The 55,345-nt window shown below is 63.2% G+C and carries 44 protein-coding genes and 1 pseudogene; 31 read left to right on the top strand and 14 right to left on the bottom strand.

Translation table 11 applies throughout. The features are described 5' to 3' along the window. The 5 genes and pseudogenes from ACVWY1_RS24085 to ACVWY1_RS24105 form a co-directional block, all read right to left on the bottom strand. Positions 1-333: pseudogene (locus ACVWY1_RS24085) on the bottom strand (hypothetical protein); the annotation flags it as partial. Next, entirely contained in the window at positions 306-1,634 is a 1,329-nt protein-coding gene (locus tag ACVWY1_RS24090; protein WP_046854741.1) for an MFS transporter, read from the bottom strand. The gene ACVWY1_RS24090 and the pseudogene ACVWY1_RS24085, both read right to left, overlap by 28 nt. A 46-nt stretch (positions 1,635-1,680) precedes the next feature. Beyond that, entirely contained in the window at positions 1,681-2,874 is a 1,194-nt protein-coding gene (gene lhgO, locus ACVWY1_RS24095; protein WP_457378849.1) for an L-2-hydroxyglutarate oxidase, read from the bottom strand. A 101-nt stretch (positions 2,875-2,975) separates the two neighbouring features. Beyond that, complete coding sequence (locus ACVWY1_RS24100; RefSeq protein WP_110704525.1) at positions 2,976-3,686, bottom strand: FadR/GntR family transcriptional regulator; 711 nt, start codon at positions 3,684-3,686, stop codon at positions 2,976-2,978. Positions 3,687-3,809: 123 nt separating this feature from the next. Beyond that, entirely contained in the window at positions 3,810-4,163 is a 354-nt protein-coding gene (locus ACVWY1_RS24105; protein ID WP_046854744.1) for a hypothetical protein, read from the bottom strand. A 290-nt stretch (positions 4,164-4,453) separates the two neighbouring features. Here ACVWY1_RS24105 and ACVWY1_RS24110 point away from each other — a divergent pair, with 290 nt between their 5' ends. Continuing rightward, positions 4,454-9,319 carry an NAD-glutamate dehydrogenase gene (locus ACVWY1_RS24110; protein WP_277505123.1) on the top strand — a complete coding sequence of 1,622 codons (4,866 nt, stop codon included), beginning with the start codon at positions 4,454-4,456 and terminating at the stop codon, positions 9,317-9,319. A gap of 79 nt (positions 9,320-9,398) precedes the next feature. On the opposite strand, the gene ACVWY1_RS24115 is transcribed toward ACVWY1_RS24110, so the two are convergent. Beyond that, positions 9,399-10,052 carry a hypothetical protein gene (locus ACVWY1_RS24115; RefSeq protein ID WP_277505121.1) on the bottom strand — a complete coding sequence of 218 codons (654 nt, stop codon included), beginning with the start codon at positions 10,050-10,052 and terminating at the stop codon, positions 9,399-9,401. A 177-nt stretch (positions 10,053-10,229) separates the two neighbouring features. After that, positions 10,230-11,048 carry a posphoenolpyruvate synthetase regulatory kinase/phosphorylase PpsR gene (gene ppsR / locus ACVWY1_RS24120; RefSeq protein ID WP_046854746.1) on the bottom strand — a complete coding sequence of 273 codons (819 nt, stop codon included), beginning with the start codon at positions 11,046-11,048 and terminating at the stop codon, positions 10,230-10,232. A gap of 178 nt (positions 11,049-11,226) precedes the next feature. Between ppsR and ppsA the strand changes: the two genes are divergently transcribed. From ppsA to ACVWY1_RS24160, 8 genes are all read left to right on the top strand, one after another. Next, positions 11,227-13,602 carry a phosphoenolpyruvate synthase gene (gene ppsA, locus ACVWY1_RS24125; protein WP_102682729.1) on the top strand — a complete coding sequence of 792 codons (2,376 nt, stop codon included), beginning with the start codon at positions 11,227-11,229 and terminating at the stop codon, positions 13,600-13,602. A gap of 183 nt (positions 13,603-13,785) precedes the next feature. Next, a complete protein-coding gene (locus tag ACVWY1_RS24130; RefSeq protein WP_277505119.1) occupies positions 13,786-14,778 on the top strand; it encodes an alpha/beta fold hydrolase in 993 nt (330 codons plus the stop codon). Positions 14,779-14,894: 116 nt separating this feature from the next. Further along, positions 14,895-15,386, top strand: coding sequence for a ribonuclease E activity regulator RraA (gene rraA, locus ACVWY1_RS24135; RefSeq protein WP_023630330.1), 492 nt, complete (start codon positions 14,895-14,897; stop codon positions 15,384-15,386). A gap of 25 nt (positions 15,387-15,411) precedes the next feature. After that, on the top strand, positions 15,412-16,407 hold the full coding sequence (locus ACVWY1_RS24140; protein WP_277505115.1) for a zinc transporter ZntB: 996 nt from the start codon (positions 15,412-15,414) through the stop codon (positions 16,405-16,407). Positions 16,408-16,496: 89 nt separating this feature from the next. Then, positions 16,497-16,760 carry a hypothetical protein gene (locus tag ACVWY1_RS24145; protein ID WP_038706516.1) on the top strand — a complete coding sequence of 88 codons (264 nt, stop codon included), beginning with the start codon at positions 16,497-16,499 and terminating at the stop codon, positions 16,758-16,760. 2 nt (positions 16,761-16,762) lie between these two features. Continuing rightward, positions 16,763-17,587 carry a mechanosensitive ion channel family protein gene (locus ACVWY1_RS24150; protein ID WP_023632140.1) on the top strand — a complete coding sequence of 275 codons (825 nt, stop codon included), beginning with the start codon at positions 16,763-16,765 and terminating at the stop codon, positions 17,585-17,587. A 113-nt stretch (positions 17,588-17,700) separates the two neighbouring features. Continuing rightward, positions 17,701-18,267 (top strand): RNA polymerase sigma factor SigX, encoded by a 567-nt coding sequence (gene sigX, locus ACVWY1_RS24155; protein ID WP_046854750.1) that lies wholly within the window; start codon positions 17,701-17,703, stop codon positions 18,265-18,267. Between the two features lie 110 nt (positions 18,268-18,377). Next, positions 18,378-19,418 (top strand): OmpA family protein, encoded by a 1,041-nt coding sequence (locus ACVWY1_RS24160; RefSeq protein WP_046854751.1) that lies wholly within the window; start codon positions 18,378-18,380, stop codon positions 19,416-19,418. Positions 19,419-19,510: 92 nt separating this feature from the next. Here ACVWY1_RS24160 and ACVWY1_RS24165 read toward each other — a convergent pair whose 3' ends face one another. From ACVWY1_RS24165 to ACVWY1_RS24180, 4 genes are all read right to left on the bottom strand, one after another. Further along, positions 19,511-21,181: a protein kinase domain-containing protein gene (locus tag ACVWY1_RS24165; protein WP_457378850.1), complete on the bottom strand. Its 1,671-nt coding sequence runs from the start codon at positions 21,179-21,181 to the stop codon at positions 19,511-19,513. 9 nt (positions 21,182-21,190) lie between these two features. Continuing rightward, on the bottom strand, positions 21,191-22,402 hold the full coding sequence (locus tag ACVWY1_RS24170; protein ID WP_110704511.1) for a nitrate/nitrite transporter: 1,212 nt from the start codon (positions 22,400-22,402) through the stop codon (positions 21,191-21,193). 172 nt (positions 22,403-22,574) lie between these two features. Continuing rightward, positions 22,575-23,150, bottom strand: coding sequence for an ANTAR domain-containing response regulator (locus tag ACVWY1_RS24175; protein WP_457378851.1), 576 nt, complete (start codon positions 23,148-23,150; stop codon positions 22,575-22,577). Positions 23,151-23,160: 10 nt separating this feature from the next. Beyond that, positions 23,161-24,408, bottom strand: coding sequence for a CmpA/NrtA family ABC transporter substrate-binding protein (locus ACVWY1_RS24180; protein WP_457378852.1), 1,248 nt, complete (start codon positions 24,406-24,408; stop codon positions 23,161-23,163). 94 nt (positions 24,409-24,502) lie between these two features. Between ACVWY1_RS24180 and ACVWY1_RS24185 the strand changes: the two genes are divergently transcribed. Beyond that, complete coding sequence (locus tag ACVWY1_RS24185) at positions 24,503-25,528, top strand: quinone-dependent dihydroorotate dehydrogenase (RefSeq protein ID WP_102682737.1); 1,026 nt, start codon at positions 24,503-24,505, stop codon at positions 25,526-25,528. Positions 25,529-25,667: 139 nt separating this feature from the next. Here ACVWY1_RS24185 and rmf read toward each other — a convergent pair whose 3' ends face one another. Next, the gene (gene rmf, locus ACVWY1_RS24190; protein ID WP_003248687.1) at positions 25,668-25,883 is read right to left on the bottom strand and encodes a ribosome modulation factor; all 216 of its coding nucleotides are present in this window, start codon (positions 25,881-25,883) and stop codon (positions 25,668-25,670) included. A 550-nt stretch (positions 25,884-26,433) separates the two neighbouring features. Between rmf and rlmKL the strand changes: the two genes are divergently transcribed. The 6 genes from rlmKL to ACVWY1_RS24220 all read left to right on the top strand — a co-directional run bounded on the left by rlmKL (position 26,434) and on the right by ACVWY1_RS24220 (position 35,196). Next, positions 26,434-28,638 carry a bifunctional 23S rRNA (guanine(2069)-N(7))-methyltransferase RlmK/23S rRNA (guanine(2445)-N(2))-methyltransferase RlmL gene (gene rlmKL, locus ACVWY1_RS24195; protein WP_457378853.1) on the top strand — a complete coding sequence of 735 codons (2,205 nt, stop codon included), beginning with the start codon at positions 26,434-26,436 and terminating at the stop codon, positions 28,636-28,638. A 95-nt stretch (positions 28,639-28,733) separates the two neighbouring features. Beyond that, entirely contained in the window at positions 28,734-31,133 is a 2,400-nt protein-coding gene (locus tag ACVWY1_RS24200; RefSeq protein WP_277505104.1) for a sensor domain-containing diguanylate cyclase, read from the top strand. A 1,104-nt stretch (positions 31,134-32,237) separates the two neighbouring features. Further along, positions 32,238-33,680, top strand: coding sequence for an aminotransferase-like domain-containing protein (locus tag ACVWY1_RS24205; protein WP_038706507.1), 1,443 nt, complete (start codon positions 32,238-32,240; stop codon positions 33,678-33,680). Positions 33,681-33,742: 62 nt separating this feature from the next. Then, positions 33,743-34,195, top strand: a complete 453-nt coding sequence (locus ACVWY1_RS24210) for a hypothetical protein (RefSeq protein ID WP_277505099.1) — start codon at positions 33,743-33,745, stop codon at positions 34,193-34,195. A gap of 107 nt (positions 34,196-34,302) precedes the next feature. Further along, positions 34,303-34,557, top strand: a complete 255-nt coding sequence (locus ACVWY1_RS24215) for a YkgJ family cysteine cluster protein (protein WP_110704461.1) — start codon at positions 34,303-34,305, stop codon at positions 34,555-34,557. Between the two features lie 33 nt (positions 34,558-34,590). Further along, a complete protein-coding gene (locus ACVWY1_RS24220) occupies positions 34,591-35,196 on the top strand; it encodes an START domain-containing protein (RefSeq protein ID WP_277505098.1) in 606 nt (201 codons plus the stop codon). Between the two features lie 69 nt (positions 35,197-35,265). On the opposite strand, the gene gltA is transcribed toward ACVWY1_RS24220, so the two are convergent. Continuing rightward, positions 35,266-36,555 carry a citrate synthase gene (gltA, locus tag ACVWY1_RS24225; RefSeq protein ID WP_046854764.1) on the bottom strand — a complete coding sequence of 430 codons (1,290 nt, stop codon included), beginning with the start codon at positions 36,553-36,555 and terminating at the stop codon, positions 35,266-35,268. Between the two features lie 352 nt (positions 36,556-36,907). Between gltA and sdhC the strand changes: the two genes are divergently transcribed. The 11 genes from sdhC to ACVWY1_RS24280 all read left to right on the top strand — a co-directional run bounded on the left by sdhC (position 36,908) and on the right by ACVWY1_RS24280 (position 50,997). Further along, positions 36,908-37,294, top strand: coding sequence for a succinate dehydrogenase, cytochrome b556 subunit (gene sdhC, locus ACVWY1_RS24230; RefSeq protein WP_023628897.1), 387 nt, complete (start codon positions 36,908-36,910; stop codon positions 37,292-37,294). After that, positions 37,288-37,656 (top strand): succinate dehydrogenase, hydrophobic membrane anchor protein, encoded by a 369-nt coding sequence (gene sdhD, locus ACVWY1_RS24235; protein WP_023628896.1) that lies wholly within the window; start codon positions 37,288-37,290, stop codon positions 37,654-37,656. Before sdhC ends, sdhD begins: the two co-directional genes overlap by 7 nt. Before the next feature lie 3 nt (positions 37,657-37,659). Then, complete coding sequence (gene sdhA / locus ACVWY1_RS24240; RefSeq protein ID WP_023628895.1) at positions 37,660-39,432, top strand: succinate dehydrogenase flavoprotein subunit; 1,773 nt, start codon at positions 37,660-37,662, stop codon at positions 39,430-39,432. 11 nt (positions 39,433-39,443) lie between these two features. Further along, the gene (locus ACVWY1_RS24245) at positions 39,444-40,148 is read left to right on the top strand and encodes a succinate dehydrogenase iron-sulfur subunit (protein WP_012315348.1); all 705 of its coding nucleotides are present in this window, start codon (positions 39,444-39,446) and stop codon (positions 40,146-40,148) included. Between the two features lie 245 nt (positions 40,149-40,393). Continuing rightward, positions 40,394-43,225, top strand: coding sequence for a 2-oxoglutarate dehydrogenase E1 component (locus tag ACVWY1_RS24250; protein ID WP_102684706.1), 2,832 nt, complete (start codon positions 40,394-40,396; stop codon positions 43,223-43,225). Positions 43,226-43,267: 42 nt separating this feature from the next. Next, positions 43,268-44,491, top strand: a complete 1,224-nt coding sequence (odhB, locus tag ACVWY1_RS24255) for a 2-oxoglutarate dehydrogenase complex dihydrolipoyllysine-residue succinyltransferase (RefSeq protein ID WP_102684707.1) — start codon at positions 43,268-43,270, stop codon at positions 44,489-44,491. Positions 44,492-44,581: 90 nt separating this feature from the next. Then, complete coding sequence (lpdA, locus tag ACVWY1_RS24260) at positions 44,582-46,018, top strand: dihydrolipoyl dehydrogenase (protein ID WP_102684708.1); 1,437 nt, start codon at positions 44,582-44,584, stop codon at positions 46,016-46,018. A 172-nt stretch (positions 46,019-46,190) separates the two neighbouring features. Next, the gene (sucC, locus tag ACVWY1_RS24265; RefSeq protein ID WP_023629628.1) at positions 46,191-47,357 is read left to right on the top strand and encodes an ADP-forming succinate--CoA ligase subunit beta; all 1,167 of its coding nucleotides are present in this window, start codon (positions 46,191-46,193) and stop codon (positions 47,355-47,357) included. Next, positions 47,357-48,241 carry a succinate--CoA ligase subunit alpha gene (gene sucD, locus ACVWY1_RS24270; RefSeq protein ID WP_004376004.1) on the top strand — a complete coding sequence of 295 codons (885 nt, stop codon included), beginning with the start codon at positions 47,357-47,359 and terminating at the stop codon, positions 48,239-48,241. Before sucC ends, sucD begins: the two co-directional genes overlap by 1 nt. Before the next feature lie 404 nt (positions 48,242-48,645). Further along, the gene (gene brnQ, locus ACVWY1_RS24275; protein ID WP_046854768.1) at positions 48,646-49,959 is read left to right on the top strand and encodes a branched-chain amino acid transport system II carrier protein; all 1,314 of its coding nucleotides are present in this window, start codon (positions 48,646-48,648) and stop codon (positions 49,957-49,959) included. Between the two features lie 288 nt (positions 49,960-50,247). Next, positions 50,248-50,997, top strand: coding sequence for a DUF599 domain-containing protein (locus tag ACVWY1_RS24280; protein WP_102684710.1), 750 nt, complete (start codon positions 50,248-50,250; stop codon positions 50,995-50,997). Between the two features lie 67 nt (positions 50,998-51,064). On the opposite strand, the gene ACVWY1_RS24285 is transcribed toward ACVWY1_RS24280, so the two are convergent. Beyond that, positions 51,065-51,340, bottom strand: a complete 276-nt coding sequence (locus ACVWY1_RS24285) for a hypothetical protein (protein ID WP_046854770.1) — start codon at positions 51,338-51,340, stop codon at positions 51,065-51,067. Positions 51,341-51,476: 136 nt separating this feature from the next. On the opposite strand from ACVWY1_RS24285, the gene ACVWY1_RS24290 reads away from it, so the two are divergent. The 4 genes from ACVWY1_RS24290 to ACVWY1_RS24305 all read left to right on the top strand — a co-directional run bounded on the left by ACVWY1_RS24290 (position 51,477) and on the right by ACVWY1_RS24305 (position 55,236). After that, positions 51,477-51,953 (top strand): PaaI family thioesterase, encoded by a 477-nt coding sequence (locus ACVWY1_RS24290; RefSeq protein WP_111533203.1) that lies wholly within the window; start codon positions 51,477-51,479, stop codon positions 51,951-51,953. Next, complete coding sequence (locus ACVWY1_RS24295) at positions 51,950-52,408, top strand: PaaI family thioesterase (RefSeq protein ID WP_110704451.1); 459 nt, start codon at positions 51,950-51,952, stop codon at positions 52,406-52,408. The genes ACVWY1_RS24290 and ACVWY1_RS24295 overlap by 4 nt, the downstream gene beginning before the upstream one ends. A gap of 93 nt (positions 52,409-52,501) precedes the next feature. Further along, positions 52,502-54,409 carry a molecular chaperone HtpG gene (gene htpG / locus ACVWY1_RS24300; RefSeq protein ID WP_102684712.1) on the top strand — a complete coding sequence of 636 codons (1,908 nt, stop codon included), beginning with the start codon at positions 52,502-52,504 and terminating at the stop codon, positions 54,407-54,409. Between the two features lie 101 nt (positions 54,410-54,510). Continuing rightward, positions 54,511-55,236, top strand: coding sequence for a dienelactone hydrolase family protein (locus tag ACVWY1_RS24305; protein WP_139669731.1), 726 nt, complete (start codon positions 54,511-54,513; stop codon positions 55,234-55,236). Positions 55,237-55,345: the final 109 nt, after the last annotated feature.

The following is a 55,345-nucleotide window of genomic DNA, read 5'->3' on the forward strand; positions in this document are numbered from 1 at the left end:
CTCACTCCGGCCTTGCTCCCGGGAGGACCGCGCTGAACGCCCCATCCTGGGGCGCAGCGCTTGACGGGCATCCATGCCCGTCACCTCCCTCCGCACGACCTCCGTTCGGCCTCCTGAAGTCGCGAAGTTACGGGCGGCGCCTGAACTGACGCAGCTGTCGCTAGGGACTACGCAGTTAATCTTGCGATCAAGATCAAGATCAAGATCAAGATCAAGATCAAGATCAAGATCAAGATCAAGATCAAGATCAAGATCAAGATCAAGATCAAGATCAAGATCAAGATCGGATCGGATCGTGGCTTTGTTTAGTTCTTCGCCTTCGAATGCCGCCACCCTTGGTCAAAGAACGCAAACACCACCACCAGCACCCCGGCCACCGCCAATATCATCGCCACGCCATCGGTGGAATGAGTCGCGGAACCTGCCACCAGCGCCAGCCCACCCAACGGCGCCAGGCCACCGGCCACCGCGGTACCGACCTCTCGCCCGGTGCCGAACCCGGACGAGCGCGTCTGCGTGGGGAATTGCCGGCTGAGGAACGACCCCTGCGGGGCGAACATCATCGGCGCCAGGATCCCGGTGCCCACGGCGATGGCCAAGTAGATCATCATCGGCTCGCCAGTCGACAGCAGTTGCAGGAACGGGAAGGCAAACAGCGCCGACAGCACGCCACCGAGCATCAGCACGGTCTTGCTGCTCCACTTGTCGCACAGCCAGCCGAAGAACGGCACGGCGAAGATCGCCACCAGGCTGGCCAGGGTCACCGACAGCGAGGTGACATGCGCCTCGACGCCCTTGAACTGGGTCAGGTAGGCCAGCGAGAAGGTCTTGAAGATGTAGCTCAGGGCGTTGTAGCCCACCGCCACGAAGAACACCACGGCCAGGCCCTTGAGGTCGTTCCTGAACAGCAGCTTCAGCGGCGACACCTGCGGTTTGTCGTCGGCCTTGTCCAGCTCCTTGAAGTCCGGAGTCTCGGGGATGCTCTTGCGCACCCACAGGCCCACCGCGACCAGCGCGATACTAGCGATGAACGGGATGCGCCAGCCGCCGGCCAGCAGGAATTCGTTGCCGTTCATGGTCAGCAGGTACACGGTCAGCGACGATAGCAGCAAGCCCAGGTTCAGCCCCAGTGCCGGCCAGGCCCCCTGGCTGCCGCGCTTGCCTTCACTGGCGTGTTCGTAGGAGGTGACTGCCGCGCCGGACAACTCGGCACCGGCGCCCAGGCCCTGGATGATGCGGATGATCACCAGCAGGATCGGCGCCCAGATGCCAATGGTCGCGTAGCCGGGGATCAGGCCGATCAGCATGGTGCACAGGCCCATCATGCAGAAAGTGATCACCAGCACATGCTTGCGCCCGAAACGGTCGCCCAGGTAGCCGAACAGCACGCCGCCGAACGGGCGGGCGATGAAGCCGATGGCGAATGTGGAAAACGCCAGCAGCGAGGCCACCGCCGGGTTGCTCGGGTCGAAGAAGATCTTCGAGAAGACGATCGCCGCCATGGTCGCGTAGAGGTAGAAGTCATACCACTCCAGCATCGAGCCGAAGATGGTCGCCGCCGCCACCTTGCGCAGGCGCTTGCGTTGCTGTTCGGGGGTTTCCGGCGCGGCCGGGGCCGTCTCGTATACCGACATCTGAGGTTTCCTTGTTGTCTTTGTAGTTGTGGATGCAGCAGGTGCTTCAGCGGGCCTCGAGGATCTTTTCGGCGATCATCTGGCCGATGGGGATGGCCGAGGTGGCGGCCGGCGACGGTGCGTTGCACACGTGCACCATGCGCGGCGTCTCGGCGAACAGGAAGTCGTGCACCAGGGTGCCGTCGCGCATCACCGCCTGGGCGCGGATGCCGGCCTCATAGGGCAGCAGATCCTCGACTTCGAGGGATGGGCAGTACTTGCGGCACTGCTCCAGGTAGCCACGCTTGAACAGTGAGTTCTTCATCTCGGCGGTGCCGGAACCGAGGTTGTTCCAGATGGTTTTCCAGAAGCCGGGGAAGCCTGCGTACTCGGCGACGTCGCGCCAGTTCACCGAGAACTTGCGGTAGTTTTCCCGGCCAAAGCCGAGCACTGCGTTGGGGCCGACGGTGACGCTGCCGTCGATCATCCGCGTCAGGTGCACGCCAAGGAACGGCAGTTCCGGATCGGGGATCGGGTAGATGAGGTGGTTGACGATCTGGTTCTTGCTCGCCGGCAAGCGGTAGTACTCGCCGCGGAAGGGGATGATCTGGTGGTCGATCTTCACCCCGGCCAGGCGCGCCAGGCGGTCGGACTGCAGGCCGGCGCAGGCCACCAGCTGGCGGGCGCGCCAGGTGTTGCCGTCGGTGCTGACCGCGACATGATCGGCATGCTCCTGGATGGCGCGCACGGCGGTGGACAGGCGCACTTCGCCCCCGGCCTGGCGAATCACCTTGGCCATGGCGTCACATACCTGCTGGTAGTCGACGATACCGGTGGCATCGAGGAACAGCGCGCCCTTGCCGACGATGTTCGGCTCCCGCTCACGCAGGGCGCCGGCGTCCAGGCGCTCGACTTTCAGGCCGTTCTGCTGCGAACGCTCGTACAGCGCCTGCATGCGCTGCACCTCCAGGTCATTGGAAGCCACCAGCAGCTTGCCGCAGACCTCGAAGGCGATGCCGTGCTCGGTGCAGAAGTCCTTGGTGGCCTGGGCACCGCGCTTGCACAGGTCGGCCTTGAGGCTGCCGGGTGCGTAGTAGATACCGGCATGGATCACGCCGCTATTGTGGCCGGTCTGGTGGCGGCCGAGGCTGGCCTCCTTTTCCAGGATCAGCAGCGAGGCGCCGGGGCGACGGGTGAGCAGGGCCATCGCGGTGGCGAGGCCGACGATGCCGCCGCCGATGATGCAATAGTCGTAAGTCATGCAGGGTACCTTGGAATTCTTGTCGGTGAATCTGCTTATCAGGTTGTCAGACTAAGTAGTGCGCGTAAAACCTCGCCAGGCTGCGATAGGAGTCTCCAGAATCAGTCGAGGTCGGGAAGATCGAGTTTCAGGCGCTTGGCCGAAGCGCGCAGATGGGCCTCGGCGCAGGCGGCGGCCGCCTGCCGATCACCGTCGGCAATGGCCTGGTACAGCGCCCGGTGCTCACGGAGCGCGTCGGCCGAACCGCCCACGGCCGGGGTGGCGGAGTTTTCCCAGGCGGTGCGGCGCGCGGCGGCCAGCTGGCCACCGAGGAAATCGTGGAAGGCGACGAAGTAGTCGTTCTTGCCGGCGTCGGCGATGGCACGGTGAAAGGCCACATCAGCGGCCGCGGCGGTGGCAAAGTCGCTGCGCGGGTCTTCCATGGTGCCCAGGGCCGCGGCCATGCGCTGCAGGTCGTCGGCGTCGCGGCGGCGAGCGGCGATGGCGGCGGCCTGGGTCTCGATCCACAGGCGCATCTCGAACATCTGCACCAGGTCCGGCTTGCGCCCGTTGCTGCCGGGGAAGCGGAACACCGTGCCGTTGGGGGTCTGCGAGATGTACGAACCGAGCCCGCGGCGAGCGATCAGCACGCCATCGGCCTTGAGCTGCGCCACGGCCTCGCGCACGACCGAGCGGCTGACATTGAGCTGTTCGGCCAACTGCTGTTCGGTGGGCAGGCGCGACTCGGCGGCCAGGCGGCCGGCATCGATCTCGGCGCGAATGGCGCTGACGACGCGTTCAACGAGGGTGTCGGGGCGCTGTAGCTCTAGCATGGACGTGCGGGTGCCTATTGGTCAGGTTGTCAGACAATGCCTGCTCGCACGTTCGGCTGTCAATGGTGTTGTGCCTTCATCGCGGAAGACTCAAGCCCCCGCGAGGAGGCCCGAATGACCGGTCTAGACCTCGGACACGAAGGTCCCGGTGCCGTCGAGGATGTTGCGCAAGGTCAGCGCGACTTCCTCCAGGTCGCTGCCCGAGGTAGTCAGGATGATCTCCAGTTCCTCGTCGCCCTTCAGCGCGTCGCGATCCCCGGCCGCCACCTCGATCAGCAGGCGGGTGGCGCTCAAGGTCACCTTCAGCCCGTCCAGCGTCGACGGCTCGTCGTCCAGGGTCAGGTCGACGGTGTCCTCGTCCGGGTAGCGGGTCAGCAGGAACATCTGGCCCTTGTCGCTGTGGCAGCACAGGGTCGCCATGTTGTCTTCCTCGTCGTCGCAGGGGGTGGCGAAGAGCAGGGCGGTTTTCAATTGCATGGCGCACTCGGATCAATGGAAATGAAAAGGAATTCTGACAGCCTTGCGCACACTGATAAACGTAAAGTTACCGCGCATTGACCGAAATTGTCGCAGCGCTGCAAGCCCAAGTGACCGTTCAGTCGTTAAGCTGCCCTGTCGATGGGTTCCCGTAAAGGCACAGCCACCTGGCAGTCGCTTTTGCAGGTACCCAACGCTTCTGTCTTGCCACGGGTTGGCTATGGTTGATCCGTACAAGGCGCATGTACGCGACGCTTCACCTATAACAAAGCCCAAGCGGAGTACCACAGATGGCGTTCTTCACCGCAGCCAGCAAAGCCGACTTCCAGCATCAACTGCAAGCGGCCCTGGCGCAGCACATCAACGAACAGTCCCTGCCACAAGTGGCACTGTTCGCTGAACAGTTCTTCGGCATCATCTCTCTGGACGAACTCACTCAGCGCAGGCTGTCGGACCTGGCCGGCTGCACGCTGTCCGCCTGGCGCATCATCGAGCGCTTCGACGCCGCGCACCCGCAGGTGCGGGTCTACAACCCCGATTACGAACGCCACGGCTGGCAGTCCACGCACACCGTGGTCGAGGTACTGCACCACGACCTGCCATTCCTGGTCGACTCGGTGCGCACCGAGCTCAACCGCCGCGGCTACAGCATCCACACCCTGCAGACCACCGTGCTCAGCGTGCGCCGCGGCGCCAAGGGCGAGCTGGTCGAGCTGCTGCCCAAGGGCACCCTGGGCGAGGGCGTCAACCATGAATCGCTGATGTACCTGGAGATCGACCGCTGCTCCAATACCGCCGAGCTCAACACCCTGACCATGGAGCTGGAGCAGGTGCTGGCCGAGGTGCGCGGCGTGGTCGCCGACTTCGAGCCGATGAAAGCCAAGATCCGCGAGCTGCTGGAACTGGTGGAGCAGAACGCCTTCGGCCCCGCGCAGAACGACAAGGCTGAGGTGAAAAGCTTCCTGTCGTGGCTGCTGGACAACCATTTCACCTTCCTCGGCTATGAGGAGTTCACCGTCGAGTCCGACGCCGACGGCGGCCACCTGGTCTACGACGACGCTTCGTTCCTGGGCCTGGCCCGCCTGCTGCGCGCCGGTCTTGGCGCCGACGACCTGCGCATCGAGGACTACGCCGTCGCCTACCTGCGCGAACCGCGCCTGCTGTCGTTCGCCAAAGCCTCGCAGCCGAGCCGCGTGCATCGTCCGGCCTACCCGGATTACGTGTCGATCCGCCAGATCGACCAGGACGGCAAGGTCGTCAAGGAATGCCGCTTCATGGGCCTGTACACCTCGTCGGTGTACGGCGAGAGCGTGCACACCATCCCCTACATCCGCGGCAAGGTCGCTGAAGTCGAGCGCCGTTCGCACTTCGATCCGAAAGCGCACCTGGGCAAGGAACTGGCCCAGGTCCTCGAAGTGCTGCCCCGCGACGACCTGTTCCAGACCCCGGTGGACGAGCTGTTCAGCACCGCCATGTCGATCGTGCAGATCCAGGAACGCAACAAGATCCGCGTGTTCCTGCGCAAGGATCCGTACGGCCGCTTCTGCTACTGCCTGGCCTACGTACCGCGCGAGATCTACTCCACCGAGGTGCGGCAGAAGATCCAGCAGGTGCTGATGGAGCGCCTGAAAGCCACCGACTGCGAGTTCTGGACCTTCTTCTCCGAGTCTGTGCTGGCCCGCGTGCAGTTGATCCTGCGGGTCGACCCGAAGAACCGCATCGAGATCGACCCGCAGCAACTGGAGAACGAAGTGATCCAGGCCTGCCGTTCGTGGCAGGACGACTTCTCGGCGCTGGTGGTGGAAAACTTTGGCGAAGCCCACGGCACCAACATCCTCGCCGACTTCCCGAAAGGCTTCCCGGCCGGCTACCGCGAGCGCTTCGCCGCGCATTCGGCGGTGGTCGACATGCAACATGTGCTGAACCTGTCCGAGGCCAAGCCGCTGGCCATGAGCTTCTACCAGCCGCTGACCCAGCTCGGTGAGCGCACGCTGCACTGCAAGCTCTACCACGCCGATACGCCGCTGGCACTGTCGGACGTGCTGCCGATTCTGGAAAACCTCGGCCTGCGCGTGCTCGGCGAATTCCCTTACCGCCTGCGCCACGCCAGCGGCCGCGAGTTCTGGATCCACGACTTTGCCTTCACCTACAGCGAAGGCCTCAACCTCGACATCCAGCAGCTCAACGACACCTTCCAGGACGCCTTCGTCCATATCGTCAAGGGCGACGCCGAGAACGACGCGTTCAACCGCCTGGTGCTGACCGCCGGCCTGCCGTGGCGCGACGTCGCGCTGCTGCGGGCCTACGCCCGTTACCTCAAGCAGATTCGCCTGGGCTTCGACCTGGGCTACATCGCCAGCACCCTGAACAACCACACCGATATCGCCCGCGAGCTGACCCGGTTGTTCAAGACCCGCTTCTACCTGGCGCGCAAGCTCACCAACGAAGACCTCGACGACAAGCAGCAGCGCCTGGAACAGGCCATCCTCACCGCCCTGGATGACGTGCAGGTGCTCAACGAGGACCGCATCCTGCGTCGCTACCTGGACCTGATCAAGGCGACCCTGCGCACCAACTTCTACCAGCCGGACGCCAACGGGCAGAACAAGTCGTACTTCAGCTTCAAGTTCAACCCCAAGCTGATCCCCGAGCTACCCAAGCCGGTGCCGAAGTTCGAGATCTTCGTCTATTCGCCACGGGTCGAGGGCGTGCACCTGCGCTTCGGCAACGTCGCCCGCGGCGGCCTGCGCTGGTCGGACCGCGAGGAAGACTTCCGCACCGAGGTGCTCGGCCTGGTCAAGGCCCAGCAGGTGAAGAACTCGGTGATCGTGCCGGTCGGCGCCAAGGGCGGCTTCCTGCCGCGTCGCCTGCCGCTGGGCGGCAGCCGTGACGAGATCGCCGCCGAAGGCGTGGCGTGCTACCGCATCTTCATCTCGGGCCTGCTCGACATCACCGACAACCTCAAGGACGGTGGCGTGGTGCCGCCGGCCAACGTGGTGCGCCACGATGACGACGATCCGTACCTGGTGGTGGCGGCGGACAAGGGCACCGCGACCTTCTCCGACATCGCCAACGGCATCGCCATCGACTACGGCTTCTGGCTGGGTGATGCGTTCGCCTCGGGCGGCTCGGCCGGCTATGACCACAAGAAGATGGGTATCACCGCCCGTGGCGCGTGGGTGGGCGTGCAGCGCCACTTCCGCGAGCGCGGCATCAACGTGCAGGAAGACCCGATCACCGTGGTCGGTGTCGGCGACATGGCCGGCGACGTGTTCGGCAACGGCCTGCTGATGTCCGACAAGCTGCAACTGGTGGCGGCGTTCAACCACCTGCACATCTTCATCGACCCGAATCCGGACCCGGCCACCAGCTTCGCCGAGCGCAAGCGCCTGTTCGACCTGCCGCGTTCGGCCTGGAGCGACTACGACACCGGCATCATGTCCGAAGGCGGCGGGATCTTCCCGCGCAGCGCCAAGAGCATCGCCATCAGCCCGCAGATGAAGGAACGCTTCGCCATCGAGGCCGACCGCCTGACCCCGACCGAACTGCTGCATGCACTGCTGCAGGCGCCGGTGGACTTGCTGTGGAACGGCGGTATTGGCACCTACGTCAAGGCCAGTACGGAAAGCCACGCCGATGTTGGCGACAAGGCCAACGACGCCCTGCGCGTCAACGGCAACGAGCTGCGCTGCAAGGTGGTGGGCGAGGGCGGCAACCTGGGCATGACCCAGCTCGGCCGTGTCGAGTTCGGTCTCAATGGCGGCGCCACCAACACCGACTTCATCGACAACGCCGGTGGCGTCGACTGCTCCGACCACGAGGTCAACATCAAGATCCTGCTCAACGAAGTGGTGCAGGGTGGCGACATGACCGAGAAGCAGCGCAACCAGCTGCTGGGCAGCATGACCGACGAAGTCGCCGGGCTGGTGCTGGGCAACAACTACAAGCAGACGCAAGCGCTGTCGCTGGCGGCCCGCCGTGCCCGCGAGCGCATCGCCGAGTACAAGCGCCTGATGGCTGACCTGGAAGCACGTGGCAAGCTGGACCGCGCCATCGAGTTCCTGCCCAGCGAGGAACAGTTGGCCGAACGCCTGGCGGCCGGGCAGGGCCTGACCCGCGCAGAGCTGTCGGTGCTGATCTCGTACAGCAAGATCGACCTCAAGGAGCAACTGCTCAAGTCGCTGGTGCCGGACGACGACTACCTGACCCGCGACATGGAGACCGCGTTCCCGCCGTCGCTGGTCAGCAAGTTCGCCGACTCCATGCGTCGCCACCGCCTGAAGCGCGAGATCGTCAGCACCCAGATCGCCAACGACCTGGTCAACAACATGGGCATCACCTTCGTGCAGCGCCTGAAGGAGTCCACCGGCATGAGCCCGGCCAACGTGGCGGGCGCCTACGTGATCGTGCGCGACATCTTCCACCTGCCGCACTGGTTCCGCCAGATCGAGGCCCTGGACTACCAAGTCCCGGCCGAGATTCAGCTGACCCTGATGGACGAACTGATGCGTCTGGGCCGTCGGGCCACCCGCTGGTTCCTGCGCAGCCGCCGCAACGAGCAGGATGCCGGGCGTGATGTGGCTCACTTCGGGCCGAAGATCGCCCAGTTGGGGCTGAAACTCGACGAACTGCTGGAGGGGCCGACCCGCGAGCGCTGGATGAACCGCTACCAGGGCTTCGTCGACGCCGGGGTACCGGAGTTGTTGGCGCGCATGGTCGCTGGCACCACGCACCTGTACACCCTGCTGCCGATCATCGAGGCCTCGGATGTCACCGGGCACGATCCGGCGCAGGTGGCCAAGGCGTTCTTCGCGGTGGGCAGCTCGCTGGACCTGACCTGGTACCTGCAGGAGATCAGCAACCTGCCGGTGGAGAACAACTGGCAGGCCCTGGCCCGCGAGGCGTTCCGCGACGACATCGACCTGCAGCAGCGGGCGATCACCATCTCCGTGCTGCAGATGGCCGACGCGCCGGAAGACATGGACGCCCGCGTGGCCCTGTGGTGCGAGCAGCACCGGGTGATGGTCGAGCGCTGGCGCGCCATGCTCGACGACCTGCGCAACGCCACCGGCACCGACTATGCGATGTACGCGGTGGCCAACCGTGAGCTGGTCGACCTGGCGCTGAGTGGTCAGGCGGCGGTGATTCCGTCCTGAGCCTTGCGCTGAAGTGAAAAAAAGCCCCGGCAGCGATGCCGGGGCTTTTTTTGTGCGGGTGTCGGCGGTGCCGGAGGGGTCAGTTGAAGAAGGCCGCCAGGCGGGCAGTCCAGACATGGGTGGCCTTGCGGCTCATCGGGAACTTGAGCAACGGCTGGTTGGGGTCGGCCACGGTCAGCTCGAGGGCGAAGTCCTTGAGCCGTACCGTGCGCTCGAAGGTCGGGGCGCTCATGCCGTTGGCATTGATCTGGCGAGTCCCGCCGCCCATTTCCATGCTTTCCGACTCGCGCCAGGTCACCTGCCAGCTGATGACCCAGGAATAATCGTGGATGCGGTAGCTGTCGTCGATCAACGAGCAGACCGCCACTTTGCGGTTCTGCGGATCGAATACCAGGAAGCCCGGCGATGGATAACCGAGCAGGTGCCCGGCATCGAGCGCGAGCCCTTCGCTGGCGTTGATCCGGGCCACCAGCGCCTTGCTTTGCACCTGCAATTTGGCCAGGAACCTGAAGGACACCGCGAAGATCGCTGCTGCGATCAGCAGTGCCAGCATGGTCCCGCTGGTCAGCAGTTGCCAGAGCGAAGCATGCGGCATTTTCGCCGGGCCAACATCGAACAGCGCCAGCAGCATTGACAGGCCAAGGCCAGCAGTTGCCAAGCCGGAAAGGCCGGCCACCGGAATGGCCAGGCCTGCCAGGGCACCGACAGCGGCACCTTTCATCACACTCGACATGCAACACCTCCTTGTGAATTTTTCGCGGGCGATTCTAAAGCTGTGCGCCCGTCTGCGCCAGCCGCAGCTATGAGCTGCGCACGGCAGATTGGTTCCCCAGGGCGGCGCAGAAAACGCTATTCGTAGGTCGTCGGGGCCGTGAGGAAGTGGCTCTGCTTCCACAGGGCGATGGCGGGCTTACTTGAACCGCCGCTCCACCCCTTTCTCCACCAGGATCTTCGCCGAAATCTCCTCCACCGAAAAATGCGTGGAATTGATGTTGGGGATGTTCTCCCGACGGAACAGGTTCTCCACTTCGCGCACCTCGAACTCGCACTGGGCGAAGCTTGCGTAGCGGCTGTTGGGCTTGCGTTCGTGGCGGATCGCGGTCAGGCGGTCGGGGTCGATGGTCAGGCCGAACAGCTTGTTGTGGTGCTTCTTGAGCACCGCCGGGAGCTGCAGGCGCTCCATGTCGTCCTCGGTCAGCGGGTAGTTGGCCGCGCGGATGCCGAACTGCATGGCCATGTACAGGCAGGTCGGGGTCTTGCCGCAACGCGACACGCCCACCAGGATCAGGTCGGCCTTGTCGTAGTAGTGGGTACGCGCGCCGTCGTCGTTGTCCAGGGCGAAGTTCACCGCCTCGATGCGCTCCATGTAGTTGGAATTGCCGCCGATCGAGTGGGACTTGCCCACGGAATACGACGAATGGGCGGTCAATTCCTGCTCGAGCGGGGATAAAAACGTCGAGAAGATGTCGATCATGAAGCCATTGGAGGTGGCCATGACCTCACGGATGTCCTGGTTGACGATGGTGTCGAAAATGATCGGACGCACCCCGTCGCGCTCGGCCGCGGCGTTGATTTGCTGGACCATGGCCCGGGCCTTTTCCAGCGTGTCGATGTAGGGGCGCGTGAATTTATTGAACGGAATGCTCTCGAATTGTGCGAGCAGGCTCTGGCCCAGCGTTTCTGCAGTGATGCCGGTACCGTCGGAGATGAAGAACGCGGTTCGTTTCATTTGCACCTGGGGGCCTTAAGCTGCCGAAGATTTCTGGATATGATAGGTTCGGTTTGCCGAACGCGGTTGCACGGCATTCTCACTTATTTTCCAGGTCCAGGCCACAAGCGTCCGGCCCAGTCATTCAGGCAGGCGGGCGCCCTTGAGCTTTTCCAATACAGTTAGTGGAGAGATCACCTTGGTAGAGTACGTAGTTTCCCTCGATAAGCTCGGCGTCCATGATGTGGAGCATGTGGGGGGCAAGAACGCATCCCTGGGCGAGATGATCAGTAACCTCGCAGGTGCCGGTGTCTCGGTGCCGGGCGGCTTTGCCACTACGGCTCAGGCGTACCGCGATTTTCTCGAGCAAAGTGGCCTCAACGACCGCATCCATGCGGCGCTCGACGCGCTGGATGTCGACGATGTCAACGCCCTGGCCAAGACCGGGGCGCAGATTCGCCAGTGGGTGATGGAGGCCGATTTCCCGGCGCGTCTCGATTCGGAAATCCGAACCGCCTTCGCCGAAATGTCCCAGGGCAACGACAACATGGCCGTGGCCGTGCGCTCCTCGGCCACCGCCGAAGACTTGCCGGACGCCTCCTTCGCCGGCCAGCAGGAGACCTTCCTCAACATCCGTGGCGTCGACAACGTGATCCGCGCGGCCAAGGAAGTGTTCGCCTCGCTGTTCAACGACCGGGCCATTTCCTACCGCGTGCACCAGGGCTTCGACCACAAGTTGGTCGCCCTGTCCGCTGGCGTGCAACGCATGGTCCGCTCCGAGACCGGTACCGCGGGCGTGATGTTCACCCTGGACACCGAGTCGGGCTTCCGCGACGTGGTGTTCATCACCGGTGCCTATGGCCTGGGTGAAACCGTGGTCCAGGGTGCGGTAAACCCGGACGAGTTCTACGTGCACAAGAACACCTTGCAGGCCGGTCGCCCGGCGATCCTGCGCCGCAACCTGGGCAGCAAGGCGATCAAGATGGTCTATGGCGACGAAGCCAAGGCCGGTCGTTCGGTCAAGACCGTCGAGGTCGACCGCGCCGAGCGTGCGCGCTTCTGCCTGAGCGACGACGAAGTCAATGAACTGGCCAAGCAGGCCATGATCATCGAACAGCACTACCAGCGCCCGATGGACATCGAGTGGGCCAAGGACGGTGACGACGGCAAGCTGTACATCGTCCAGGCCCGTCCTGAAACGGTGAAAAGCCGCGCCAGCGCCAATGTCATGGAGCGCTACCTGCTGAAAGAGAAGGGCACCGTGCTGGTCGAAGGCCGTGCCATCGGCCAGCGCATCGGCGCCGGCAAAGTCCGCGTGATCAACGACGTGTCCGAGATGGACAAGGTCCAGCCAGGCGATGTGCTGGTCTCGGACATGACCGACCCTGACTGGGAGCCGGTGATGAAGCGCGCCAGCGCCATCGTCACCAACCGAGGCGGGCGTACCTGCCACGCGGCGATCATCGCCCGTGAACTGGGCATCCCGGCGGTGGTCGGCTGCGGTAACGCCACCCAGGTCCTGAAAGATGGCCAGGGCGTCACCGTCTCCTGTGCTGAAGGCGACACCGGCTTCATCTTCGAAGGTGAGCTGGGCTTCGACATCAAGCAGAACTCGGTCGACGCCATGCCGGAGCTGCCGTTCAAGATCATGATGAACGTCGGCAACCCGGACCGCGCCTTCGACTTCGCCCAGTTGCCCAATGCCGGTGTCGGCCTGGCGCGCCTGGAGTTCATCATCAACCGTATGATCGGCGTGCACCCCAAGGCGCTGCTCAACTACGCCGGCCTGCCGCCGGAGCTGAAAGAGAGCGTCGACAAGCGCATTGCCGGCTACAACGACCCGGTCGGCTTCTATGTCGAGAAGCTGGTCGAGGGCATCAGCACCCTGGCGGCGGCCTTCTACCCGAAAAAGGTCATCGTGCGCCTTTCGGACTTCAAGTCCAACGAATACGCCAACCTGATCGGCGGCAAGCTCTACGAGCCGGAAGAAGAAAATCCGATGCTGGGCTTCCGCGGTGCGTCGCGCTACATCAGCGAGTCGTTCCGTGACTGCTTCGAGCTCGAGTGCCGTGCGCTCAAGCGCGTGCGCAACGAGATGGGCCTGACCAACGTCGAGATCATGGTGCCGTTCGTGCGCACCTTGGGCGAGGCCAGCCAGGTCGTTGACCTGCTCGCCGAAAACGGCCTGGCCCGCGGCGACAACGGCCTGCGCGTGATCATGATGTGCGAGCTGCCGTCCAACGCCATCCTGGCCGAAGAGTTCCTCGAGTACTTCGACGGCTTCTCCATCGGCTCCAATGACCTGACCCAGCTCACCCTGGGCCTGGACCGCGATTCCGGCATCATCGCCCACCTGTTCGATGAGCGAAATCCTGCCGTGAAGAAGCTGCTGGCCAACGCCATCGCCGCGTGCAACAAGGCCGGCAAGTACATCGGCATCTGCGGCCAGGGCCCGTCGGACCACCCCGACCTGGCCAAGTGGTTGATGGAGCAGGGCATCGAAAGCGTGTCGCTGAACCCGGACTCGGTGCTTGAGACCTGGTTCTTCCTGGCCGAAGGCCAGGGCGCGGCCTGATGCGGTAACAGGGCGCCTGTTGCGCCCTGGTGTTAGTGCGTGGGAGCGGCGGTGCGCCGATGCGACTTGCCCCGCGATAGCGTCAGTGAAGACACCTCTGTAGTCTGCTCTGACGCCATCGTGGGCATGTTGCATCGGCGCACCGCCGCTCCCACGTTTCATGTCCAATGAATTTGTGAAGCCATGCAAAGCAGCAGCACCCAATTTCCCGTCGCGTTGCTCAGTGCCGAGCGCCGCGGCGACCTCAGCGAAGACGTTTACCGGATCAAGGCCGGCAACAGCCCGGATGCGAGCGTAGAGCTGGCCGTCACCCGCCTGGGCCTGGCCGATCAGGACCGCGTCCAGGGCATGCCGGTCATTCTCCTGCACGGAAGCTTCTCCAACCGGCGCTTCTGGTATTCGCCCAAGGGTATCGGCCTGGGCGCCTACCTGGCACGCGCCGGTTTCGATGTGTGGATCCCGGAGATGCGCGGCCACGGCCTGTCGCCGCGCAACCGCGACTGGCGGCAGAATCGCGTGGCCGACTATGCGCGCTACGACCTGCCGGTGATCGGCGCCTTCGTGCATGAAAAAGCCGGGCAGGTTCCGCGCTGGATCGGCCACTCGCTGGGCGGCACCACGCTGGCGGCGGCGCTGGGCAGCGGCTATCTCGACACCGGCCTGGTGGCCAGTGCGGCGTTGTTTGGTACCCAGGTCAGCCGGGTTTATTGGCCGTTAAAAGTGCCACCGGTGGAGTGGGGCGCGCGCATGCTGCTCAAGCGCTTTGCGCAGATTTCCGGTTCGCGCCTCAAGCGGGGCCCGGAAGACGAACCCATCGGCCTGGCCCTGGAGAGCCTGCGCTGGAATGGCTTGTTCGGCCGCTTCGGCGACAAGGAGAAGGACTGGTGGGCGGGGCTGGCCGAAGTCGAGGTGCCGCTGCTGGCGGTGGCCGGGGCCGGCGACTTCCAGGATCCGGTGTGGGCCTGCCGCAAGCTGTTCGAGCAGTTTGGCGGTGATGCCAGGCAGTTCCTGCGCCTGGGTCGGGAGGAGGGCTTCGAGGCCTTCGGGCATGTCGACATGCTGGTCAGCAAGGCGGCGCAGACGCAGGTGTGGCCGTTGGTGGAGCGCTGGCTGCGCGACCCCCTGGTGCCGGTGCATGCCTCGACGGTGGTGATGGAGCCTGTGGCTGCCAGTTGAACATCGGCCGGCGCGGCGACGGTTCAACTGACTACTCGGTCCCGGATGACTGCCGGCCCTCCCAAGGTGTAGCCTTGGCCGACACCCGCTTTCGTTGTGACTGACAGGAGTTTCCCATGCAGCATTACGTAACGCCCGACCTGTGCGACGCCTACCCGGACCTGGTCCAGGTGCTCGAACCCATGTTCAGCAACTTCGGCGGCCACGACTCATTCGGCGGCCAAATCGTCACCATCAAGTGCTTCGAAGACAACTCCCTGGTCAAGGAACAGGTCGAGCTCGACGGCAAGGGCAAGGTCCTGGTGGTCGACGGCGGCGGTTCGCTGCGCCGTGCGCTACTGGGCGACATGCTCGCGGAGAAGGCCGCGAAGAATGGCTGGGAAGGCCTGCTGATCTACGGCTGCGTGCGTGACGTGGACGTGCTGGCGCAGACCGATGTCGGTATCCAGGCCCTGGCCAGCCACCCGATGAAGACCGACAAGCGCGGCATTGGCGACCTCAACGTCGCGGTGACCTTTGCCGGCGTGACCTTCCGCCCGGGCGAATATGTATACGCCGATAACAACGGCGTGCTGGTCTCGCCAAGCCCGCTGAAGATGCCCGAGTGATCCGCCGCACACCCATGGAGCTTTGATGTTCGAGGAAGACAACGCGCAATGGGGCCTGGTGCATGCCCTGGTGCTCGATGGCAAGGGTGGCGCGCGTTCGATCGCCCGCACCGAGCTGGACGACCTGCAGTTGCTGCCCCAGGAGAGCCTGTGGCTGCACTGGGACCGCAGCCATCCGCAGACCCGCACCTGGTTGCTGCACGACAGCGGTCTGAGCGAGTTCGCCTGCGACCTGTTGCTTGAGGAGAACACCCGCCCGCGCCTGTTGCAGATGGCCGGCGAGCAGATGCTGCTGTTCCTGCGCGGGGTCAACCTCAACCCGGGTGCCGAACCCGAGGACATGGTTTCGGTACGTATCTTCGCCGAGGCGCGGCGGGTCATCTCGCTGCGTTTGCGGCCGCTGCGCGCCAGCGACGAGGTGCTCCAGCAGCTGGACGAGGGCAGGGGGCCGAAAACGGCTTCCGAACTGTTGTTGCTGATGGGCGAACTGCTGACCGAGAAGGTCCAGGCGCTCGTCAGCGACCTGTCCGAAGCGGTCGATCTGGAAGAGGAAAAGGCAGAATCCGACGAACGGTATTCTCCAGCCCAGGGCAGCCTGCAGCAGATCCGCCGTCGTGCCGCCGGCCTGCGCCGTTTCCTCGCTCCACAGCGCGATATCTATGCCCAGCTTTCGCGCAATAAATGCAGCTGGTTCGCCGACGCCGACGGGGATTACTGGAACGAGCTGAACAACAGCCTGATCCGCTACCTCGAGGAGCTGGAACTGGCCCGCGAGCGAGCCGCCCTGGTGCTGGAAAGCGAGGATCGGCGCCGCAGCGAGCGGATGAACCGGACCATGTACCGGTTTGGCATCATCACCTGCATCTTCCTGCCCATGAGCTTTATCACCGGATTGCTGGGCATCAACGTCGGCGGTATTCCCGGGGCGGAAAACCCCTACGGCTTCGCGCTCGCCTGCACCGTGGTGCTGGGGCTGGCGGCGGGGCAGTGGTGGTTGTTCCGTCGGCTGCGCTGGGTCTGAAATGAGGTATTTTGAAACATTCGTCCCAGTGGCAGGTGTGACCCATCGCTTGGCACCCACGTCTTTGACTGACATTGCGCGAGGTGCCCATGCACGATCCGTTTGAAGAATCCCTGCGCGACCTGCTCAAGGCGTCGCCGTCCGGCCAGGACCGTGACGACGCCGCGTGCCTGGGTCGCGTGCTCAAGACCGCCAACCGCCAGGTCGGCGCGGGCGATCTGTTCAGCCTGCTTGGCCGCTGGAGCCAGGCGCTGCTGATCGCCGTGAACAATGGCTCGGCGCATGTCGCGCCGGTGCGCCGCAACTCTACCCGCAACCCTGCCGCAGGCAGCCCTGCAGATAAGGCCGATTGAATATGGAACTCGATCTCTGGACCCAGAGCCTGGTCACCGCCATGACTGCCCTTTGGACCAAGGTGGCGAACTTCATCCCCAACCTGTTCGGCGCGCTGGTCGTGGTGCTGCTCGGTTTCGTCGTGGCCAAGCTGCTCGACACCTTGCTGTCGAAGGTGCTGGCCAAGTTCGGCCTGGACCGCCTGATGAGTGGTACCGGCCTGACCAAGATGCTCGCCCGGATTGGTATCCAGGTACCGATTTCGACGCTGATCGGCAAGATCGTCTATTGGTTCGTGCTGTTGATCTTCCTGGTTTCGGCGGCTGAATCGCTGGGCCTGGAGCGGGTCTCGGCGACCCTGGACATGCTGGCGCTGTACCTGCCCAAGGTATTCGGCGCGGCGCTGGTGATGCTGGCCGGCGTGCTGTTGGCGCAACTGGCCAACGGCCTTGTGCGCGGCGCCGCCGAGGGCATCGGCCTGGAGTACGCCGCTGGCGTCGGGCGTATCGTCCAGGGCCTCGTGATCATCATCAGTATTTCGGTGGCCATCAGCCAGCTGGAGGTCAAGACCGACCTGCTCAACCACGTGATCGTCATCGGGCTGATTACCGTTGGTCTGGCAATTGCCCTGGCGATGGGCCTGGGCAGCCGTGAAATTGCCGGACAGATCCTGGCCGGCATCTATGTGCGTGAGCTCTATCAGGTCGGCCAGCACGTGCGCATTGGCGAGGTCGAAGGGCACATCGAGGAGATCGGCACGGTCAAGACGACCCTGCTGACCGATGATGGCGAACTGGTGTCGTTGTCTAATCGCGAGCTGCTCGAGCAGCGCGTGAATAGCCGCTAACCGAACAAAAGCTGTTAATGTATGCCGCCGCAAAAATCGGCCCACGGGGCCGAGCGGCGACATTGACCTGACTGTCGGCCAGATCCGTTTTGAATAAAGTTCATTCGCCGCCCATGCGCTATGACCCCCGCGAGCTCACCGACGAGGAGTTGGTGGCGCGTTCGCATGAGGAGCTGTTTCATGTCACCCGCGCCTATGAGGAACTCATGCGGCGCTACCAGCGCACGCTGTTCAACGTCTGTGCGCGCTACCTGGGGAACGATCGGGATGCCGACGATGTCTGTCAGGAGGTGATGCTCAAGGTGCTCTACGGGTTGAAGAACTTCGAGGGCAAGTCCAAGTTCAAGACCTGGCTCTACAGCATCACCTACAACGAATGCATCACCCAGTACCGCAAGGAGCGTCGCAAGCGCCGGCTGATGGATGCGCTGAGCCTGGACCCTGTCGAAGAGGCGTCCGAGGACAAGGCACCGAAGCCGGAAGAAAAAGGCGGGCTGGATAAATGGCTGGTACATGTGAACCCGATCGACCGGGAAATCCTGGTGCTGCGCTTTGTCGCGGAGCTGGAATTCCAGGAGATCGCGGACATCATGCACATGGGCCTGAGCGCCACGAAAATGCGCTACAAGCGTGCGCTCGACAAGCTTAGAGAGAAATTTGCAGGCGTGGCTGAAACTTAGTGGCCTGCAAATACCTCTAACCAACCGGCAAGTTCTGCTAGACTTGCCGTCGAGTTGTCCCCCGGATGTTGGTGGGACTGCTTAACTATCACCAGATGGGGATTTAACGGATGAAATTGAAAAACACCTTGGGCTTGGCCATTGGCTCGCTCGTGGCCGTGACTTCGCTCGGCGCTCTGGCTCAAGGCCAAGGCGCAGTCGAAATCGAAGGTAACGTTACCAAGCAGTTCTACGACAGCGAACGTAACTTCAAGAACACCGGCACCAATCCAGGTGTTCGCCTCGGTTACTTCCTGACCGACGACGTCTCCCTGGACCTGGGCTACAACGAGACCCACAACGCTCGTGGTGAAGTCTTCAACAAAGACATCAAAGGCTCCAAGACCAAGCTCGACGCTACCTACCACTTCGGTACCGTAGGCGATGCACTGCGTCCGTACGTTTCCGCCGGTTTCGCTCACGAGAGCCTGGGCCAGGCCACTCGTAGCGGCCGTGACCACTCCACCTTCGCCAACGTTGGCGCTGGCGCCAAGTGGTACATCACCGACATGTTCTTCGCCCGTGCCGGCGTCGAAGCCATGTACAACATCGACAACGGCAACACCGAGTGGGGTCCGACCGTTGGTCTGGGTCTGAACTTCGGTGGCAGCGGTGGCCAGAAAGCCGCTCCTGCGCCTGCTCCAGTTGCCGAAGTCTGCTCCGACAGCGACAACGATGGCGTCTGCGACAACGTCGACAAGTGCCCTGACACCCCGGCCAACGTTACCGTTGACGCTGATGGCTGCCCGGCTGTTGCCGAAGTCGTTCGCGTTGAGCTGGACGTCAAGTTCGACTTCGACAAGTCGGTCGTCAAGCCAAACAGCTACGGCGACATCAAGAACCTGGCTGACTTCATGAAGCAGTACCCACAGACCACCACTACCGTGGAAGGTCACACTGACTCCGTCGGCCCAGACGCTTACAACCAGAAGCTGTCCGAGCGTCGTGCCAGCGCTGTCAAGCAGGTCCTGACCCAGCAGTACGGTGTTGAATCGAGCCGTGTTGACTCGGTTGGCTACGGTGAGACCCGTCCGGTCGCCGACAACGCCACCGAAGCTGGCCGCGCCGTCAACCGTCGCGTAGAAGCTCAGGTAGAAGCCCAGGCCAAGTAATTGGTTTGACGCTTCACGAAAAACCCGGCCTCGGCCGGGTTTTTCTTTGTCCGCGATTTTTTAGGGGCGATGGGGCGTGGATGGTCGCGTGCTCAGTGCTTGAGCAGAACCAGCAACAGCACCATGTTCAACAGCAGCGACAGCAAGCCAATCGTGCGCCATACCTTCAGTGGCTCACGCTCCAGCAGTGGCCGTGGTCGCTCGTCCAGTTCCTGGCGGTCCCCCCGCTCCAGCAACAGCAACCACTGTTCGGCGGTCTCGAAGCGTTGCGCCGGATCCGCCGCCACCGCCTGCAATAGGTTGTGCTGCAGCCACTCCGGCACATCCGGGCGGTAGCGCGCCGGGTTCACTGGCGTACCGAAGCGTAGCCGTTGGAACGCCTCGACTTCGCCGTAGGGGTAGTGGCCGGTGAGCAGCTGGTAAAGCGTGACGCCCACGGCATAGAGGTCCTGGCGCGGCGCAGGGGGCAGGCCGTCGTAGGCTTCCGGAGCAAGGAACGAAGGCGTGCCTGGCAAGGCGTGGGGCGGGTCTTCGGAAAGCCCCGGGCAGTACGCCAGCCCGAAGTCGAGCAGGCGCAACTGGCCATCTTCGCCCAAGTGAAGGTTTTCCGGCTTGATGTCACGGTGCAGCAGGTTGCGCCGGTGCAGTGCGCCGACAGCCTGCAGCAGCTGGCGCGCCATTTCCAGCCATTGCGCCAGGGGCAGCGGGCCGCCCGCCACGAGCAGGCTGGCGAGGGTCGTGCCCGGGTATTCGCGCATCAGGTAGTACAGGTGCTGGCGCTGGCTGGCCGGGTGCACTTCGGGGAAGTGGCGGCCGGCGACCCGGCGCAGGAACCACTCTTCCATGAGCAAGGTCTGGGCGGCCCCGGGCTCGTTGTCGCGGGCCGGGGGCAGGGTCTTGAGCAACCAGGGCCGGCCTTGCGGATCACGGGTGCGGTAGAGCAGCGCTTGCCTGCTCTGGGCGAGCAAACCGTCGACCTGCCAGCCATCGATCATCTGGCCTTCACGCAAAGCGGCTGGCAGCGGCCACTGCTTGAGCTGCGCCAGGGTGTCGCCCAGGTTGCTCGCGCCCAGCTGGTCGACTCGTACCAGCAAGGCGCTGGCATTGTCCTGGCTGCCGCAATGGTGGGCGCTGGCCACGAGGGTATCGGCGGCTTCCTGCAGGTCGCGGTGTTCGCGCAGGATCGACTGGATATGCGCATCGCCCAGGCTGGCCCACACGCCGTCGCTGAGTAGCACGAAGCACTCGCCTTCGTGAAGATCGCCCTCCAGATAGTCCACCAACAACTGCTGGTCCAGCCCCAGCGCGCGCTTGAGCACGTGCTGCATGCCGGGCTGGTCCCACACATGGTCTTCACTCAGGCATTGCAGCTGGTCGTCCTGCCAGCGGTACACCCGGCAGTCGCCGACGTGGGCGAGGGTGAAGCGTCGCCCGCGCAGCACCAGGGCGCTGAGGGTGGTGAGCAGCGGCTGGCCATTGCCTTGGGCGCGCAGCCAGCGGTTTTGCGCCACCAGCAGACGGTCCAGGGCCTGGGCCACGCTCCAGGTGGCGGGCGTGGCGTAGTAGTCCAGGGCCAGGGCCTGCAAGCTGGCGCGCGCTGCCAGGCCGCCGTCGGCGCACTGGCTGACGCCGTCGGCCAGCGCGCACAGATAGCCCTTGCTGGCCGCGAGTTCCGGTACCGGGGTGACCAGGCGCAGGGCGTCCTGGTTTTCCGTGCGCGGGCCTGTGGCGCTGGCCTGGGCGAAGCTCAGTAGCAGGCTCATGGCGGCGCCTCAGACCCGCGCTGCGGTGACTGCGGCCGAGCCCCAGGTGGTGCGCCAGCGCTGCTTGACGCCATGCAGGCCGAACCAGGCCAGCAGGCCGAGGCTGGCGAACAGCCATAGGCCGAGCTGGTAATCGCCGGTGTGCTGCTTGATGGTGCCAAGGCCCGCAGCGAGGAGGAAGCCGCCGATGCCGCCGGCCATGCCGATCAGCCCGGTCATCACGCCGATCTCCTGGCGGAAGCGCTGCGGCACCAGCTGGAACACCGCGCCATTGCCCGCACCCAGCCCGAGCATGGCGCTGACGAACAACGCCAGGGCCGCCGCCGCGCTGGGCAGGTTGAAGCCCACCGCCGCGATGCACACGGCGGCCACGCTGTACATCGCCAGCAGGGTGCGGATGCCGCCGAAGCGGTCGGCCAGGGCGCCGCCGAGCGGGCGCATGAGACTGCCGGCGAACACACAGGCGGCGGTGTAGTAGCCGGCGGTCACCGGGCTCAGGCCGTACTGGTCGCTGAAATAGCCAGGCAGGGCGCTGGCCAGGCCGATGAAGCCGCCGAAGGTGACACTGTAGAAGAACATGAACCACCAGCTGTCGCGGTCGCCAAGGGCCTTGAGGTAGTCGGCCATGGCCTTGGGCTTGGGCCGTTGCGGGGCATTGCGGGCCAGCCAGGCGAACAGCACCAGGGTCAGCAGCAGCGGCAGCAGGGCAAAGCCGAACACATTGTTCCAGCCGAAGGCGGCGGCCAACGCCGGCGCCAGCAGGGCGGCGAACACCGTGCCGGAGTTGCCGGCACCGGCGATGCCCATGGCCTTGCCCTGGTGCTGCGGCGGGTACCACTGCGAGGCCAGCGGCAGGGACACGGCGAACGAGGCCCCGGCAAAACCCAGGAACACACCCAGCAGCAAGGCTTGTTCGTAGCTGCGCACGCCCAGCTGCCAGGCGCAGGCCAGGGCGACGATCACCACCACCTGGCCGATCAGCCCGGCGGTCTTGGGCGACAGGCGATCGACCAGCACGCCCATGGCAAAGCGCAGCAGCGCCCCGGCCAGGATCGGCGTGGCCACCATCAGGCCGCGTTGCTGTGCGGTCAGTTGCAGGTCGGCGGCAATCTGCACCGCCATCGGGCCGAGCAGGTACCAGACCATGAAGCTCAGGTCGAAATACAGGAAGGCGGCGAACAGGGTGGGCACATGCCCGGATTTCCAGAAGCTCGTATTCATCGGACACCTCGTGGGGCGCACAACACAGGGCGGAAAACGAAAAGACGCCGCTGCCCGGTCCACGGATGAGTGGCGGGGAGCGACGTCTTTGTCGGGGTCTGGGGGGCAACCGCCGTTGGCTACCTGGTGTTCCATGAGCAAGAGACGGGCCAAGGTCTGCGGGTCATTGCAACTAGCCCAGCATCTCCGACATGGCGATGATCTGCTCCGCCACCTGGATCAGCTTCTGCTGGCGGCTCATGGCTTGGCGGCGCATCAGGGTGTAAGCCGCTTCCTCGTTGCAGTCCTTCATTTTCATCAGCAGCCCCTTTGCTTGTTCGATGCGCTTGCGCTCGGCCAGTTGCTGGTCGCGGGCCAGCAATTGCGCCTTCAGCGCCTGGTCGCTTTCGAAACGGGCCATGGCTACGTCGAGGATCGGCTGCAGGCGCGTGGCCTGGATACCCTCGACGATGTAGGCGCTGACTCCAGCCTGGATCGCCTGGCGCATCACGTCGGGGGCGTGCTCGTCGGTGAACAGCACGATCGGACGGGGGCGATCGCGGCTGACCAGCACCACCTGCTCCATCACATCGCGGCCAGGTGACTCGGTATCGATCAGCACCACGTCCGGGTGCACCGTTTCGACACAGGCGGGCAGATCGATGCTCAGGTTGCCGGCCTCGATCACTTCGAAGCCGGCCTCGATCAGGGCGGCCTTGAGACGACCGACTTTCTTTTCGGTGTCGTCGATCAGCAGGATACGCAGCATGCTCGTCCCCTCAATGACTGGCGCGGGCATCAGGCGCCGCGTCCAGGGCGTGCAGGGGGAAGCTGCGCGCATAGCCATGGGGGTCGCTGCCGTCCCAGCGGCGGCCGTCGAGCAGCAGGCTGCTGCGCATGGGTAGGTCGGCGCAGGGCACGCCCAGTGCCGAGGCAGCCTCGCGGTAAAGGGCCAGCTGTTGCACCTGGCGGGCGACCCCGAGGTAGTCCGGGTCGTCACGCAGCAGGCCCCAGCGGCGGAACTGGGTCATGAACCACATGCCGTCGGACAGGTAGGGCAGGTTGGCCCGGCCCTGGTCGAACAGGCGCAGGCCATGGGGGTCGTGCCAGCGATGGCCGAGGCCATCCTGGTAGTCGCCGAGCAGGCGCGGCTCGATGCTGTCGACGGGGGTGTCAAGGTAGGCGCTGCCGCTGAGCAGTTGCGCGGTGCTGCGGCGGTTCTCCTGGCTCTGCTCGATGAAGCGCGCGGCGGCGAGTACCGACTGGATCAGTGCCCGGGCGCTGTTGGGGTACTGTTCGACGAAACCCCGGGCGCAGGCCAGGACCTTTTCCGGGTGATCGGGCCAGATCGACTGGCTGGTGGCCAGGGTGAAGCCCTGGCCCTTGACGAGCGCGTCCGCCGACCAGGGTTCGCCGACGCAGAAGCCGTCGATACGTCCGGCCTGCAGGTGGGCGGTCATCTGCGCTGGGGGCACCACCACGCTGCTGACGTCACGCAATGGGTGAATCCCCTGGCTGGCCAGCCAGTAGTACAGCCATAGGGCATGGGTGCCGGTGGGAAAGGTCTGGGCGAAGGTCAGCCGTGCGCCTTGCTGGTGCACCAGCCGCGCCAGTGCCTCGGGGTTGGTCACGCCCTTGCGCTGCAGCGCGGGGGAGAGGTTGATGGCCTGGGCGTTCTGGTTCAGGCCCATAAGCACGGCCAGGGGGCTGGCGGGCACGCCGCCGATACCGAGGTGCACGGCGTATACCAGCCCGTACAGGCAGTGGGCGGCGTCGAGTTCGCCGCTGACCAGCTTGTCGCGCAGCCCGGCCCAGGAGGCCTGGCGGCGCAGGTTTAAGGTCAGGCCGAATGGCTGGGCGAAGCCCTGGGTGGCGGCAACCACTACCGAGGCGCAGTCGGTCAAGGCCATGAAGCCGATGTCCAGGCTGGGTTTTTCCGGCGCGTCGCTGCCGTTGACCCAGGCCAGGGGCGTTGTCGGGAGGGGTGTGTTCACGGAGTTCCTCGAGCGTTCGCAATAGAGCGGCATGCAACAGACATAGCAACCCATGTGCCATGGCCCTGTCGCCCCGGCGGCGCGCTGGCTATAATCGCCCCCTCACACACCGCGAGTCCGCCCGCCCATGTATACCCTGGCCCGCCAGCTGCTGTTCAAGCTCTCCCCGGAAACCTCCCACGACCTCTCGCTGGACCTGATCGGCGCTGGTGGCCGCCTGGGGCTCAATGGTCTGCTGTGCAAGCAGCCAGCGGCGTTGCCGGTGACGGTGATGGGCTTGAACTTCGCCAACCCGGTCGGCCTGGCCGCAGGCCTGGACAAGAACGGCGCGGCCATCGACGGTTTCGCCCAGCTGGGTTTCGGCTTCGTCGAGATCGGCACCGTGACGCCGCGCCCGCAGCCGGGCAACCCCAAGCCGCGGCTGTTCCGCCTGCCTGAAGCCACGGCCATCATCAACCGCATGGGCTTCAACAACCTCGGTGTCGACCACTTGCTGGCACGTGTGCGCGCCTCGAAGTACACCGGGGTACTGGGCATCAACATCGGCAAGAACTTCGACACCCCGGTCGAGCGGGCCCAGGACGACTACCTGATCTGTCTGGAAAAGGTCTACAACGACGCCAGCTACATCACCGTCAACGTCAGCTCGCCGAATACCCCGGGCCTGCGTTCGCTGCAGTTCGGCGACTCGCTCAAGCAACTGCTCGATGCCCTGGCCGAGCGCCGTGAACAGCTGGCCACGGCCAACGGCAAGCGCGTGCCATTGGCGATCAAGATTGCACCGGACATGAGCGACGAAGAGACCGCGCTGGTGGCCGCGGCGCTGCGCGAGTCGGGCATGGACGCGGTGATCGCCACCAATACCACCCTGGGCCGCGAAGGTGTCGAAGGCCTGCCGTTCGGTGGCGAGGCGGGCGGCCTGTCGGGTGCGCCGGTACTGCAAAAGAGCACGCACACGGTGAAGGTGCTGGCGGGCGAGCTGGGCGGCAAGCTGCCGATCATCGCCGCTGGCGGTATTACCGAGGGGCGCCACGCGGCTGAGAAGATCGCCGCTGGGGCTAGCCTGGTGCAGATCTATTCGGGCTTCATCTACAAAGGCCCGGCGTTGATTCGTGAAGCGGTGGATGCGATTGCGGCGATGCCGAAACCATGAAATGAGCCGCTCCCACGCTGTATAGAAGATGTGGCGAGAAAATAAGGTGCATAAAAAAGGGCCCCTTCAAAGGGGCCCCTGGGCCGCAGCCCGCCGCCCGGATAGGGCGCGCATGGTGACTCGAATTCAGTGTCCTCGTTCAGCCAACGGCGTGATTTTCGTTGAGTCTATGAATGCCAGCGGTGCCGGTCATGCCATCCCAGTTATCGCCGCGACCTTCGCGCCAGCCGTTGATCCAGGCTTGGCGTACAGAGGGTAGATTGAAGGGGCAAAGTTCGCGGGATTTGCCGGTGACTCCATACTGGTAGCCACGTGAATATGCTCTTTCCAACGGATCACGCTTAAGTCTTCTCATAGGGTGTTGCCCTCACTTGTTGACTGTAATGTCCCGTCGGCCTCTCCGAGGCCGGGCAGAATCGTTCTGCCGGTTTGCGCCCGCTGCCGGCGTCGCGGGCTGAAAGTGCCGCCCCGTTGCGGTGCGGCCTGAGATCAGTTCTAACGAATGCGAGTCACAGTGTGAATGATCGATTTGTCATAAGGACGTAACCTTTCCGAGGGTGAGGGGATAAGTAAATAAATGCGACTCAACCTTGTTTGCCGTTGGGCCCGCTATGATCAGGGTTTAGTCAACGTTGACGTCAATTGGCCAGCGTTGCTCGATGATGACAGTAATAATTGGTAATGCGACGAAGGGTCACATCTGAACCCTGGGTCCACGAAATTTTCACACTGCCCGACGATCAAAGCCTCTTTCGCTTCTGCGTGAGGCATTGGTCTGCCGAGCGGCCAGGTCTTGCGATCGCTTCGCAAGGCCACCCGGGCGCCTGCTGGAAAGGTGCGCGGGCAAACAGCGGCAGCCGATGCGTCGGCTTGCCATTTACCTAGCCAAAGGCTCTGGATTACACATGTCGGACCGTTTCGAACTTTATCTCACCTGCCCCAAGGGCCTTGAAGGCCTGCTCGCCGAAGAGGCCAGCCAACTGGGCCTGACCGAGGTGCGTGAACACACCTCGGCCATTCGCGGCTCGGCCGACATGGAAACCGCCTACCGCCTGTGCCTGTGGTCGCGCCTGGCCAACCGGGTGCTACTGGTGCTCAAGCGTTTCTCGATGAAGAACGCCGACGACCTCTATGACGGCGTGCATGCGCTCGACTGGGCTGACCACCTGGCGGCCGACGGCACGCTGGCAGTGGAGTTCAGCGGCCATGGCTCGGGTATCGACAACACTCACTTCGGCGCCCTGAAAGTGAAGGACGCCATTGTCGACAAACTGCGCAACCGCGAAGGCCTGCGCCCGTCGGTGGACAAGCTCGACCCGGACCTGCGGGTGCACCTGCGCCTGGACCGTGGCGAGGCGATTCTGTCCCTCGACCTGTCCGGCCACAGCCTGCACCAGCGCGGCTATCGCCTGCAGCAGGGCGCGGCGCCATTGAAGGAAAACCTGGCAGCGGCGGTGCTGATCCGCTCGGGCTGGCCACGCATTGCGGCCGAGGGCGGCGCCCTGGCTGACCCGATGTGCGGTGTGGGCACCTTCCTGGTCGAGGCGGCGATGATCGCCGCCGACATCGCCCCCAACCTCAAGCGCGAGCGCTGGGGCTTCACGGCCTGGCTCGGGCACGTACCGGCGCTGTGGCGCAAGCTGCACGACGAGGCCCAGGCCCGTGCCCAAGTGGGCCTGGCCAAGCCACCGTTGTGGATTCGTGGCTACGAGGCCGACCCTCGGCTGATCCAGCCGGGGCGCAACAACGTCGAGCGTGCAGGCCTGGGCGACTGGGTGAAGATCTATCAGGGAGAGGTGGCCAGCTTCGAGCCGCGCCCAGACCAGAACCAGAAGGGCCTGGTGATCAGCAACCCACCCTATGGCGAGCGCCTGGGCGATGAGGCCAGCCTGCTGTACCTCTACCAGAACCTCGGCGAGCGCCTGCGCCAGGCATGCATGGGCTGGGACGCGGCGGTGTTCACCGGCGCGCCGGAGCTGGGCAAGCGCATGGGTATCCGCAGCCACAAGCAATACGCTTTCTGGAACGGCGCATTGCCGTGCAAGCTGTTGCTGTTCAAGGTCCAGCCCGACCAGTTCGTCACTGGCGATCGTCGTCAGGCTCAGACCCAGGCCGACGCGGGTGAGGGCGAGCCGCGCCGCCAGGCGCCGGTGGCCAGCGAGCCGGCGCGCCTGTCGGAAGGCGCGCAGATGTTCGCCAACCGCCTGCAGAAGAACTTCAAGCAGCTGGGCAAGTGGGCCCGCCGCGAGCAGGTCGATTGCTACCGCGTGTACGATGCCGACATGCCCGAGTACGCCTTGGCTGTCGACCTGTACCACGACTGGGTGCACGTGCAGGAGTATGCCGCGCCGCGCTCGATCGACCCGGACAAGGCCCAGGCACGCCTGCTCGACGCGTTGACCGCGATTCCGCAGGCCCTTGGCGTCGATCCGCAGCGCGTGGTGCTCAAGCGCCGGGAGCGCCAGACCGGCACCCGCCAGTACGAACGCCAGGCCACCGAAGGACGCTTTCAGGAAGTCAGCGAGGGCGGCGTCAAGCTGCTGGTCAACCTCACCGACTACCTCGACACCGGCCTGTTCCTCGACCACCGCCCGATGCGCCTGCGTATCCAGCGCGAGGCGGCGGGCAAGCGCTTCCTCAACCTGTTCTGCTACACCGCCACGGCCAGCGTGCACGCAGCCAAGGGCGGCGCGCGCAGCACCACCAGCGTCGACCTGTCGAAGACCTATCTGGACTGGGCACGGCGCAACCTGTCGCTCAACGGTTTCTCCGAGCGCAACCGCCTGGAGCAGGGCGACGTCATGGCCTGGCTGGAGAACGCCCAGGACAGCTACGACCTGATCTTCATCGACCCGCCGACCTTCTCCAACTCCAAGCGCATGGAAGGGGTGTTCGACGTGCAGCGCGACCATGTGCAACTGCTCGACCTGGCCATGGCGCGCCTGGCGCCGGGTGGTGTGCTGTACTTCTCCAACAACTTCCGCAAGTTCCAGCTCGACGAGCACCTGGCGACGCGGTATGCGGTGGAGGAAATCAGCGCCCAGACCCTGGACCCTGACTTCGCTCGCAACAACCGCATCCATCGCGCCTGGCAGCTGCGTTTGCGCTGAGCCGACGAGGTACATGGCGTGGCCACTGGCCAGCGGCTATAAAGCAGGACAGGGCGGGACAATACGCAGGACGCTGACGTTGCTGAGAGTCCTCTATGTCGAACCCAGGCGTACCTGCGAAGCCGCTTGGCCTGTTCGGTGACGAGCTGTCGGCCTGGGGCGTGGCCCTGGCGGCGCTGGTCGCCGGGGTGCTGCTCACGGCCGCGCTGGCCATTGCCACGCAGACCTTCTTCAAGCAGCAACTGCGCCAGCGTTTCGAACTGCTGGCCAGTGAACGCTACAGCCGCATCGCCGAACGCTTCGAGGAGCAGGAGCAGCGCCTGGACGGCCTGCGCCGCTTTTTCGCCTACTCCAGTGAAATCACACCCTACGAGTTCGATGGCTATGCCCGCCCGTTGCTGCATCGCACTCAGGCCTACTCCTGGGCGCCTCGGGTAGCGTCCGGGCAGCGCGCGGCGTTCGAACAGCAGGCCAGCGCCTTGCTGGGGCAGCCTTACCAGATCCGCGACCTGGACGCCCAGGGGCGTTGGCAGGCGGCAGCGATGCGTGATCACTACTACCCGGTCCTGTACACCCAGGCGGCGAGCCGGCAGGCCCAGCCCTATGGTTTCGACCTGGGCGGGCAGGCGCTGCGCGCCGCGACCCTGGCCCGGGCCCCGGGCCCTGGCAGCATGGCGGTGTCTGCGCCGCTGGACATGATCAATGTCGAGCCGGCCTACACCCGCGGCCTGCTGATGGTCGCTCCGGTGTTCGCCGATGATGCGCCGGCGAGCGAGTTGCCCCGAGGTTATGTGATGGCGTTGCTCAGCCTGCACCAGTTGATAGCCGAGAGCCTGCCGACCGTGGCCGATGACAACCTGGTGGTGCGCATCCTCGATCTGTCCACCGAGGGTGGTCACGAGGTGCTGTTCGACTCGGGCATGCAGCCGGCGCGCATGGGCCTTGCCAGCAGTCACCTGCTGCACCTGGCCGACCATCACTACCAGCTCGATATTCGCCCCAGCCAGGGCTTTCTGTTGGCCAACCGGTCGTCTGCGGTGTCAGTCGTGGCATTGCTTGGTGGCCTGCTGAGCATATTGCTGGCGCTGCTGCTTTACAGCCTGTTCAGCCAGCGCCAGCGTGCCCTGGGCCTGGTGGCCCGGCGCACCGCCGAGTTGCGTGTCAGCGAGCAGTCGTTGCGCGAGACTCACAACCAGTTGCGCAGCGTGCTCGATGCCGCGACCCAGGTCGCGATCATCGCCACCAGCCTGCGCGGAGTGATCGGCACGTTCAATGCCGGCGCCGAACGCATGCTGGGCTACTCGGCCGGCGAAGCGCTGGGCCAGCTGCGGCTGGAGGACCTGGTGTTGCCCGAAGAGCTGCACCAGCGTGCCCATGCCTTGAGCGTGCGCTTTGGCCGCGAGGTCGGCGCCGGCCAGGCGATGTTCGCCGAAACGGTGCAGGAGGGTGGCGCGCAGCCGGCGGACTGGACGCTGGTACGCAAGGACGGTAGCCATCTGCTGGCCAACATGCTGGTGACGGCGGTGCTGGACGAGCAGGGCTTGTGGGTGGGTTACCTGGCGATCTGCATCGATGTCACCGAGAGGCGCCGGGTGCACGAAGCCCTGGCGGCCCGCGATCGGTTGCTGGAGAAACTCAGCGCCGAGGTGCCGGGCGGGATCTACCAGTACCGCCTGGATGCCGATGGCCATTCCTGTTTTCCCTACGCCAGCCAAGGTCTACACGACATCTACGAGGTTGACCTGGCGGTGCTGCGCGAGGATGCCACGGCGGTGTTCGAGCGTATTCACCCTGACGACCTGGAGCGGGTGCGACGCTCGGTGCGGTATTCCGCCGAGCATCTTGCGCCGTGGCGCGAGGAGTATCGGGTGTGCCTGCCGCAAGCGGGGCTGCGCTGGGTGCGTGGGGAGGCTACGCCGGAGATCGGCGAGCATGGCAGCACGCTGTGGCATGGCTACCTGACGGACATCTCGGATCTCAAGCGGGTCGAGGAAGAGTTACGCGCATTGTCGGTGACCGACGCCCTGACCGGCATCTACAACCGACGCTATTTCCAGGAGCGGCTGCGCAACGAACTGGATCGGGCCCAGCGCGAAGGTCTGGACCTGGCGGTGATCATGCTGGATATCGACCATTTCAAGCGTATCAACGATCAGTTCGGGCATGCGGTCGGGGATCATGTGCTGCGCAATCTGTGCCAGCGGATCGCGCATCGGCTGCGGCGCACCGATGTGTTCTGCCGCTTGGGCGGGGAGGAGTTCATGGTGCTGTGCCCCGGGAGTAATGCCGAGCAGGCGCGGATGCTGGCGCAGGAGTTGTGGCAGGGTTTGCGCAGTGTGCCGGTGGAGGGCGTTGGGCGGGTCACGGCGAGTTTCGGGGTGGCGGGGTGGCGGGCGGGGGAGGGGGCGGATGCGTTGTTGTTGCGGGCGGATGCTGGGGTATATGTGGCCAAGCAGGGGGGGAGGGATCGGGTTGAGGGGGAGTTGTTGTCTTGACTTAAGTTTGATGTTCTTGTTGATTGGCGAGTGGTAGTTAGTGTTGGTTTGAAGTTGCATGCGAATTCAGGTTGTATTTCGGTGCGTCGGTGCATTGTCTTATTTTCAATCGATAAATCTCCAAGTTTTGCTCTTGCTCTTGCTCTTGCTCTTGCTCTTGCTCTGCTTTTGCTTCTAAGTGCGCGATAGTTCAGGCGACACAAATTGCGACTTCAGGAGGCCGAGCGCAGGTCTTGCGGAGGGAGGTGACGGGCATGGATGCCCGTCAAGCGCTGCGCCCCAGGATGGGGCGTTCAGCGCGGTCCTCCCGGGAGCAAGGCCGGAGTGAGGGGACCCCGGAGCGAAGCGTAGGGGCCGGATGAATGGAGCGAGGATTTTTTGGTTCCTTTTTGATCCTTCAAAAAGGGACCCGCCGTAAGGGCGGAAAGGTGATTATGCGTCACCATCGCAAATGAATGCGCATATAGCTTTAAAAACACACACTGTGTAAGTCAAAGTCAAAGTCAAAGTCAAAGTCAAAGTCAAAGTCAAATGCGATTGGCGTGGGTTTTTACAGTTGTAAACGCATTCATTGGCTATACTGACGCATATTCACCCTTTCGCCACCCGGCGAGTCACTTTTTGTCAAACGCGACAAAAAGTAACCAAAAAACGCTGCGCTCCATTCATCCGGCCCTCCGCTTCGCTCCGGGTTCCCTCACTCCGGCCTTGCTCCCGGGAGGACCGCGCTGAACGCCCCATCCTGGGGCGCAGCGCTTGACGGGCATCCATGCCCGTCACCTCCCTCCGCAAGACCTGCGTTCGGCCTCCTGAAGTCGCGAAGTTACGGGCGGCGCCTGGGCTGACGCAGCTGTCGCTAGCTGGGTATGGCGCTAGACTCCTGATCGGCAACGGCAACGGCAACGGCAACGGCAACGGCAGAATCAAAGGTGATTTGAGCGTTCGTCGGCGCGCCGACGTTGTCGGCTATTACTTCTCTGTCACGTAACTGTATTGTTGGCTATTCTCCGATCTGTCCCAGTACACTTCGTAACTGTTACGGTATTCTGGCCCCGCAGTGAGCCACACAAGAACAATGACCCGTCAGCGCTTCGAGAACACGCCATGACCAACCTGCTGCTGTACCAGCGCATTGCCCAGCAACTGGCCGATGACATCCGCCGGGGTGTCTACCAGCCGGGGGAGCGGGTGCCGTCGGTGCGCAAGATGAGCGCGCAGCTCAATGTCAGCCATGCCACCGTGCTGCAGGCGTACGCCAATCTCGAGGACCAGGGCCTGATCCGTGCCCGGCCGCAGTCCGGCTACTACGTCCACCAGACCCCTGCGTTGACGGCGCAGACCCCGGATATCGCGCGGGTCGAGCGCCCGGGCCTGGTCACCCGGGCAAGCATCATCCAGCAAGTGCTGGTCGAGGCGCGGCGCGATGGGGTTTTCCCATTCGGCGCCGCGGTGCCGCATGTGGACTACCTGCCCGTGCGTGCCCTGCACCAGCAATTGGCCAAGGTGACGCGCTTCCACAGCCCGCGTGCCTTCAGCTACATGTTCAGCCCGGGTTTCGAACCGCTGCGCCGGCAGATCGCCATTCGCATGCGTGATGCCGGCGTGCTGGTCGATCCGCGTGAGGTGGTGGTGACCCACGGCTGCGTCGATGCCCTGCAGATGGCGCTGCGGGTGCTGACCCGACCGGGCGACCTGATTGCGGCCGAGTCGCCCACTTACTATGGCCTGCTGCAGCTGGCCGACCTGCTGGGGCTCAAGGTCATCGAGATTCCCAGCGATCCCTCTACCGGTATCAGCCTGGAAGCCCTGCAACTGGCAGCCAACCAGTGGTCGATCAAGGCGCTGGTACTGACGGCGCGCTTGAGCAATCCCTTGGGCGGCACCATCCCCGAGGAGCGGCAGAAGCAGTTGCTGCGCCTGGCCTCGGACTTCGACATACAGATCGTCGAGGATGATATCTACGGTGAGCTGATGTTCGAGCAGGGGCGCACCAAGGCGCTCAAGGCGTTCGATCGCCTCGACCGGGTGATCTACTGCTCGAGCTTCTCCAAGACCCTGTCGCCAGGGGTGCGGGTCGGCTGGATGATCGCCGGGCGCTACCAGGACGAGATCCAGCGCCTGCAGACCTTCACTACACACTCGGCCTGCAGTGTCACGCAGATGGCGGTGGCCGCCTACCTGGAGAACGGCGGCTACGATCGCCACCTGCGCTACATTCGCCAGGAGTATCGCAAGAACCTCAGTGCCTACCAGCTGGCGGTGCAGCAGCACTTCCCCGAAGGCACGCAGATGACCCGGCCCACCGGCGGCTTCATTCTTTGGGTCAGCCTGCCAGGGCGAGTCAATACCCAGGAGCTGCATGTGCGGGCGCTGGAACAGGGGATCAGCATCGCGCCGGGGCTGATCTTCAGTAACACGGAGCAGTTCAACCACTGTATCCGGCTCAATTGCGGTATTCCCTGGAACCGCGAGGCGGAGCGCGCGGTGATGACCCTGGGGCTGCTGGCCCAGCAATTGTGCCGCGAGCCGACAGGTTCACTTTTGTAGGCTTGTCAGATGAGCGGGGAACAGGGAGCATACGCGTTTTGCAGCTTACGCTCCCGGTACCCATGAACCTGTTTCGTCCTCTTGTCATTGCCCTGTGTTGCGCGTTGCCCTGGCTGCCGGCCGGAGCGGTGCAGGCTGCCGAGCCTGCAACCAAGGCGCAGGGGGTGCACAAGTCGCCGGCCAAGGCTGCAGCCAAGCCCAAGGCCAAACCAAAGGTCAAGCCCAAGGTGAAGGCCAAGCCTGTCAGCAAGGCTGTCGCCAAATCGCTACCCAAGCAGAAGATCGACCTGAGCCTGCCGAGTGAAATGGTCAGGCACCTCGAGCCGGACCTGGGTGACGGGCCGGTGGTGCGCAAACCTCTGCTGCCGTCGATGTTCCCCACCAAGCCGGAATCCGACAGCAGCCCGTTCCAGCTCAACGGCCGGCTGATCAGCAACGAAATGCAGCTGCAGTTGCGCAACGACAGTCGGCGCGACGTCGACGGCGCGGCGATCGATTTCGAATTCCGCAACTGACTGCCGGGTCACCGTCTTTTTCATTCGCTCGGCAATTTCAAACATATGTTTGAGCGGTTAGTATCCAGGGACGTTCGTCCCGTTTTGCTCCTGGGAGTCCTGTTGTCATGAAATGCCGCGAGGGCTGCGGTGCCTGCTGCATCGCCCCGTCCATCAGTTCACCTATCCCCGGCATGCCGCAGGGCAAGCCGGCCGGCGAACGCTGCCTGCACCTGAATGTCGAAAACCTCTGTGCGCTGTTCGGCAAGCCCGAGCGGCCCAAAGTGTGTGGCGGCTTCAAGGCGGAAGCGGACATCTGTGGCAACGATCGTGACGAGGCCATCCGCATCATCGGGTGGCTGGAGCAGATGACGGCGGCGTGACAGGTTGGATCCTCGACAACAAGGAACAAGATGATGAGATCGATCAAGCGTATTGCACTGCTGTGTGGCATGGGTGTCGTGCTGGCACCGACGGCTTGGGCCGAGAACTGGCAGGTGGCCAAGGACGAGGAGGGGATCAAGGTGTCCCTCAGCGAGGTGGCCGGTTCCAAGTACAAGGCCTACCGTGGCGTGACCGTGATCAATGCACCGCTGGCCAAGGTCAAGGCGCTGCAGGAGGACGTGGCGGGGGCCTGCGCCTGGATCCACGAGTGCAAGTCGCAGAAACTGCTCAAGAGCGAGGGCGACCAGAGCTGGACCTACACCCAGTTCAATACGCCATGGCCGGTGACGCCACGCGATTCCGTCCTGCATGTGACCACAGTCCAGGAGGCCGATGGCAGCCTGACCCGCAAGCTTGAGGAACAGCCGAAGTATCTGCCGGAGGAAAAGGGCTTCGTGCGCGTTGCCCAGGTAGAGGGCTTCTGGAAGCTGGTGCCCAAGGGTGACAGCACCGAGGTGACCTACCAGGTGCACACCGAGCCAGGTGGCAGCGTGCCGTCCTGGCTGGCCAACAAGTTCGTGGTGGATGCACCGTTCAATACCCTGAAGGGGTTGAAGGAGCGTGCCGAGAAACAGTGATCGGCGCCGGTAACGCAGAAACAAGAAAGGCTGCCCGAGGGCAGCCTTTTTGCGTTCGGCCGAAAAGGCTTACTTGCGGTCTTTCAGCTCGACGATGTCACGCTGCTCGTAGCCGGTGTACAGCTGGCGCGGGCGGCCGATCTTGTACGGGCTGGAGAGCATTTCCTTCCAGTGCGAGATCCAGCCGACGGTCCGCGCCAGGGCGAAGATCACGGTGAACATGCTGGTCGGAATACCGATGGCCTTGAGGATGATGCCCGAGTAGAAGTCGACGTTCGGGTACAGCGAGCGCTCGACGAAGTACGGATCGGTCAGGGCGATCTCTTCCAGGCGCATGGCCAGTTCCAGTTGCGGGTCGTTCTTGATGCCCAGCTCGCTGAGCACTTCGTCGCAGGTCTTCTTCATCACGGTGGCGCGCGGGTCGCGGTTCTTGTACACGCGGTGACCGAAGCCCATGAGCTTGAACGGATCGTTCTTGTCCTTGGCCTTGGCGATGAACTTGTCGATGTTCGAGACGTCGCCGATTTCATCGAGCATGGTCAGTACGGCTTCGTTCGCACCGCCGTGGGCCGGGCCCCACAGTGCGGCGATGCCGGCGGCGATACAGGCGAACGGGTTGGCGCCCGAGGAGCCCGCCAGGCGTACGGTGGAGGTGGAGGCGTTCTGCTCGTGGTCGGCGTGGAGGATGAAGATCCGGTCCATCGCCTTGGCCAGCACCGGGCTGATCGGTTTGATCTCGCACGGGGTGTTGAACATCATGTGCAGGAAGTTTTCCGCGTACGACAGGTCATTGCGCGGGTACATCATGGGTTGGCCCATGGAGTACTTGTAGACCATCGCGGCCAGGGTCGGCATTTTCGCGACCAGGCGTACCGCGGAGATTTCGCGGTGCTGCGGGTTATTGATGTCCAGCGAGTCGTGATAGAACGCCGACAGGGCGCCGACCACGCCGCACATCACTGCCATGGGGTGGGCGTCGCGGCGGAATCCGTTGAAGAACGACTTCAGCTGCTCGTGAACCATGGTGTGGTTCTTCACGGTGCTGACGAACTGGGCCTTCTGCTCGGCATTCGGCAGTTCGCCGTTGAGCAGCAGGTAGCAGGTCTCGAGGTAGTCCGACTGTTCGGCGAGCTGTTCGATCGGGTAGCCGCGGTGCAGCAGCACGCCCTTGTCGCCATCGATGTAGGTGATCTTCGACTCGCACGAGGCGGTCGCCATGAAACCAGGGTCGAAGGTGAAGTGGCCTGATGCCCCCAACCCGCGGACGTCGATAACATCGGGACCAACGGTGCCGGTTAAAATGGGCAGCTCGACGGGGGCAGCGCCCTCGATGATCAACTGCGCTTTTTTGTCAGCCATGTGGCCTCCTATTAATGCTTGAAATCATCAGACAGACCCCCCACGCAGGGCCCGCACCACTATAGAGGGATAAATTCGAATGTCAATTTGCCTAAAGGCTGGTTGAAACGCCCTCTGAGGCCTGATTTTTCACGAAATTCTCGCCCGTTTACGCCTTTTGTCCCTTAAAGGCAATGCGCTATTTGGGCTAGCCCCTCACGTTGTCATAAGCAGCCTAACTGTCTATACTCGGCAGCCGACTCCCAGGGGCTTTCAAGCCCGCCCTGCTGGGTGTCGTCGCTCTCCTGGGTGGTGGGTACCTGACCAGTACACTTACCAACAACTTTGCCCTGTTAGCTAGGGGCTCTTCAGTGTGAAAAAAGCCGTGAAAAGCCAACGACCTGTAAACCTAGACCTAAGGACCATCAAACTCCCGATCACCGCGTACACGTCCATTCTTCACCGTATTTCCGGCGTCATCCTCTTCCTCGGCCTTGCCATCATGCTGTACGCACTGGGCAAGTCGCTGGGTTCGGAGGAAGGCTTTGCCGAGGTGAAGGCGTGTCTGACCAGTCCGCTGGCCAAACTGGTGACCTGGGGCCTGCTGTCCGGCCTGCTGTACCACCTCGTGGCAGGTGTGCGCCACCTGATCATGGACATGGGTGTCGGTGAGACGCTGGAAGGCGGCAAGCTGGGCTCGAAAATCGTGATCGTCATCTCCGTGGTGCTGATCGTTCTGGCAGGAGTTTGGGTATGGTAACTAACGTCACGAACCTGTCGCGTTCGGGCCTCTACGACTGGATGGCGCAGCGCGTCTCGGCGGTCGTTCTCGCGGCTTACTTCATTTTCCTGATCGGCTACCTCGCCGCCCACCCGGGCATCGACTACGCCCAGTGGCACGCTCTGTTCACCAACAACGCGATGCGCATCTTCAGTCTGCTGGCCCTCGTTGCCCTGGGCGCCCACGCCTGGGTCGGCATGTGGACCATTGCCACCGACTACCTGACGCCGATGGCGTTCGGCAAGTCGGCGACTGCGATTCGTTTCCTGTTCCAGGCGGTATGCGGCGTTGCGATGTTCGCTTACTTCGTCTGGGGTGTGCAGATTCTCTGGGGTATCTGATTCATGGCTAACATTCCAACCATTTCCTTCGACGCCATCATCATCGGTGGCGGCGGCGCGGGCATGCGCGCAGCGCTGCAACTGGCTCAAGGCGGCCACAAGACCGCTGTAGTCACCAAGGTGTTCCCGACTCGTTCGCATACCGTTTCCGCCCAGGGCGGCATCACCTGCGCCATCGCTTCGGCCGACCCGAACGACGACTGGCGCTGGCACATGTACGATACCGTCAAGGGTTCCGACTACATCGGTGACCAGGACGCTATCGAATACATGTGTCAGGAAGGCCCGGCCGCGGTCTTCGAGCTGGACCACATGGGCCTGCCGTTCTCGCGTACCGAAACCGGTCGTATCTACCAGCGTCCGTTCGGTGGCCAGTCCAAGGACTTCGGCAAGGGCGGCCAGGCTGCCCGTACCTGCGCAGCCTCCGACCGTACCGGTCACGCGCTGCTGCACACCCTGTACCAGGGCAACCTGAAGGCAGGCACCACCTTCCTCAACGAGTACTACGCCGTTGACCTGGTGAAGAACCAGGACGGCGCGTTCGTCGGTGTGATCGCGATCTGCATCGAAACCGGCGAAACCATGTACATCAAGTCCAAGGCCACCGTGCTGGCGACTGGCGGTGCTGGCCGTATCTACGCCTCCACCACCAACGCCCTGATCAATACCGGTGACGGTATCGGCATGGCCCTGCGTGCCGGCGTGCCGGTGCAGGATATCGAGATGTGGCAGTTCCACCCGACCGGCATCGCCGGCGCCGGTGTACTGGTCACCGAAGGTTGCCGCGGTGAAGGTGGCTACCTGATCAACGCCCACGGCGAGCGCTTCATGGAGCGTTACGCGCCGAACGCGAAAGACCTGGCCGGCCGCGACGTGGTCGCCCGCTCCATGGTCAAGGAAATCATCGCCGGTAACGGCGTGGGCCCGAACAAGGACCACGTGCTGCTGAAGCTGGATCACCTGGGCGAGGAAGTGCTGCACAGCCGCCTGCCAGGTATTTGCGAGCTGTCCAAGACCTTCGCCCACGTCGACCCGGTGGTCGCCCCGGTTCCGGTCGTGCCGACCTGCCATTACATGATGGGCGGCGTTGCCACCAACATTCATGGCCAGGCCATCACCATGGACGCCGAAGGCAAGGACCACATCATTCCGGGTCTGTTCGCCGTGGGTGAAGTGGCCTGTGTGTCGGTCCATGGCGCCAACCGCCTGGGCGGCAACTCGCTGCTCGACCTGGTTGTATTCGGTCGTGCCGCCGGCCTGCACCTGGAAAAGGCGCTGACCGAAGGCGTCGAGTACCGCGATGCCAGCGACACCGACGTCGATGTTGCCCTGAACCGCCTGAACAAGCTCAACGAGCGTACCAGTGGCGAAGACGTGGCAAGCCTGAAGCGCGAGCTGCAGAGCTGCATGCAGAACTACTTCGGTGTATTCCGTACCGGCGAATACATGCAGAAGGGTATCGAGCAGTTGGCTGGCCTGCGTGACCGCATCGCCAACGTCAAGATCAACGACAAGTCCCAGGCCTTCAACACCGCGCGTATCGAAGCGCTGGAGCTGCAGAACCTGCTGGAAGTCGCCGAAGCTACCGCCATCGCGGCCGAAGCCCGTAAAGAGTCCCGCGGCGCGCACGCCCGTGAAGACTTCGAAGACCGTGACGACGAGAACTGGCTGTGCCACACCCTGTACTACCCGGGTGAGAAGCGCGTTGCCAAGCGCGGCGTCAACTTTGCGCCGAAGACAGTTCCTGCCTTCGAACCAAAAGTCCGGACTTACTAAGGGTGGCTGCTATGTTGAAAGTCGAAGTTTATCGCTACAACCCCGACACCGACTCGGCGCCCAAGATGGAGTCGTTCGACGTCGATACCGGCGGCAAGGACCTGATGGTTCTGGACGTGCTGGCACTGATCAAGGAAAAGGACGAGGGCTTCTCGTACCGTCGCTCCTGCCGTGAAGGCGTGTGCGGTTCCGATGGCATGAACATGAACGGCAAGAACGGCCTGGCCTGCATCACCCCGCTGTCGGGCGTGGTCAAGGGCAACAAGCTGGTGCTGCGCCCGCTGCCTGGCCTGCCGGTCATTCGTGACCTGGTGGTCGATATGAGCATCTTCTACAAGCAGTACGAGAAGGTGAAGCCGTTCCTGCAGAACGACACGCCGGCTCCGGCCATCGAGCGTCTGCAGTCGCCGGAAGACCGCGACAAGCTGGACGGTCTGTACGAGTGCATCCTGTGCGCTTGCTGCTCGACCTCCTGCCCATCGTTCTGGTGGAACCCGGACAAGTTCCTGGGCCCCGCCGCATTGCTGCAGGCCTATCGCTTCCTGGCCGACAGCCGTGACACCAAGACTCAGGAGCGCCTGGCGTCCCTGGATGACCCGTTCAGCGTATTCCGCTGCCGCGGGATCATGAACTGCGTGAACGTTTGCCCGAAGGGTCTGAACCCGACCAAGGCTATCGGCCACGTACGTAACATGCTGCTGCAGAGCGGCACCTGATTCAAAACGTTGTACCTGCAGTAAGCCGAGGTGCGGGTGGTGAGCCCGCACTGAGGTAAAACCCGAGCAAGGGCCCACAAAGCCCGCGCTCATTACCTATGAAGATATGAGACCAGCAGGGGCTTCCGGGCTGGTACCCGGAAAATCAGCAGGATCCAGGTGGCGTGGTTCAGTCGCTGTGTTCGGACTTTTCCAGGTTTGCTGTGGCTCTCGCCGATCAGTCCCCTAACCGAGGGTGACCAAGCATGCAAGAAAGCGTGATGCAGCGCATGTGGGAAAGCGCCCACCTTTCAGGTGGTAACGCTGCATATGTGGAAGAGCTTTATGAGCTCTACCTGCACGACCCTAACGCTGTGCCAGAAGAGTGGCGCACCTACTTCCAGAAGTTGCCCGCCGACGGCAGCACCGCTACCGATGTATCGCACTCGACGATCCGCGACCATTTCGTATTGCTGGCAAAGAACCAGCGCCGCGCCCAACCGGTTTCAGCCGGGAGCGTGAGCACAGAGCACGAGAAGAAGCAGGTTGAAGTGCTGCGACTGATCCAGGCCTATCGTATGCGCGGCCATCAGGCTGCCAAGCTCGACCCGTTGGGGTTGTGGCAGCGTCCTGCGCCCGTAGACCTGTCGATCAATCATTACGGCTTGACCAATGCCGATCTTGATACGACCTTCCGTGCCGGCGACCTGTTCATCGGCAAAGAGGAAGCGAGCCTACGCGAAATCTTCGAGGCGCTCGAGAAGACATATTGTCGCACCATTGGTGCCGAATTCACCCACATCGTCGATTCCGAGCAGCGCAGCTGGTTCCAGCAGCGCCTGGAAAGCGTGCGTGGCCGTCCGGAATTCTCCGCCGATGTGCAGGCGCACCTGCTCGAGCGCGTCACGGCCGGTGAGGGCCTGGAGAAGTACCTGGGCACCAAGTACCCGGGCACCAAGCGCTTCGGCCTGGAAGGCGGCGAGAGCCTGATCCCGATGCTGGACGAAATGATCCAGCGCTCCGGTTCCTACGGTACCAAGGAAGTCGTGATCGGCATGGCCCACCGTGGCCGCCTGAACGTGCTCGTCAACACCTTCGGCAAGAACCCGCGCGAGCTGTTCGACGAGTTCGAAGGCAAGAAGATGAACGAGCTGGGCTCCGGTGACGTGAAGTATCACCAGGGCTTCTCCTCCAACGTGATGACCCCTGGTGGCGAAGTTCACCTGGCCATGGCGTTCAACCCCTCCCACCTGGAAATCGTCTCGCCAGTGGTTGAAGGTTCGGTTCGCGCCCGCCAGGATCGCCGCAACGACAGCGTTGGCGACAAGGTCCTGCCGATCTCGATCCACGGCGACGCGGCGTTCGCCGGCCAGGGCGTGGTCATGGAAACCTTCCAGATGTCGCAGACCCGCGGTTTCAAGACCGGCGGCACCGTGCACATCGTGATCAATAACCAGGTCGGCTTCACCATCAGCAACCCGCTGGACGCGCGCTCCACCGAGTACGCCACCGACGTTGCCAAGATGATCCAGGCACCGATCCTGCACGTGAACGGCGACGATCCGGAAGCGGTGATGTTCGTCACCCAGCTGGCCATCGATTACCGCATGCAGTTCAAGCGTGACGTGGTCATCGACCTGGTCTGCTACCGCCGCCGTGGCCACAACGAGGCCGACGAGCCGAACGGCACCCAGCCGCTGATGTACCAGCAGATCAGCAAGCAGCGCACCACACGTGAGCTGTACGCTGAGCAACTGATCAGTGCCGGCCGCATCGATGCCGAACGCGCCCAGGCCAAGATCGACGAGTACCGCAACGCCCTGGACAACGGCCTGCACGTCGTCAAGAGCCTGGTCAAGGAGCCGAACCGCGAGCTGTTCGTCGACTGGCGCCCCTACCTGGGCCATGCCTGGACCGCGCGTCACGACACCCGCTTCGACCTCAAGACCCTGCAGGAACTGTCGGCCAAGCTGCTGGAACTGCCAGAGGGCTTCGTCGTCCAGCGTCAGGTCGCGAAGATCTACGAAGACCGCCAGAAGATGCAAGCCGGCGGCTTGCCGATCAACTGGGGTTACGCCGAGACCATGGCCTACGCCACCCTGCAGTTCGAGGGTCACCCGATCCGCATGACCGGCCAGGACATCGGCCGTGGCACCTTCTCGCACCGTCACGCGGTGCTGCACAACCAGAAGGACGCCAGCACCTACGTCCCGCTGAAGAACCTGTTCCCGGGCCAGCCGCGCTTCGACCTGTACGACTCCTTCCTTTCGGAAGAAGCGGTACTGGCTTTCGAATACGGCTACTCGACCACCACGCCGAACGCGCTGGTGATCTGGGAAGCCCAGTTCGGCGACTTCGCCAACGGCGCGCAAGTGGTGATCGACCAGTTCATCACCAGCGGCGAGCACAAGTGGGGCCGTCTGTGCGGTCTGACCATGCTGCTGCCACACGGTTATGAAGGGCAGGGCCCGGAGCACTCCTCCGCGCGTCTGGAGCGTTACCTGCAGCTGTGCGCCGAGCACAACATCCAGGTGTGCGTGCCGACCACTCCAGCACAGATCTACCACCTGCTGCGTCGCCAGGTCATCCGCCCGCTGCGCAAGCCGTTGGTCGTGCTGACGCCGAAGTCGCTGCTGCGCCACAAGCTGGCCATCTCGACCCTGGAAGACCTGGCCGAAGGCTCGTTCCAGACCGTGATCCCGGAAATCGATACCCTCGATCCGGCCAAGGTCGAACGCCTGGTCCTGTGCGGCGGCAAGGTCTACTACGACCTGCTGGAAAAACGCCGTGCCGAAGGCCGTGAAGACATCGCCATCGTGCGTATCGAACAGCTGTATCCGTTCCCTGAGGACGACCTGGTCGAAATCCTGGCGCCTTACACCAACCTCAAGCATGCAGTGTGGTGTCAGGAAGAGCCGATGAACCAGGGCGCCTGGTACAGCAGCCAGCACCACATGCGCCGTATCCTGGGCCGCCACAACAAGGCACTGGTCCTGGAATACGCCGGCCGCGACGCGTCCGCCGCGCCAGCCTGTGGTTACGCATCGAAGCACGCCGAACAGCAGGAAAAACTGCTGCAAGACGCGTTCACTGTCTAACGCCTTCGCGCACCTGAAACCGAATTTAAGGAAACACAGATAATGGCTATCGAGATCAAAGCCCCAACCTTCCCGGAATCGGTTGCCGATGGCACCGTTGCCACCTGGCACAAGCAGCCGGGCGACGCCGTCAAGCGTGACGAGCTGATCGTCGACATCGAAACCGACAAAGTCGTACTGGAAGTCCTGGCCACCGCCGACGGCGTGCTGGGCGCCATCGTCAAGGGCGAGGGCGATACCGTCCTGTCCGACGAAGTGCTGGGCTCGATCGTGGAAGGCGGCGCTGCCGCCGCTGCTCCAGCTGCCGCCCCAGCCGCTGCCGCTCCAGCCGCTGCTGCCGCCGCCGACGCTGGCGAAGACGACCCGGTTGCCGCACCTGCCGCGCGCAAGCTGGCTGAAGAGAACGGTATCGACCTGGCTACCGTTGCCGGCACCGGCAAGGGCGGTCGCATCACCAAGGAAGACGTCGTCGCCGCCGTCGCCAACAAAAAGTCGGCTCCGGCTCCAGCTGCCAAGCCGGCCGCTGCCGCCGCCGCTGCTCCGGTCGTCGTCGCCGCTGGCGACCGTACCGAGAAGCGTGTGCCGATGACCCGCCTGCGCGCCAAGATCGCCGAGCGTCTGGTCGAAGCCCAGTCGAACATGGCGATGCTGACCACCTTCAACGAAGTCGACATGACCGAAGTCATGGCCCTGCGTTCGAAGTACAAGGACCTGTTCGAGAAGACCCACAACGGCGTGCGCCTGGGCTTCATGTCGTTCTTCGTCAAGGCCGCCACCGAGGCGCTGAAGCGCTTCCCGGCGGTCAACGCCTCGATCGACGGCAACGACATCGTCTACCACGGTTATGCAGACGTTGGCGTCGCTGTTTCCAGCGACCGTGGCCTGGTGGTACCGGTACTGCGCAACGCCGAGTCGATGAGCCTGGCGGAAATCGAGAACGGCATCGCTACCTTCGGCAAGAAGGCCCGTGACGGCAAGCTGGCCATCGAAGAAATGACTGGCGGTACCTTCACCATCACCAACGGTGGTACCTTCGGCTCGATGATGTCGACCCCGATCGTCAACCCGCCGCAGGCCGCGATCCTGGGCATGCACAACATCATCCAGCGCCCGATGGCCATCAATGGCCAAGTGGTGATCCGCCCAATGATGTACCTGGCGCTGTCCTACGACCACCGCCTGATCGACGGCAAGGAAGCGGTAACCTTCCTGGTGACCATCAAGAACCTGCTGGAAGATCCGTCTCGCCTGCTGCTGGACATCTAATCAACTAGCTGCGCGCCGCCGGCCCCGTTCTTCAAGAGACGGGGCCGTGCGGTACGCGGCTTGTAGCTTGTAGCTGATAAGGAATCTTTTATGACCCAGAAATTCGACGTAGTGGTGATTGGTGCAGGTCCTGGCGGCTATGTTGCCGCCATCAAGGCTGCCCAACTCGGTCTGAAGACTGCCTGTATCGAGAAGTACACCGACGCCGAGGGCAAGCTGGCCCTGGGCGGCACCTGCCTGAACGTAGGTTGCATTCCTTCCAAGGCGCTGCTGGACAGCTCCTGGAAGTACAAGGAAGCCAAAGAGAGCTTCAACGTCCACGGTATCTCCACGGGTGAAGTGAAGATGGACGTCGCCGCGATGGTTGGCCGCAAGGCCGGCATCGTCAAGAACCTGACCGGCGGTGTTGCCACCCTGTTCAAGGCCAACGGCGTCACTTCGATCCAGGGCCATGGCAAGCTGCTGGCTGGCAAGAAAGTCGAAGTCACCAAGGCTGACGGCACCACCGAAGTCATCGAAGCCGAGAACGTGATCCTGGCTTCCGGCTCGCGTCCGATCGACATTCCACCGGCTCCGGTCGACCAGAACGTCATCGTCGATTCCACCGGCGCCCTGGAATTCCAGGCTGTACCGAAGCGCCTGGGCGTCATCGGTGCCGGCGTGATCGGCCTGGAACTGGGCTCGGTCTGGGCTCGCCTGGGTGCCGAAGTCACCGTCCTGGAAGCCCTGGACACCTTCCTGATGGCTGCCGACACTGCCGTGTCGAAAGAAGCCCAGAAGACCCTGACCAAGCAAGGCCTGGACATCAAGCTGGGCGCTCGCGTCACCGGCTCGAAAGTCAACGGCAACGAAGTAGAAGTCACCTACACCAACGCCGAAGGCGAGCAGAAGATCACCTTCGACAAGCTGATCGTCGCGGTCGGCCGTCGTCCGGTGACCACTGACCTGCTGGCTGCCGACAGCGGTGTGACCATCGACGAGCGTGGCTACATCTTCGTCGATGACCACTGCGCTACCAGCGTTCCGGGCGTATTCGCCATCGGTGACGTGGTGCGTGGCATGATGCTGGCGCACAAGGCCTCGGAAGAGGGCATCATGGTCGTCGAGCGCATCAAGGGCCACAAAGCCCAGATGAACTACGACCTGATCCCGTCGGTCATCTACACCCACCCGGAAATCGCGTGGGTCGGCAAGACCGAACAAGCCTTGAAGGCCGAGGGTGTTGAGGTTAACGTAGGCACCTTCCCGTTCGCGGCCAGCGGCCGTGCGATGGCAGCCAACGATACCGGTGGTTTCGTCAAGGTCATCGCCGACGCCAAGACCGACCGCGTCCTGGGTGTTCACGTGATTGGCCCATCGGCTGCCGAACTGGTACAGCAGGGCGCGATCGCAATGGAATTCGGCACCAGTGCCGAGGATCTGGGCATGATGGTCTTCAGCCATCCGACCCTGTCCGAAGCGTTGCATGAAGCAGCGCTGGCGGTGAATGGCGGTGCCATTCACGTCGCCAACCGTAAGAAGCGTTAATTATAAGAAACCACGGCGGTCTGCCCGTCGTGGGTCTTGCGTGCAAGACTCACCGCGGAACGTCCGCCGGACCGGATCACATGGGAAAACCCGGGGTCAACGGTCACAGGTGGTGCGGCGCCAGTAATGGCGCAGCGCCGAAGCGCAGTACCTAACGAAGACGGTAAAAAGCATGAATCTTCACGAGTATCAGGGTAAGCAGCTGTTCGCTGAATACGGCCTGCCAGTTTCCAAGGGTTTCGCAGTCGACACCCCTGAAGCTGCAGCAGAAGCCTGCGACAAGATCGGCGGTTCCGAGTGGGTTGTAAAAGCCCAGGTTCACGCTGGTGGTCGCGGTAAAGCGGGCGGCGTCAAGCTGGTTCGCAGCAAGGAAGACGCCAAGGCGTTCGCTGCCCAGTGGCTTGGCAAGAACCTGGTTACCTACCAGACCGACGCCAATGGTCAGCCAGTTTCCAAGATCCTGGTCGAATCCTGCACTGACATCGCCAAAGAGCTGTACCTGGGCGCTGTAGTCGATCGTTCGAGCCGCCGCATCGTGTTCATGGCTTCCACCGAAGGTGGCGTGGACATCGAGAAAGTCGCTCACGACACTCCTGAGAAGATCCTCAAGGCCACCATCGATCCACTGGTCGGCGCTCAGCCGTTCCAGGGTCGCGAGCTGGCGTTCCAGCTGGGCCTGGAAGGCAAGCAAGTTCAGCAGTTCGCCAAGATCTTCGTAGGCCTGGCCAAGCTGTTCAAGGATCACGATCTGGCCCTGCTGGAAGTGAACCCGCTGGTGATCAAGGCCGATGGCGACCTGCACTGCCTCGATGCCAAGATCAACATCGACGCCAACGCCATGTACCGTCAGCCTAAGCTGAAGACCTTCCACGACCCGTCGCAGGACGACGCCCGTGAAGCCCACGCCGCCAAGTTCGAACTGAACTACGTTGCCCTCGAAGGCAACATCGGCTGCATGGTCAACGGTGCCGGCCTGGCCATGGGTACCATGGACATCGTCAACCTGCATGGCGGCAAGCCTGCCAACTTCCTCGACGTTGGCGGCGGTGCCACCAAAGAGCGCGTTACCGAAGCGTTCAAGATCATCCTGTCCGACAGCAATGTCGCGGCCGTACTGGTCAACATCTTCGGCGGCATCGTTCGCTGCGACATGATTGCCGAAGGCATCATCGGTGCAGTGAAAGAAGTCGGCGTCAAGGTTCCGGTCGTCGTTCGCCTCGAAGGCAACAACGCCGAACTGGGCGCTAAAGTACTGGCAGAAAGCGGTTTGAACATCATTGCGGCAACCAGCCTGACCGACGCTGCTCAACAAGTTGTCAAAGCTGCGGAGGGCAAGTAATGAGCGTCCTGATCAATAAAGACACCAAAGTCATCTGCCAGGGCTTCACCGGCTCGCAGGGTACTTTCCACTCCGAACAAGCCATCGCCTACGGCACCAAGATGGTCGGCGGCGTCACCCCGGGCAAGGGTGGCACCACCCACCTGGGCCTGCCGGTGTTCAACACCGTGAAAGAAGCCGTAGAAGCTACCGGCGCTGACGCGTCGGTGATCTACGTACCGGCTCCTTTCTGCAAGGACTCGATCCTGGAAGCCGCCTTCGGTGGCATCAAGCTGATCGTCTGCATCACCGAGGGTATCCCTACCCTCGACATGCTGGACGCCAAGGTCAAGTGCGACGAGCTGGGTGTGACCCTGATCGGCCCGAACTGCCCAGGCGTGATCACTCCGGGCGAGTGCAAGATCGGCATCATGCCGGGTCACATCCACCTGCCAGGCAAGGTCGGTATCGTTTCGCGTTCCGGCACCCTGACCTACGAAGCTGTCAAGCAGACCACCGACGCCGGTTTCGGCCAGTCGACCTGCGTCGGCATCGGCGGTGACCCGATCCCGGGCTCCAACTTCATCGACATCCTGAAGCTGTTCCAGGAAGATCCGAAGACCGAAGCGATCGTCATGATCGGTGAGATCGGCGGTTCCGCTGAAGAAGAAGCCGCGGCCTACATCAAGGCCAACGTGACCAAGCCTGTCGTTTCCTACATCGCCGGTGTTACCGCACCTGCGGGCAAGCGCATGGGCCACGCTGGCGCCATCATCTCCGGTGGCAAGGGTACCGCGGACGAGAAGTTCGCCGCCCTGCAGGACGCCGGTGTGAAAACCGTGCGTTCCCTGGCTGACATCGGCAAGGCCCTGGCCGAGCTGACTGGCTGGGAAGTCAAGAAGTAAGTAACACGTAGTACCCCCCACGCGCACAAAGGCCACCTTCGGGTGGCCTTTGTCGTTTTGCGTTCCTTGGGTGGCGAGCGCGGCTGAAGCAGGAGGTCGGTAGGCATTAGGAAAATCCGTTGGGCACAATCAGGATTTTCAACCAGACATTCGTTTGAATACGCAATAAATGGTCGCCTAACACGTTCAACAAGACGACAAACACATACGCACATCGGACAAGCAACACTGTGCCAGTGCGTTTGCCGGGCAAAACAGGTAGGCTACGCGTTCACTCTGTGCCCGTACCCCAAAAGGGAACGACACGCTAAACGGGTCTGGCTCACCAAGCCGGGCAGCATTTCCCTTCATCCTATGGGAAATCCCCTCCGACTCCCGATTTCAGCAGTGTGGTATTTCCTTAAATGAAAGTGTTAAAAGGCCAGGATATCCTGGCGCTTGGCTTTATGACGTTTGCGCTTTTCGTAGGCGCTGGCAACATCATCTTCCCGCCTATCGTCGGCCTGCAGTCTGGCCCGAACGTATGGATGGCCGCACTCGGCTTCCTGGTCACCGCCGTGGGCCTGCCGGTCATCACCGTGATCGCCCTGGCCAAGGTCGGTGGCGGCATGGACGCCCTGAGCAGCCCGATCGGCAAGTTCTTCGGCGGCCTGCTGGCGGCGGTGTGCTACCTCTCGGTCGGCCCGCTGTTCGCAACCCCACGCACCGCGACCGTGTCGTTCGAAGTAGGCGTGGCGCCGCTGACCGGTGAAAGCCCGCTGGCACTGCTCATCTACAGCGTGGTGTACTTCGCCGTGGTCCTGGCCGTGTCGATGTACCCGGGTAAGTTGCTCGACACCGTGGGGCGTTTCCTCGCGCCCTTGAAGATCATCGCCCTGGCTGTGCTGGGCATCGCGGCGTTCGCATTGCCGGCCGGCACGATCGGTGAGGCCCAGCCTGCCTACGCCGCCGCCGCGTTCTCCAAAGGTTTCTCCGATGGCTACCTGACCATGGACACGCTGGGGGCACTGGTCTTCGGTATCGTCATCGTCAATGCCATCCGTTCGCGTGGCGTCGAGTCGCCGAAGCTGATCACTCGCTATGCCATCATTGCGGGCCTGATTGCCGGCCTGGGTCTGGTCCTGGTGTATGTCAGCCTGTTCCGCCTCGGTGCGGGCAGCCATGACATCGCAGCCGATGCCACCAACGGTGCGATGGTATTGCATGCCTATGTGCAGCACACCTTCGGTTCGCTGGGCAGTGGTTTCCTGGCCGTACTGATCGCACTGGCCTGCCTGGTCACCGCCGTTGGTCTGACCTGCGCCTGTGCCGAATACTTCAGCCAGATCCTGCCGCTGTCGTACCGTGCCCTGGTGGTGATCCTGGCTGGTTTCTCGCTGGTGATCTCCAACCTGGGCCTGACCAAGCTGATCATGTTCTCGATCCCGGTGCTGACGGCGATCTACCCGCCGTGCATCGTGGTCGTGGGCCTGAGCTTCGTGAAGGACCTGTGGAACTCCCCAACCCGCATCCTGGCCCCGGTCATGCTGGTGTCGCTGGTGTTCGGCGTTGTCGACGCCATCAAGGGCAGCAGCTTCGCCCACGTACTGCCTGACGCCCTGGCTCACCTGCCGTTCAGCAACGAAGGCATGGCCTGGCTGGTGCCATCGGTGGTCACCCTGGCTGTCGCCGTGGTCTGCGACCGCATGCTGGGCAAGCCGCGCGAGGCGCTGGCCTAACGTAACGGATTGAACCCGGTGTTGGTGCCGGCCACAAGCCGAAGGGCGCCAGTCAAGGGTGGCAAACCGAACCCCGCATCTGAACAGGTGCGGGGTTTTTTATTACCGTCTTTCTGTCCTGGCCTCATCGCCGGCAAGCCGGCTCCCACAGAGGGGGCAGTGATCCCTTGTGGGAGCCGGCTTGCCGACGATGAGGTCAGTGCAGGCAAAAACTGAACGCCAGACACGTGTCTTTTAACGAATCCGGGCGTCGAAAACCGGTCTGTTTCTCTTTAAAGGGATTCCTGCATGACCTTCATCCAAAGCAACCTGGGCAACCTCCTGGCCGTCTGCTGGTTCGCCATCTGCTGGGGCGGCTACACACGCTATGCCACCTGGAAGGGGCGCGATACTGCGTGCCTGGCCAGCGTGTTGCACCTTTACCGCGAGGATTGGATGCGCCGCATGCTGCTGCGCGACAACCGCATCGCTGATGCCAGCGTGATAGGCAACCTGGAGCGCAACGCATCGTTCTTCGCCTCCAGCACCCTGATCATTCTTGCCGGCATCCTCACCGTGCTCGGTGCGTCCGACCGCGCATTGTCGCTGTTGGCCGACCTGCCGCTGGTGCAGCAGGCGTCCCAAGGCATGTCGGAAATCAAGCTGCTGTGCCTGGCGACGGTGTTCGTCTATGCGTTCTTCACTTTCAGCTGGTGCATGCGTCAATACAACTTCGCCGCAGTGTTGGTGGGCTCGGCGCCGATGATAGGCGAGCGTCAGGTCAACGAACTCGAGCGCAAGGCTTTCGCCTCCCGGGCGGCGCGGGTACTGTCGCTGGCCGCCAACCAGTTCAACCTGGGGTTGCGCTCGTATTACTTCGGCATGGCCATGTTGAGCTGGTTCATCAGCCCCTGGCTGTTCATGGCCATGAGCGTGGGCGTGGTGTTCATCCTGTATCGCCGTGAGTTCCACTCCCATGTACTGGAAGTGATGGTGTTCACGCCCACCGAAAGTGCACCGGTAGAGGCGAGTAGGGACACTTCCGATAGTGCAGGCTGAAGCCTTTCAGCTTTAAATGACAGACATAAAAAAACCCGACAGTGTCGGGTTTTTTTATGTCGCGAGATTACTGCTTGGCAGGCTCGGCAGGTGCAGTGGCCGGCGCTGGAGTGGAAGGCGCGGCTTCCTCGGCGGCCTTCTGCTGCGCTTCGGCCTGATCTTTGGCGGCTTCGGCGTTTTCCTTGGCGGCGTCGTTCATCTTATCCTGAGCTTCGCCCATCTTCTCTTGGGCTTGCTCGGCATGTTGCTGTGCGTCCTGGGCTTTGTCTTCGCTCGCTTTATCGCAAGCAGCCAGGCCCATGGCAGCGGCCAGCATCAGAGCAAAAGCAAAAGGTTTACGCATGGGGTGTTTCTCCTGGGTGGAATAACTTTGTATGTTCCTTCGAGTACGCCCCTGGCGAATAAGTTCAACGCAGGTTACAGATATATAACTGCCCAGCCTATATAGACTTTTTACCCATTTTATGCGGCGGCGGACAATGAACGAGACTCCATTGATGGCGATGGCCGAGCGCTTTCTGTCGGCATTGAAACATTGCCAGGTATTACAGATGCGGGTGCAGCATGCCGACGCCGATGGCATGACCCTGGTGCTGCCCTGGTCGCCGGCCATTGTCGGCAATCCGCAGAATGGCGCGGTGCATGGGGGTGTGCTGACCACGCTGATGGACACCACCTGCGGCATGGCCACGCTCTGCGCGCTGCCCAGCTTCGAAGTGTGCCCGACTCTGGACCTGCGCATCGACTACATGCACCCGGCCGAGGCGGGCAAGGACATCTATGGCCATGCCCAGTGCTACCGGGTGACCCGCGATGTCATCTTCACCCGGGGGACGGCCTACCAGGATGACCCTTCGCAACCGATCTGCCAGGTGGTCGGCACCTTCATGCGCCTGGGGCAGGACGTCAAGGGCGGCATCCGCTTCGGTAACAGCCTCAAGGAGCGCCGCACGTGATCCCCACCGATATCCGCCAACAGCTGAACCAAGCCCACGCCCGGGGTGATTACCAGCCCTTGCTGGCGTTGATCCCCTATGCCGGATTGATCGGTATCGAATGCGAGCGCCAGGGCGAAGACCTGCTGTTCCGTCTGCCGGCCAATCCGGACAATATCGGCAACCCGTTGCTGCCGGCGATCCATGGCGGCGTGATCGCCGGGTTCATGGAGCTGTCTGCGGCGCTCTACCTGCTGATCTACAGCGAAAGCGCGAGCATTCCGAAGATCATCGATTTCTCCATCGATTATCTGCGTGCCGGCCTTTACCGCGATACCTACGCCCAGTGCCAGCTGTGGCGCCAGGGGCGGCGGGTGACCAACGTCGCCATTACCGCCTGGCAGGGCGATCGCGACACCCCGATCGCCACGGCGCGCGCGCATTTCAAGATTGAACCCGAAAAGCCCTTGAAATAGTCAGGGCTGCCCCCATCTGCTGGACATCCGCCATCAAAAACGGCCCGCTGGCCGCCAGGCGTCACCAACCAACAGATTGGAGTTTTGAAGACCATGAGTGTGGAGACTCAAAAAGAAACCCTGGGCTTTCAGACCGAGGTAAAGCAACTGCTGCACCTCATGATCCATTCCCTGTATTCGAACAAGGAGATCTTCCTGCGCGAGCTGATCTCCAACGCCTCCGACGCCGCCGACAAGCTGCGCTTCGAGGCCCTGGCCAAGCCTGAGCTGCTCGAAGGCGACGCCGACCTGAAGATTCGCGTCAGCTTCGACAAGGCCGCCAACACCGTGACCCTCGAGGACAACGGCATCGGCATGAGCCGCGAAGACGTGATCGCGCACCTGGGTACCATCGCCAAGTCCGGCACCGCCGACTTCATGAAGAACCTCACTGGCGACCAGAAAAAGGACTCGCACCTGATCGGTCAGTTCGGCGTGGGCTTCTACTCCGCGTTCATCGTCGCCGACAAGGTCGACGTGTTCAGCCGTCGCGCCGGGCTGCCGGCCGCCGAGGGCGTGCACTGGTCGTCGAAAGGCGAGGGCGAGTTCGAAGTCGCCACCGTCGACAAGCCGCAGCGCGGTACCCGCATCGTCCTGCACCTGAAGAAGGGCGAGGATGAATTCGCCGATGGCTGGCGCCTGCGCAACGTGGTCAAGAAGTACTCCGACCACATCGCCCTGCCGATCGAGCTGCCCAAGGAGCAGGCCGAGGCCGCCGAAGGCGAGGAAAAACCGGCGCAGGAATGGGAAACCGTCAACCGCGCCAGCGCCCTGTGGACCCGTTCGCGCACCGAGGTGAAGGACGAGGAGTACCAGGAGTTCTACAAGCACATCGGCCATGACTTCGAGAACCCGCTGGCCTGGAGCCACAACAAGGTCGAAGGCAAGCTGGAGTACAACTCGCTGCTGTACGTGCCGGCCCGCGCGCCGTTCGACCTGTACCAGCGCGAAGCGCCACGCGGTCTGAAGCTGTACGTGCAGCGCGTGTTCATCATGGATCAGGCAGAGTCGTTCCTGCCGCTGTACCTGCGCTTCATCAAGGGCGTGGTCGACTCCAACGACCTGTCGCTGAACGTTTCCCGCGAGATCCTGCAGAAAGACCCGATCATCGACTCGATGAAGACCGCGCTGACCAAGCGCGTGCTGGACATGCTGGAGAAACTGGCGAAGAACGAGCCCGAGCAGTACAAGGGCTTCTGGAAGAACTTCGGCCAGGTGTTGAAGGAAGGCCCGGCCGAAGACTTCGCCAACAAGGAGAAGATCGCCAGCCTGCTGCGCTTCGCCTCCACCCATGACGACAGCGGCGAGCAGAGCGTCGCCCTGGCCGACTACCTGGCCCGCGCCAAGGAAGGCCAGGACAAGATCTACTTCCTGACCGGCGAATCCTACGCCCAGGTCAAGAACAGCCCGCACCTGGAAGTCTTCCGCAAGAAAGGCATCGAAGTGCTGCTGCTGACCGACCGCATCGACGAGTGGCTGATGAGCTACCTCAACGAGTTCGACGGCAAGGCCTTCGTCGACGTCGCCCGCGGCGACCTGGACCTGGGCAAGCTGGACTCCGAAGAGGACAAGAAGGCCCAGGAAGAAGTCGCCAAGGACAAGGAAGGCCTGGTTGAGCGTCTCAAGGGCGCGCTGGGTGACAGCGTTGCCGAGGTGCGTGTCTCGCACCGCCTGACCGACTCGCCGGCGATCCTCGCCATCGGCGAACAGGACCTGGGCCTGCAGATGCGCCAGATCCTCGAGGCCAGCGGGCAGAAGGTGCCGGAGTCCAAGCCGATCTTCGAGTTCAACCCGAGCCACCCGCTGATCGAGAAGCTCGATGGCGAGCAGAGCGAAGACCGCTTCGCCGAGCTTTCGCACATCCTGTTCGACCAGGCGGCTCTGGCGGCTGGTGACAGCTTGAAGGATCCGGCGGCCTACGTGCGTCGCCTGAACAAGCTGCTGGTCGAGCTGTCGGCTTGACCTGAGGCAAGAAAAGCCCGCTTCGGCGGGCTTTTTCATGTCTGCTGCTCCCACGAATACATCTATCCTGTCCTGACCCGTGAACGCCCAAGGAGAGCTGAATGAGCAAGGTCATCGTCGAGTCGTTGGTCTATCACCTGTCAGGTAAGGCTTACGAAAGCCGCCTGGTCTACGCCCCGGGCGCGCTGCCGCAGCCGGGCCTGGTGATGGCGCCGAACTGGATGGGTATCGGCGAGGGCGCCGAACGTATCGCCAAGGAAGTGGCCGAACAAGGTTATGTGGTGCTGATTGCCGACTTGTATGGCCAGTCGGTGCGGCCGTCCAATGCTGACGAAGCCGGTACGGCGATGATGCCGTTGAAGAACGACCGCGCCGAACTGCGCAAGCGCATGCAGGAAGCGCTGGCGCAGTTGGTGGGGCAATCGAAGGCCTTGTTGGAGCCTGGCAAGGTGGCCACCTTCGGCTTCTGCTTCGGCGGCTGCTGTGCCCTGGAGCTTGCCCGCACCGGCGCCGATCTGAGGGCGGCGGTGTCGTTCCACGGCACGCTGGATACTCCGAACCCCGAGGATGCCAAGCGCATCAAGGGTTCGGTGCTGGTGCTGCATGGTGCCTCCGACCCATTGGTGCCACGGGAACAGCTGCCAGCCTTCGAAGAAGAGATGAATGCTGCCAAGGTTGACTGGCAGTTGCTCAGCTATGGCGGGGCAGTGCACTCGTTCACCGATCCGAACGCCAATGTGCCGGGCAAGATGCAGTATGACCGGCGCACCTCGGAGCGGGCATTCCGTTCGATGCATAACTTGCTTAAGGAAGTGTTCGCAGGCTGAGCGCTCAAGGGCCTGCTGCGCAGGCCCATCGCCGGCAAGCCGGCTCCCACAGAAGCAATGCAAATCCCTGTGGGAGCCGGCTTGCCGGCGATGGGGCGCGAAGCGCCCC

Source organism: Pseudomonas sp. TE6288, assembly GCF_054062095.1.

Bases quoted from the DNA above. Each gene is read 5' to 3' on its own strand.
- ACVWY1_RS24090 (WP_046854741.1), bottom strand. From the start codon at position 1,634: ATGTCGGTATACGAGACGGCCCCGGCCGCGCCGGAAACCCCCGAACAG.
- lhgO (WP_457378849.1), bottom strand. From the start codon at position 2,874: ATGACTTACGACTATTGCATCATCGGCGGCGGCATCGTCGGCCTCGCC.
- ACVWY1_RS24100 (WP_110704525.1), bottom strand. From the start codon at position 3,686: ATGCTAGAGCTACAGCGCCCCGACACCCTCGTTGAACGCGTCGTCAGC.
- ACVWY1_RS24105 (WP_046854744.1), bottom strand. From the start codon at position 4,163: ATGCAATTGAAAACCGCCCTGCTCTTCGCCACCCCCTGCGACGACGAG.
- ACVWY1_RS24110 (WP_277505123.1), top strand. From the start codon at position 4,454: ATGGCGTTCTTCACCGCAGCCAGCAAAGCCGACTTCCAGCATCAACTG.
- ACVWY1_RS24115 (WP_277505121.1), bottom strand. From the start codon at position 10,052: ATGTCGAGTGTGATGAAAGGTGCCGCTGTCGGTGCCCTGGCAGGCCTG.
- ppsR (WP_046854746.1), bottom strand. From the start codon at position 11,048: ATGAAACGAACCGCGTTCTTCATCTCCGACGGTACCGGCATCACTGCA.
- ACVWY1_RS24130 (WP_277505119.1), top strand. From the start codon at position 13,786: ATGCAAAGCAGCAGCACCCAATTTCCCGTCGCGTTGCTCAGTGCCGAG.
- rraA (WP_023630330.1), top strand. From the start codon at position 14,895: ATGCAGCATTACGTAACGCCCGACCTGTGCGACGCCTACCCGGACCTG.
- ACVWY1_RS24140 (WP_277505115.1), top strand. From the start codon at position 15,412: ATGTTCGAGGAAGACAACGCGCAATGGGGCCTGGTGCATGCCCTGGTG.
- ACVWY1_RS24145 (WP_038706516.1), top strand. From the start codon at position 16,497: ATGCACGATCCGTTTGAAGAATCCCTGCGCGACCTGCTCAAGGCGTCG.
- ACVWY1_RS24150 (WP_023632140.1), top strand. From the start codon at position 16,763: ATGGAACTCGATCTCTGGACCCAGAGCCTGGTCACCGCCATGACTGCC.
- sigX (WP_046854750.1), top strand. From the start codon at position 17,701: ATGCGCTATGACCCCCGCGAGCTCACCGACGAGGAGTTGGTGGCGCGT.
- ACVWY1_RS24160 (WP_046854751.1), top strand. From the start codon at position 18,378: ATGAAATTGAAAAACACCTTGGGCTTGGCCATTGGCTCGCTCGTGGCC.
- ACVWY1_RS24165 (WP_457378850.1), bottom strand. From the start codon at position 21,181: ATGAGCCTGCTACTGAGCTTCGCCCAGGCCAGCGCCACAGGCCCGCGC.
- ACVWY1_RS24170 (WP_110704511.1), bottom strand. From the start codon at position 22,402: ATGAATACGAGCTTCTGGAAATCCGGGCATGTGCCCACCCTGTTCGCC.
- ACVWY1_RS24175 (WP_457378851.1), bottom strand. From the start codon at position 23,150: ATGCTGCGTATCCTGCTGATCGACGACACCGAAAAGAAAGTCGGTCGT.
- ACVWY1_RS24180 (WP_457378852.1), bottom strand. From the start codon at position 24,408: ATGCCGCTCTATTGCGAACGCTCGAGGAACTCCGTGAACACACCCCTC.
- ACVWY1_RS24185 (WP_102682737.1), top strand. From the start codon at position 24,503: ATGTATACCCTGGCCCGCCAGCTGCTGTTCAAGCTCTCCCCGGAAACC.
- rmf (WP_003248687.1), bottom strand. From the start codon at position 25,883: ATGAGAAGACTTAAGCGTGATCCGTTGGAAAGAGCATATTCACGTGGC.
- rlmKL (WP_457378853.1), top strand. From the start codon at position 26,434: ATGTCGGACCGTTTCGAACTTTATCTCACCTGCCCCAAGGGCCTTGAA.
- ACVWY1_RS24200 (WP_277505104.1), top strand. From the start codon at position 28,734: ATGTCGAACCCAGGCGTACCTGCGAAGCCGCTTGGCCTGTTCGGTGAC.
- ACVWY1_RS24205 (WP_038706507.1), top strand. From the start codon at position 32,238: ATGACCAACCTGCTGCTGTACCAGCGCATTGCCCAGCAACTGGCCGAT.
- ACVWY1_RS24210 (WP_277505099.1), top strand. From the start codon at position 33,743: ATGAACCTGTTTCGTCCTCTTGTCATTGCCCTGTGTTGCGCGTTGCCC.
- ACVWY1_RS24215 (WP_110704461.1), top strand. From the start codon at position 34,303: ATGAAATGCCGCGAGGGCTGCGGTGCCTGCTGCATCGCCCCGTCCATC.
- ACVWY1_RS24220 (WP_277505098.1), top strand. From the start codon at position 34,591: ATGAGATCGATCAAGCGTATTGCACTGCTGTGTGGCATGGGTGTCGTG.
- gltA (WP_046854764.1), bottom strand. From the start codon at position 36,555: ATGGCTGACAAAAAAGCGCAGTTGATCATCGAGGGCGCTGCCCCCGTC.
- sdhD (WP_023628896.1), top strand. From the start codon at position 37,288: ATGGTAACTAACGTCACGAACCTGTCGCGTTCGGGCCTCTACGACTGG.
- sdhA (WP_023628895.1), top strand. From the start codon at position 37,660: ATGGCTAACATTCCAACCATTTCCTTCGACGCCATCATCATCGGTGGC.
- ACVWY1_RS24245 (WP_012315348.1), top strand. From the start codon at position 39,444: ATGTTGAAAGTCGAAGTTTATCGCTACAACCCCGACACCGACTCGGCG.
- ACVWY1_RS24250 (WP_102684706.1), top strand. From the start codon at position 40,394: ATGCAAGAAAGCGTGATGCAGCGCATGTGGGAAAGCGCCCACCTTTCA.
- odhB (WP_102684707.1), top strand. From the start codon at position 43,268: ATGGCTATCGAGATCAAAGCCCCAACCTTCCCGGAATCGGTTGCCGAT.
- lpdA (WP_102684708.1), top strand. From the start codon at position 44,582: ATGACCCAGAAATTCGACGTAGTGGTGATTGGTGCAGGTCCTGGCGGC.
- sucC (WP_023629628.1), top strand. From the start codon at position 46,191: ATGAATCTTCACGAGTATCAGGGTAAGCAGCTGTTCGCTGAATACGGC.
- sucD (WP_004376004.1), top strand. From the start codon at position 47,357: ATGAGCGTCCTGATCAATAAAGACACCAAAGTCATCTGCCAGGGCTTC.
- brnQ (WP_046854768.1), top strand. From the start codon at position 48,646: ATGAAAGTGTTAAAAGGCCAGGATATCCTGGCGCTTGGCTTTATGACG.
- ACVWY1_RS24280 (WP_102684710.1), top strand. From the start codon at position 50,248: ATGACCTTCATCCAAAGCAACCTGGGCAACCTCCTGGCCGTCTGCTGG.
- ACVWY1_RS24285 (WP_046854770.1), bottom strand. From the start codon at position 51,340: ATGCGTAAACCTTTTGCTTTTGCTCTGATGCTGGCCGCTGCCATGGGC.
- ACVWY1_RS24290 (WP_111533203.1), top strand. From the start codon at position 51,477: ATGAACGAGACTCCATTGATGGCGATGGCCGAGCGCTTTCTGTCGGCA.
- htpG (WP_102684712.1), top strand. From the start codon at position 52,502: ATGAGTGTGGAGACTCAAAAAGAAACCCTGGGCTTTCAGACCGAGGTA.
- ACVWY1_RS24305 (WP_139669731.1), top strand. From the start codon at position 54,511: ATGAGCAAGGTCATCGTCGAGTCGTTGGTCTATCACCTGTCAGGTAAG.